The 56367-nt window shown below is 35.4% G+C and carries 66 protein-coding genes and 1 pseudogene (2 of these 67 running past the window's edge); 20 read left to right on the top strand and 47 right to left on the bottom strand.

All coding sequences use genetic code 11. The features are described 5' to 3' along the window. The 22 genes and pseudogenes from map to rpsJ all read right to left on the bottom strand — a co-directional run. Positions 1–405, bottom strand: the 5' portion of a protein-coding gene (map, locus tag CSUIS19072_RS02440; RefSeq protein ID WP_086292859.1) for a type I methionyl aminopeptidase. The gene continues 357 nt to the left of window position 1, outside the view; the window shows 405 of its 762 coding nt (coding positions 1–405); it begins with the start codon at positions 403–405; the stop codon falls past the left edge of the window. Between the two features lies 1 nt (position 406). After that, complete coding sequence (secY, locus tag CSUIS19072_RS02435; RefSeq protein WP_086292861.1) at positions 407–1669, bottom strand: preprotein translocase subunit SecY; 1263 nt, start codon at positions 1667–1669, stop codon at positions 407–409. Next, positions 1669–2070, bottom strand: coding sequence for a 50S ribosomal protein L15 (rplO, locus tag CSUIS19072_RS02430; RefSeq protein WP_086237488.1), 402 nt, complete (start codon positions 2068–2070; stop codon positions 1669–1671). The genes secY and rplO overlap by 1 nt, the downstream gene beginning before the upstream one ends. Positions 2071–2079: 9 nt before the next feature. Beyond that, the gene (rpsE, locus tag CSUIS19072_RS02425) at positions 2080–2523 is read right to left on the bottom strand and encodes a 30S ribosomal protein S5 (RefSeq protein ID WP_086292863.1); all 444 of its coding nucleotides are present in this window, start codon (positions 2521–2523) and stop codon (positions 2080–2082) included. A gap of 14 nt (positions 2524–2537) precedes the next feature. Then, positions 2538–2894, bottom strand: a complete 357-nt coding sequence (gene rplR, locus CSUIS19072_RS02420; protein ID WP_086292865.1) for a 50S ribosomal protein L18 — start codon at positions 2892–2894, stop codon at positions 2538–2540. Between the two features lie 9 nt (positions 2895–2903). Next, entirely contained in the window at positions 2904–3440 is a 537-nt protein-coding gene (rplF, locus tag CSUIS19072_RS02415; RefSeq protein WP_086237491.1) for a 50S ribosomal protein L6, read from the bottom strand. A gap of 106 nt (positions 3441–3546) precedes the next feature. Then, positions 3547–3942: a 30S ribosomal protein S8 gene (gene rpsH, locus CSUIS19072_RS02410; protein ID WP_086237492.1), complete on the bottom strand. Its 396-nt coding sequence runs from the start codon at positions 3940–3942 to the stop codon at positions 3547–3549. Between the two features lie 10 nt (positions 3943–3952). Beyond that, complete coding sequence (locus CSUIS19072_RS02405) at positions 3953–4138, bottom strand: type Z 30S ribosomal protein S14 (protein ID WP_038452543.1); 186 nt, start codon at positions 4136–4138, stop codon at positions 3953–3955. A gap of 1 nt (position 4139) precedes the next feature. Continuing rightward, the gene (gene rplE, locus CSUIS19072_RS02400) at positions 4140–4682 is read right to left on the bottom strand and encodes a 50S ribosomal protein L5 (RefSeq protein ID WP_086237493.1); all 543 of its coding nucleotides are present in this window, start codon (positions 4680–4682) and stop codon (positions 4140–4142) included. A 2-nt stretch (positions 4683–4684) separates the two neighbouring features. Then, positions 4685–4918 carry a 50S ribosomal protein L24 gene (gene rplX, locus CSUIS19072_RS02395; RefSeq protein WP_086292867.1) on the bottom strand — a complete coding sequence of 78 codons (234 nt, stop codon included), beginning with the start codon at positions 4916–4918 and terminating at the stop codon, positions 4685–4687. Continuing rightward, positions 4918–5286: a 50S ribosomal protein L14 gene (gene rplN / locus CSUIS19072_RS02390; protein ID WP_086237495.1), complete on the bottom strand. Its 369-nt coding sequence runs from the start codon at positions 5284–5286 to the stop codon at positions 4918–4920. Before rplN ends, rplX begins: the two co-directional genes overlap by 1 nt. After that, complete coding sequence (gene rpsQ / locus CSUIS19072_RS02385; protein ID WP_418229014.1) at positions 5286–5531, bottom strand: 30S ribosomal protein S17; 246 nt, start codon at positions 5529–5531, stop codon at positions 5286–5288. The genes rplN and rpsQ overlap by 1 nt, the downstream gene beginning before the upstream one ends. A 22-nt stretch (positions 5532–5553) precedes the next feature. Beyond that, complete coding sequence (rpmC, locus tag CSUIS19072_RS02380) at positions 5554–5739, bottom strand: 50S ribosomal protein L29 (RefSeq protein ID WP_086225392.1); 186 nt, start codon at positions 5737–5739, stop codon at positions 5554–5556. Continuing rightward, a complete protein-coding gene (gene rplP, locus CSUIS19072_RS02375) occupies positions 5726–6151 on the bottom strand; it encodes a 50S ribosomal protein L16 (protein WP_086225391.1) in 426 nt (141 codons plus the stop codon). Before rplP ends, rpmC begins: the two co-directional genes overlap by 14 nt. Next, positions 6151–6849, bottom strand: coding sequence for a 30S ribosomal protein S3 (gene rpsC / locus CSUIS19072_RS02370; protein WP_086237497.1), 699 nt, complete (start codon positions 6847–6849; stop codon positions 6151–6153). Before rpsC ends, rplP begins: the two co-directional genes overlap by 1 nt. A 7-nt stretch (positions 6850–6856) precedes the next feature. Continuing rightward, a pseudogene (rplV, locus tag CSUIS19072_RS02365) lies at positions 6857–7189 on the bottom strand (50S ribosomal protein L22); the annotation flags it as partial. Positions 7190–7198: 9 nt separating this feature from the next. Beyond that, positions 7199–7480: a 30S ribosomal protein S19 gene (gene rpsS / locus CSUIS19072_RS02360; RefSeq protein WP_063997500.1), complete on the bottom strand. Its 282-nt coding sequence runs from the start codon at positions 7478–7480 to the stop codon at positions 7199–7201. A 2-nt stretch (positions 7481–7482) separates the two neighbouring features. Further along, positions 7483–8313: a 50S ribosomal protein L2 gene (gene rplB, locus CSUIS19072_RS02355; RefSeq protein ID WP_086292869.1), complete on the bottom strand. Its 831-nt coding sequence runs from the start codon at positions 8311–8313 to the stop codon at positions 7483–7485. Between the two features lies 1 nt (position 8314). Continuing rightward, entirely contained in the window at positions 8315–8596 is a 282-nt protein-coding gene (locus CSUIS19072_RS02350; protein WP_086237500.1) for a 50S ribosomal protein L23, read from the bottom strand. 2 nt (positions 8597–8598) lie between these two features. Next, positions 8599–9213 (bottom strand): 50S ribosomal protein L4, encoded by a 615-nt coding sequence (rplD, locus tag CSUIS19072_RS02345; protein WP_086237501.1) that lies wholly within the window; start codon positions 9211–9213, stop codon positions 8599–8601. Next, the gene (rplC, locus tag CSUIS19072_RS02340; protein WP_086237502.1) at positions 9210–9788 is read right to left on the bottom strand and encodes a 50S ribosomal protein L3; all 579 of its coding nucleotides are present in this window, start codon (positions 9786–9788) and stop codon (positions 9210–9212) included. The genes rplD and rplC overlap by 4 nt, the downstream gene beginning before the upstream one ends. Positions 9789–9806: 18 nt before the next feature. Next, positions 9807–10118: a 30S ribosomal protein S10 gene (gene rpsJ / locus CSUIS19072_RS02335; protein ID WP_002847957.1), complete on the bottom strand. Its 312-nt coding sequence runs from the start codon at positions 10116–10118 to the stop codon at positions 9807–9809. A gap of 304 nt (positions 10119–10422) precedes the next feature. Between rpsJ and CSUIS19072_RS02330 the strand changes: the two genes are divergently transcribed. Together CSUIS19072_RS02330 and CSUIS19072_RS02325 are read left to right on the top strand one after the other, a co-directional pair. Then, positions 10423–10641 (top strand): hypothetical protein, encoded by a 219-nt coding sequence (locus tag CSUIS19072_RS02330; protein WP_086292871.1) that lies wholly within the window; start codon positions 10423–10425, stop codon positions 10639–10641. A gap of 4 nt (positions 10642–10645) precedes the next feature. After that, positions 10646–11113: a methyltransferase gene (locus CSUIS19072_RS02325; RefSeq protein ID WP_236847905.1), complete on the top strand. Its 468-nt coding sequence runs from the start codon at positions 10646–10648 to the stop codon at positions 11111–11113. Positions 11114–11125: 12 nt separating this feature from the next. Here the strand turns inward: CSUIS19072_RS02325 and CSUIS19072_RS02320 are convergent, their stop codons facing one another. The 3 genes from CSUIS19072_RS02320 to CSUIS19072_RS02310 form a co-directional block, all read right to left on the bottom strand. Then, complete coding sequence (locus tag CSUIS19072_RS02320; RefSeq protein ID WP_180379380.1) at positions 11126–11734, bottom strand: Crp/Fnr family transcriptional regulator; 609 nt, start codon at positions 11732–11734, stop codon at positions 11126–11128. An 85-nt stretch (positions 11735–11819) separates the two neighbouring features. Then, on the bottom strand, positions 11820–14336 hold the full coding sequence (locus tag CSUIS19072_RS02315; RefSeq protein WP_086292873.1) for a molybdopterin guanine dinucleotide-containing S/N-oxide reductase: 2517 nt from the start codon (positions 14334–14336) through the stop codon (positions 11820–11822). Further along, complete coding sequence (locus CSUIS19072_RS02310; RefSeq protein ID WP_086292875.1) at positions 14333–14902, bottom strand: cytochrome C; 570 nt, start codon at positions 14900–14902, stop codon at positions 14333–14335. The genes CSUIS19072_RS02315 and CSUIS19072_RS02310 overlap by 4 nt, the downstream gene beginning before the upstream one ends. A 168-nt stretch (positions 14903–15070) precedes the next feature. Between CSUIS19072_RS02310 and CSUIS19072_RS02305 the strand changes: the two genes are divergently transcribed. Next, the gene (locus CSUIS19072_RS02305; RefSeq protein ID WP_086292877.1) at positions 15071–15802 is read left to right on the top strand and encodes a PepSY-associated TM helix domain-containing protein; all 732 of its coding nucleotides are present in this window, start codon (positions 15071–15073) and stop codon (positions 15800–15802) included. Continuing rightward, a complete protein-coding gene (locus CSUIS19072_RS02300; protein ID WP_086292879.1) occupies positions 15771–16163 on the top strand; it encodes a PepSY domain-containing protein in 393 nt (130 codons plus the stop codon). The genes CSUIS19072_RS02305 and CSUIS19072_RS02300 overlap by 32 nt, the downstream gene beginning before the upstream one ends. Positions 16164–16205: 42 nt before the next feature. On the opposite strand, the gene sodB is transcribed toward CSUIS19072_RS02300, so the two are convergent. From sodB to CSUIS19072_RS02255, 9 genes are all read right to left on the bottom strand, one after another. Further along, positions 16206–16862 (bottom strand): superoxide dismutase [Fe], encoded by a 657-nt coding sequence (gene sodB, locus CSUIS19072_RS02295; RefSeq protein WP_086292881.1) that lies wholly within the window; start codon positions 16860–16862, stop codon positions 16206–16208. 212 nt (positions 16863–17074) lie between these two features. After that, on the bottom strand, positions 17075–17710 hold the full coding sequence (locus CSUIS19072_RS02290) for a protein-L-isoaspartate(D-aspartate) O-methyltransferase (RefSeq protein ID WP_086237509.1): 636 nt from the start codon (positions 17708–17710) through the stop codon (positions 17075–17077). Continuing rightward, positions 17703–18371: a carbon-nitrogen hydrolase family protein gene (locus CSUIS19072_RS02285; protein ID WP_086237510.1), complete on the bottom strand. Its 669-nt coding sequence runs from the start codon at positions 18369–18371 to the stop codon at positions 17703–17705. The genes CSUIS19072_RS02290 and CSUIS19072_RS02285 overlap by 8 nt, the downstream gene beginning before the upstream one ends. Further along, on the bottom strand, positions 18361–19383 hold the full coding sequence (locus tag CSUIS19072_RS02280; protein ID WP_086237511.1) for a ribonucleotide-diphosphate reductase subunit beta: 1023 nt from the start codon (positions 19381–19383) through the stop codon (positions 18361–18363). The genes CSUIS19072_RS02285 and CSUIS19072_RS02280 overlap by 11 nt, the downstream gene beginning before the upstream one ends. A gap of 59 nt (positions 19384–19442) precedes the next feature. Beyond that, entirely contained in the window at positions 19443–20951 is a 1509-nt protein-coding gene (locus CSUIS19072_RS02275) for a nicotinate phosphoribosyltransferase (RefSeq protein WP_236847906.1), read from the bottom strand. 54 nt (positions 20952–21005) lie between these two features. Next, entirely contained in the window at positions 21006–21500 is a 495-nt protein-coding gene (locus tag CSUIS19072_RS02270; RefSeq protein WP_086225277.1) for a phosphatidylglycerophosphatase A family protein, read from the bottom strand. Between the two features lie 8 nt (positions 21501–21508). Continuing rightward, positions 21509–22687: a sulfate adenylyltransferase gene (locus CSUIS19072_RS02265; RefSeq protein WP_086292884.1), complete on the bottom strand. Its 1179-nt coding sequence runs from the start codon at positions 22685–22687 to the stop codon at positions 21509–21511. Next, positions 22665–23537 (bottom strand): response regulator, encoded by an 873-nt coding sequence (locus tag CSUIS19072_RS02260; protein ID WP_086292885.1) that lies wholly within the window; start codon positions 23535–23537, stop codon positions 22665–22667. Before CSUIS19072_RS02260 ends, CSUIS19072_RS02265 begins: the two co-directional genes overlap by 23 nt. Beyond that, the gene (locus CSUIS19072_RS02255) at positions 23534–24649 is read right to left on the bottom strand and encodes a bifunctional 2-C-methyl-D-erythritol 4-phosphate cytidylyltransferase/2-C-methyl-D-erythritol 2,4-cyclodiphosphate synthase (protein WP_086292887.1); all 1116 of its coding nucleotides are present in this window, start codon (positions 24647–24649) and stop codon (positions 23534–23536) included. The genes CSUIS19072_RS02260 and CSUIS19072_RS02255 overlap by 4 nt, the downstream gene beginning before the upstream one ends. Before the next feature lie 367 nt (positions 24650–25016). Between CSUIS19072_RS02255 and thiC the strand changes: the two genes are divergently transcribed. Both thiC and CSUIS19072_RS02245 read left to right on the top strand, forming a co-directional pair. Next, positions 25017–26381, top strand: a complete 1365-nt coding sequence (thiC, locus tag CSUIS19072_RS02250) for a phosphomethylpyrimidine synthase ThiC (protein ID WP_086292889.1) — start codon at positions 25017–25019, stop codon at positions 26379–26381. Continuing rightward, positions 26362–27348 (top strand): YeiH family protein, encoded by a 987-nt coding sequence (locus CSUIS19072_RS02245; protein WP_086237517.1) that lies wholly within the window; start codon positions 26362–26364, stop codon positions 27346–27348. Before thiC ends, CSUIS19072_RS02245 begins: the two co-directional genes overlap by 20 nt. Before the next feature lie 2 nt (positions 27349–27350). On the opposite strand, the gene CSUIS19072_RS02240 is transcribed toward CSUIS19072_RS02245, so the two are convergent. Together CSUIS19072_RS02240 and CSUIS19072_RS02235 are read right to left on the bottom strand one after the other, a co-directional pair. Beyond that, positions 27351–27923, bottom strand: a complete 573-nt coding sequence (locus CSUIS19072_RS02240) for an anthranilate synthase component II (RefSeq protein ID WP_086292891.1) — start codon at positions 27921–27923, stop codon at positions 27351–27353. After that, entirely contained in the window at positions 27920–29665 is a 1746-nt protein-coding gene (locus tag CSUIS19072_RS02235; RefSeq protein ID WP_086292893.1) for a bifunctional chorismate-binding protein/class IV aminotransferase, read from the bottom strand. The genes CSUIS19072_RS02240 and CSUIS19072_RS02235 overlap by 4 nt, the downstream gene beginning before the upstream one ends. 85 nt (positions 29666–29750) lie before the next feature. Between CSUIS19072_RS02235 and CSUIS19072_RS02230 the strand changes: the two genes are divergently transcribed. The 5 genes from CSUIS19072_RS02230 to CSUIS19072_RS02210 all read left to right on the top strand — a co-directional run bounded on the left by CSUIS19072_RS02230 (position 29751) and on the right by CSUIS19072_RS02210 (position 35120). Further along, positions 29751–30821, top strand: coding sequence for an Mrp/NBP35 family ATP-binding protein (locus CSUIS19072_RS02230; RefSeq protein WP_086292895.1), 1071 nt, complete (start codon positions 29751–29753; stop codon positions 30819–30821). Positions 30822–30841: 20 nt separating this feature from the next. Further along, positions 30842–31219, top strand: coding sequence for a group III truncated hemoglobin (locus tag CSUIS19072_RS02225; RefSeq protein WP_086292897.1), 378 nt, complete (start codon positions 30842–30844; stop codon positions 31217–31219). Between the two features lie 476 nt (positions 31220–31695). Further along, a complete protein-coding gene (locus CSUIS19072_RS02220; protein ID WP_086292899.1) occupies positions 31696–33084 on the top strand; it encodes an LLM class flavin-dependent oxidoreductase in 1389 nt (462 codons plus the stop codon). 24 nt (positions 33085–33108) lie between these two features. Continuing rightward, on the top strand, positions 33109–34101 hold the full coding sequence (locus CSUIS19072_RS02215; protein ID WP_086292901.1) for an ATP-grasp domain-containing protein: 993 nt from the start codon (positions 33109–33111) through the stop codon (positions 34099–34101). Further along, positions 34098–35120, top strand: a complete 1023-nt coding sequence (locus tag CSUIS19072_RS02210; RefSeq protein ID WP_086242400.1) for an LLM class flavin-dependent oxidoreductase — start codon at positions 34098–34100, stop codon at positions 35118–35120. The genes CSUIS19072_RS02215 and CSUIS19072_RS02210 overlap by 4 nt, the downstream gene beginning before the upstream one ends. A gap of 30 nt (positions 35121–35150) precedes the next feature. On the opposite strand, the gene CSUIS19072_RS02205 is transcribed toward CSUIS19072_RS02210, so the two are convergent. From CSUIS19072_RS02205 to rsmA, 8 genes are read right to left on the bottom strand one after another with little or no spacing between them, the layout of a single operon-like run. Then, positions 35151–35678: a GNAT family N-acetyltransferase gene (locus CSUIS19072_RS02205; RefSeq protein ID WP_141083158.1), complete on the bottom strand. Its 528-nt coding sequence runs from the start codon at positions 35676–35678 to the stop codon at positions 35151–35153. A 2-nt stretch (positions 35679–35680) separates the two neighbouring features. Further along, entirely contained in the window at positions 35681–36124 is a 444-nt protein-coding gene (locus tag CSUIS19072_RS02200; RefSeq protein WP_086237526.1) for a low molecular weight protein-tyrosine-phosphatase, read from the bottom strand. 33 nt (positions 36125–36157) lie between these two features. Continuing rightward, positions 36158–36673, bottom strand: coding sequence for a pyridoxamine 5'-phosphate oxidase family protein (locus CSUIS19072_RS02195; protein WP_086292903.1), 516 nt, complete (start codon positions 36671–36673; stop codon positions 36158–36160). A 2-nt stretch (positions 36674–36675) separates the two neighbouring features. After that, on the bottom strand, positions 36676–37623 hold the full coding sequence (locus CSUIS19072_RS02190) for an HTH domain-containing protein (RefSeq protein ID WP_086292905.1): 948 nt from the start codon (positions 37621–37623) through the stop codon (positions 36676–36678). Beyond that, a complete protein-coding gene (locus tag CSUIS19072_RS02185; protein WP_086292907.1) occupies positions 37623–38387 on the bottom strand; it encodes a pseudouridine synthase in 765 nt (254 codons plus the stop codon). Before CSUIS19072_RS02185 ends, CSUIS19072_RS02190 begins: the two co-directional genes overlap by 1 nt. After that, a complete protein-coding gene (locus tag CSUIS19072_RS02180; protein WP_086293094.1) occupies positions 38387–39343 on the bottom strand; it encodes a KpsF/GutQ family sugar-phosphate isomerase in 957 nt (318 codons plus the stop codon). Before CSUIS19072_RS02180 ends, CSUIS19072_RS02185 begins: the two co-directional genes overlap by 1 nt. A gap of 56 nt (positions 39344–39399) precedes the next feature. Continuing rightward, positions 39400–41349: a ribonuclease J gene (locus tag CSUIS19072_RS02175; protein WP_086292909.1), complete on the bottom strand. Its 1950-nt coding sequence runs from the start codon at positions 41347–41349 to the stop codon at positions 39400–39402. Next, positions 41309–42124 (bottom strand): 16S rRNA (adenine(1518)-N(6)/adenine(1519)-N(6))-dimethyltransferase RsmA, encoded by an 816-nt coding sequence (gene rsmA / locus CSUIS19072_RS02170; protein ID WP_086292911.1) that lies wholly within the window; start codon positions 42122–42124, stop codon positions 41309–41311. The genes CSUIS19072_RS02175 and rsmA overlap by 41 nt, the downstream gene beginning before the upstream one ends. A 63-nt stretch (positions 42125–42187) precedes the next feature. On the opposite strand from rsmA, the gene hisF reads away from it, so the two are divergent. The 3 genes from hisF to rlmN are packed head-to-tail and all read left to right on the top strand — an operon-like array spanning position 42188 to position 44588. Further along, positions 42188–42949: an imidazole glycerol phosphate synthase subunit HisF gene (hisF, locus tag CSUIS19072_RS02165; protein WP_086292913.1), complete on the top strand. Its 762-nt coding sequence runs from the start codon at positions 42188–42190 to the stop codon at positions 42947–42949. 35 nt (positions 42950–42984) lie between these two features. Further along, a complete protein-coding gene (locus CSUIS19072_RS02160) occupies positions 42985–43515 on the top strand; it encodes a phosphorylase family protein (protein ID WP_086293096.1) in 531 nt (176 codons plus the stop codon). Further along, complete coding sequence (rlmN, locus tag CSUIS19072_RS02155; protein WP_086237533.1) at positions 43512–44588, top strand: 23S rRNA (adenine(2503)-C(2))-methyltransferase RlmN; 1077 nt, start codon at positions 43512–43514, stop codon at positions 44586–44588. Before CSUIS19072_RS02160 ends, rlmN begins: the two co-directional genes overlap by 4 nt. A 101-nt stretch (positions 44589–44689) precedes the next feature. Here rlmN and CSUIS19072_RS02150 read toward each other — a convergent pair whose 3' ends face one another. Further along, complete coding sequence (locus tag CSUIS19072_RS02150; RefSeq protein ID WP_086237534.1) at positions 44690–45040, bottom strand: Fur family transcriptional regulator; 351 nt, start codon at positions 45038–45040, stop codon at positions 44690–44692. A gap of 132 nt (positions 45041–45172) precedes the next feature. On the opposite strand from CSUIS19072_RS02150, the gene CSUIS19072_RS02145 reads away from it, so the two are divergent. Beyond that, positions 45173–46573: a metal ABC transporter solute-binding protein, Zn/Mn family gene (locus tag CSUIS19072_RS02145; RefSeq protein WP_086292915.1), complete on the top strand. Its 1401-nt coding sequence runs from the start codon at positions 45173–45175 to the stop codon at positions 46571–46573. A 41-nt stretch (positions 46574–46614) separates the two neighbouring features. On the opposite strand, the gene CSUIS19072_RS02140 is transcribed toward CSUIS19072_RS02145, so the two are convergent. After that, positions 46615–47571 carry a pseudouridine synthase family protein gene (locus CSUIS19072_RS02140; protein WP_086237536.1) on the bottom strand — a complete coding sequence of 319 codons (957 nt, stop codon included), beginning with the start codon at positions 47569–47571 and terminating at the stop codon, positions 46615–46617. Between the two features lie 78 nt (positions 47572–47649). On the opposite strand from CSUIS19072_RS02140, the gene purB reads away from it, so the two are divergent. Both purB and CSUIS19072_RS02130 read left to right on the top strand, forming a co-directional pair. Then, complete coding sequence (gene purB, locus CSUIS19072_RS02135) at positions 47650–48981, top strand: adenylosuccinate lyase (RefSeq protein ID WP_086292917.1); 1332 nt, start codon at positions 47650–47652, stop codon at positions 48979–48981. 20 nt (positions 48982–49001) lie between these two features. After that, positions 49002–51380 carry a ribonucleoside-diphosphate reductase subunit alpha gene (locus CSUIS19072_RS02130; protein WP_086292919.1) on the top strand — a complete coding sequence of 793 codons (2379 nt, stop codon included), beginning with the start codon at positions 49002–49004 and terminating at the stop codon, positions 51378–51380. A 1-nt stretch (position 51381) separates the two neighbouring features. Here the strand turns inward: CSUIS19072_RS02130 and ruvC are convergent, their stop codons facing one another. Beyond that, positions 51382–51858, bottom strand: a complete 477-nt coding sequence (gene ruvC / locus CSUIS19072_RS02125) for a crossover junction endodeoxyribonuclease RuvC (RefSeq protein ID WP_180381004.1) — start codon at positions 51856–51858, stop codon at positions 51382–51384. A gap of 122 nt (positions 51859–51980) precedes the next feature. Here ruvC and dnaA point away from each other — a divergent pair, with 122 nt between their 5' ends. The 3 genes from dnaA to gyrB all read left to right on the top strand — a co-directional run. Continuing rightward, positions 51981–53291, top strand: a complete 1311-nt coding sequence (gene dnaA / locus CSUIS19072_RS02120) for a chromosomal replication initiator protein DnaA (RefSeq protein WP_086237540.1) — start codon at positions 51981–51983, stop codon at positions 53289–53291. Positions 53292–53423: 132 nt separating this feature from the next. After that, the gene (gene dnaN / locus CSUIS19072_RS02115; protein ID WP_086237541.1) at positions 53424–54494 is read left to right on the top strand and encodes a DNA polymerase III subunit beta; all 1071 of its coding nucleotides are present in this window, start codon (positions 53424–53426) and stop codon (positions 54492–54494) included. An 8-nt stretch (positions 54495–54502) separates the two neighbouring features. Beyond that, positions 54503–56367: the 5' portion of a DNA topoisomerase (ATP-hydrolyzing) subunit B gene (gene gyrB, locus CSUIS19072_RS02110; protein WP_086242414.1), read on the top strand. It continues 460 nt past the right edge of the window; only the first 1865 of its 2325 coding nucleotides appear in the window; its start codon is at positions 54503–54505; the stop codon falls past the right edge of the window.

Below are 56367 nucleotides of genomic sequence, written 5' to 3'. Positions count from 1 at the left end.
AATGGCATAATACAAAGCATCTTTGCTGCACGCAATCAAAGATTCATCGCTTTTTGAGATATTGCCTACTGGGTAAGTTCTAGCACTATCGCCAAAAAAGCCATTTAAATTTGATCCAATATCAACTGATACTATATCGCCATCTTGTAAGATATAGCCATTTGGAATTCCGTGGATTACAACCTCATTTACACTGATACAAGCAGTATTTGGAAAGCCATAAAGCCCTTTAAAAGCTGGTTTAGCTCCAGCAGAAACTATCATATCTTCGCAAATTTTATCAATTTCAAGAAGTGAAATTCCAGGCTTAATAATCGTATGAAGATGATCTAGAGTAGCTGCGACTATTCTATTAGCCGCACGCATACTCTCTATCTCTTTTGGGGTTTTAATTCCTATAGCCATCTTATAGTCCAACTGCACTTAGAGTTTGATATTTACTCATATAGACTTGAGCTTCTATCTTTCTCATCGTATCAAGTGCTACTTGCACCACAATCAATACAGATGTACCACCAAAGTAGAATGGCACTCCCATAAATTTAACTAAAACCCAAGGCAAAGTAGATATAAGACCAAGGTATATAGAACCAGTCAAGGTAAGCCTACTAGCTACTTCGTTTAAGAAATTAGCCGTGCTCTCACCAGGTCTGACACCAGGGATAAATCCGCCTTGTCTTTTTAAATTTTCGCTTATATCTTTTGCATTAAATGTAATGGAGGCATAAAAATATGCAAAAAATAGAATAAACAAAAATGTTAAGATGTTAAAAAAGTAGCTATTTGGATTTAAAAAATCATTTATCGCTACTATAAACTCATTTGTGCTTGCTTGTAAAATTGTCCCAGGAAACATCAAAATAGCACTAGCAAAAATCGGCGGAATAACACCGCTTAAATTTACTTTTATAGGGATGTAATTCATTATTCTCTTATTTTGATTTTGCATAACTGTTTTGCGAGAATATGAGATTGGCACCCTTCTTTCGCCCATTTCTACATATATTACCACGCCTACAGTGATTAGAATAACCAAAGCAATTGCGATAACTACTAAGAAATTTAACTCTCCAGTATTTACCAAATCAATTGTACCGCCAATAGCGCTTGGTATACCACTTACGATACCAGCAAAGATTATAAGGCTAATACCATTTCCAATACCTCTTTGAGTGATTTGCTCACCTATCCACATAAGTAGCATTGTCCCAGTTAGCATAGATACGCAGCTAATAGCGATAAATAAATTCATATCTATCATTATTGCACTTGTGCCATCTTTGCCAGTTAAGCTTTGTAAGCCAATACTTACCCCAATTGCTTGTATAATGGTAATAACGATAGTCACATAGCGGATAATTTGCATATATTTTTGCATACCATCACGCTCTTTTTTCATCTTGCCTAAATTTGGAAATGTAGCTGCTAAAAGCTCCATAATAATCGAAGCTGTGATATATGGCATAATACCTAATGAGATAATGCTTAAACGCTCAGCAGCGCCACCACTAAACATATTAAACATACCAAGTGCATTTGAACTATTTGAAGTAAAGAATTCCCTAATAACATCAATATTTACACCAGGGACTGGCACATAAGCCAGCACCCTATAAGCAAACAAAAATCCAAGCGTAATTAATATCTTGTTGATTAATGCTCTATTCATTAGTTATTTCCAGTTACCTTTATATTCTCATCTTTTATCTTGCTAAGTAGATCTTTAGCCCCAGCACCTATAAGTTTAACTTTTTTGATGCTATTTGAGAATTTATGTACTGTTTTAAGAGTATCTAGCGTAATCTCGCTTAACTCTTTAATAGCAGGATTTTTATCAACGCTAATTGCGTATGGTTTTTCAAATTTAGAAGTAAAGCCTACTTTTGGTAGTCTTCTTTGAAGTGGTTGCTGACCACCTTCAAACCCTCTTTTTTCATTATAGCCTTTTCTAGCTGTTTGACCTTTACCACCTTTTGTAGCGGTTTTGCCCCAGCCACTACCTTGACCACGACCAATTCTTTTAGTATTGCGAGTTGAGCCTGCAGCTTTTTGTAAATTTTCTAGTCCCATACTCTCTCCTTAACCTTTTAGCATGCTTAATGCTTTAATTGTAGCACGAACGACATTTGCAGAGTTATTTGAGCCAAGAGACTTAGTAAGTATATTTTTAATACCTGCTAACTCTACAACCGGACGAGCACCACCGCCAGCGATAACTCCAGTACCTTCGCTAGCTGGTTTTAATAAAATTCTACTTGCGTTATATTTAACTTCAATATCATGTGGGATAGTGCTACCTTTTAACTTAACTTCTACAATGTTTTTAAAAGCATCATCAGTTGCTTTTCTCATCGCATCTGGAACCTCTTTGGCTTTACCAAAACCAAAACCAACATGACCCTTTTTATCCCCTACAACAACAAGAGCTGTAAATCTAAATCTTCTACCGCCTTTGACAACCTTAGTAACACGACCAATATCAACGATTACTTCTTCAAATTCTTCTCTATTATACTTTTCCATCAATAATCCTTGCGTTATAGCTTAATGCCATTTTCTCTTAGAGCTTCAGCAAATGCTGCAACTACACCATGGTATAGATAGCCATTTCTATCAAATACCGCTTCTTTGATTCCAGCTTTTTCTAATTTGCTAGCAATATCTTTGGCAAGAATCACCGCACCAGCTTTATTTGCTTTGATGCCTAGCTTTCTACCATCGCTAGCACAAAGAGTAGTAGCGTTAATATCTTCTATCGCTTGGACATATAAAGTTCTATTGGATTTAAATATAGAAATTCTAGGGCAAGACACGGTACCGCTGATTTTAGCTCTAATTCTTCTTTTTCTCTTAATTCTTAGAGATAATTTTCTTTTTAATACATTTGCTACCATTGCTTACCCTTATTTCTTAGATGTTTTACCGGCTTTGCGGATTATGCGTTCTTCGACATATTTGACACCTTTGCCTTTATATGGCTCTGGCGGTCTAAAGCCTCTTACTTCAGCTGCTACTTGACCTACTAATTGTTTATCGCTACCTTTGATAGTGATAATGTTTTTTTCAACGCTTACTTCTACGCCTTCAGGAAGTTCATAGTTAATAGGATGTGAAAAGCCTAAAGCTAACTCTAATACCTTACCTTTTGCTGCAGCTTTATAACCAACACCATTAATCTCTAGTTGTCTAGTAAATCCAGCTGTTAAGCCAATTACTATATTATTTGCTAAAGCACGATATGTGCCCCAGTAGGCTCTGCTTTGTCTATCATCACCCTTACTAGTAAATGTGATGATGCCATCTTTAACTTCTACATTAACATTGCCTTTAGTGTCTAACTCTTTAGTAGCGTTACCTTTTTTAAACACTAAAACCGAACCATTTAAACTAACATCTAAACCACTTGGAATAGATATTGGCTGTTTTCCAATTCTTGACATATCTTTCCTTTTTACTTGTCTAGGGTATTTCTACGCCGTGCGAATGGATACCCAATACCATAAAAAGATTAGCCTTGAGCAATGCACTCAATAGCTAATTCAACTACTACCAAACTGTACAAAGCACTTCGCCACCAACACCAGCTTTATGTGCTTCGTCATTGCTTAAAACGCCTTTGCTAGTGCTAACTATAATCGTTCCATAGCCATTTTTAAATCTTTTGATCTCATCTTTACCTTGATAAACTCTACGACCTGGCTTTGAAACTCTTTTTAATTCATTTATTACACTTGCACCGCGTTCATCATATTTTAGAACTACATTAATGAATTTTTTATTATTCTCTTCAATTACATTATAGCTCTCAATATAGCCTTTTTGTGCTAGAATTTTTAAAGTCGCCTCAACAACATTTGAGTGTAGAAGTTGAGTAGTCTCTAGTCTTCTCATAGCCGCATTTCTAATGCGTGTTAGTCCATCTGAAATTAAATCATTTATCATATTATTTCCCTTACCAACTTGCTTTTTTAAGACCTGGTATTAGTCCTTCGTTAGCCATTTTTCTTAGGCACACACGGCAAATTCCAAAATCTTTATAAACAGAGTGTGGGCGACCACAAATTTGACATCTAGTGTATCCACGCACGCTAAATTTAGGTTTGCGCGCTGCTTTTGCTATCATTGATTTTTTTGCCATATTACTTTCCTTTTGCAAATGGAATACCAAAGAGTTCAAGTAGCTTGAACGCTTGTTTGTCATCGTTAGCTGTTGTAACTATAGTTATATTCATACCATGTGTTCTTAGAATTTGATCATATACAACTTCTGGAAACATTAGTTGCTCATTTAAACCAAAGTTATAATTACCACGACCATCAAATCCATCTCTAGGCAAACCACGGAAGTCTTTTACCCTAGGAAGCGCAATGCTAATTAACTTATCTAAGAAAGCATACATTTGCTCTTTTCTTAATGTTACTTTTATACCTACTGGGAAGCCTTCACGAACTTTAAAGCCAGCAACTGACTTTTTAGCATTTGTAACAACTGCTTTTTGTCCTGCTATCAAAGATATTGTATCAGCCATATTTTGAAGCAATTTTTGATCTTTAGCACCCTCTCCAGCTCCAACGCTAATTACGATCTTTTCAATTGCTGGAATAAGCATAGGGTTTTTAATATCAAATTCTTTTACTAGAGCTGGTTTAATACTCTCATTATATTTTGCTTTTAATCTCATATTTAACCCTCAACTTTTGCAACATTTGAAATGTCAATAGGCATCTCTTTGCTTATAAAGCCACCATTTGGATTTTTCTCACTTGGTTTTACCGCTTTTTTAGCAACTTTTACACCTTCTACTATTACTTGAGCTTTTTTAGGAAGCACCGCTAAAACCTTAGCAACTTTGCCTTTATCATCACCTGCGATTACTTTTACCTCATCGCCTTTTTTGATTTTATATTTTACTGCCATTATAGAACCTCCGGTGCAAGAGATACGATTTTCATAAAATTCGCATATCTTACTTCTCTACCCACTGGGCCAAATATACGAGTACCTACTGGCTCTCTTTTATTATCAAGGATAACAGCAGCATTCTCATCAAAGCGGATTAGAGAGCCATTGCCTCTTTGAACCTCTTTTTTAGTCCTTACTACTACTGCTTTTACAACTTGACCTTTTTTAATTTTGCCATTTGGTAGAGCTTTCTTAACTGAGCAAACGATAACATCGCCAAGGCTTGCATATCGTCTTTTACTACCACCTAAAACTTTTATACACATAAGCTCTTTTGCGCCACTATTATCTGCTACTGCTAGTCTTGTAAAACTTTGTATCATTATTCAACTCCTGTTTTCAAAACTGATTGTAAGCGGAATTTCTTTCTAGCACTTAGCGGTCTGCACTCAACAGCTGATATAGTATCTCCCACTTTTAGCTCATTTTTCTCATCATGAACTAGATACTTTTTAAAGCGTTTTACAAATTTATGGTATCTTGGGTGCATAACTCTTCTTTCAACCAATACAGTTGCAGTTTTATTCCCAGCTATGGCTACTACGACACCTTGAATTTCTCTTTTCATTTCTACTGCCATCATTCACCCCTTACTTCGCAGCACTAATTGCAGTATTGATCCTAGCTATATCTTTTTTAGCTTCACGGATCTCATTAGGGTTAGTTAGCTGCATAGTTTTTAGCTTTTGTCTAAGTGTAAATAAAAGCACCTTTTTCTCTTTTAATAAAGCGTTAAGTTCGCTTAAATTTTTCCCACTTATATCAGTATATTTCATTTTCGCTCTCTCTTGTTACAAACTTAGTTTTAAATGGTAGTTTGTGCATAGCTAATGTCAGAGCCTCTCTAGCAAGCTCTTCAGATACTCCAGCCATCTCAAATATTATTCTACCTGGTTTGATATTCATAACCCACTCTTCAACTCCACCTTTACCTTTACCCATACGAGTTTCTAAAGGTTTTTTAGTAATAGGTTTATCTGGGAATACTCTAATCCAAGTTTTAGCTTGTCTTTTTACATGACGAGTATATGCTTGACGAGCTGACTCTATTTGGCGAGAGTTGATTCTACCAGCTTCTACAGCTTTTAATCCAAATTCGCCAAGCGCTAAAGCTGTACCGCGAGTTGCATAGCCACGATTGCGGCCTTTCATCATTTTACGATATTTCGTTCTTTTTGGTAATAACATTATTTACCCCTTCTAGCGCGTTTTGCTTTTTTAGGAGCTGTCTCTTCGCTCTTTTCAGCTTGGATACCTTTTTGTAACACTTCGCCTTTAAATATCCATACTTTTACACCTATATTACCATAAGTTGTATGAGCTTCAGCAAAGCCATAGTCTATTCTAGCCCTTAAAGTATGTAAAGGCACACGACCCTCAAGATACCACTCAGTTCTAGCCATTTCAGCACCACCTAAGCGACCTGATACGCTTACTTTAATACCTTTGCCACCAGCTTTTTGAGCACCTTGAATGACTTTTTTCATAGCACGGCGGAATGCCACACGACGCTCAAGTTGCATAGCTACATTTTCTGCTGCTAATTGAGCTGAGCTACCAGCTTTACGCTCTTCTTTGATATTGATAGCTACATCTTTATTGACTAATTTAGCAACTTCTAATCTTAAATTTTCTACTTCGCCACCTTTTTTGCCGATGATGATACCAGGGCGAGCAGCAACTACTGTTACTCTTAGTTTTTTAGCTGTTCTTTCAACTAAAATTTGGCTAACACCAGCATAATATAGCTTAGCTTTTAGGAATTTTCTTATTTTATAGTCTTCGCCTATGTTTTCTGGAAGTGTTGCTTTTGATGGAAACCATCTAGACTCCCAGTTTCTATTTATACCTAGTCTAAGACCTATTGGATTAACTTTTTGTCCCATTTTATGCTTCCTTCTCTGTTTTTGCTGCTTTAGCTACTTCTACTAAGATATGGCTAGTAGGTTTGCGAATTCTACTTGCACTTCCTCTTGCTCTTGGGCGGAATCTTTTTAATACAGGACCTGCATCTACTCTACAACTTTTCACAACTACCTCTTCAGGCTCAAATCCGCCATTAGCTACAGCTGAACTTATAGCATTTGCGATATACTTTGCTCCACGATTTGGCATAAAGCTAAGGCTTGCTAATGCTAATTCGGCATTCATTCCTTGAACTTCATTAGCTATTAATCTAGCTTTTGTTGGAGATAGTCTTATGAATTTAATAATAGCTTTACTCATAACTTCCCCTTATTTACCTATTTTTTTCTGAACAGAGCCTTTATGACCCTTAAATGTTCTTGTTGGTGCAAATTCGCCTAGTTTATAACCTATATGATTTTCTGTTACATATACAGGAATAAAGCTTTTGCCATTATGCACATTAAATGTCAAACCTATCATTTCAGGTGTGATTGTGCTTCTTCTTGACCAAGTTTTAATTGGTTTGTTATCATTAGCGGCTTTTGCAGCGATGACTTTTTTCATTACATGGTCATCTACAAAAGGACCTTTTTTTAGCGATCTAGCCATCGTTATTTACCCTTTCTTCTAGAAATTATAAGTCTATCACTAGCTTTTTTACGGCGAGTTTTAGCACCTTTAGTTGGTTTGCCCCATGGAGTAACTGGGTGGCGACCTGAATTTTTCTTACCTTCACCACCGCCGTGCGGGTGATCTACTGGGTTCATCGCACTACCTCTAGTTTGTGGGCGGATACCTCTATGGCGATTGCGACCTGCTTTACCGATAGTTACATTTGCCCAATCTTCATTACCAACTACGCCAACTGTAGCCATACATTCAGCTAATACTTGTCTCATCTCACCGCTTGGAAGTCTTAGGATTACATATTTTTCTTCTTTACCCATAAGTTGAGCATACCCACCCGCACTTCTTGCCATTTGGGCACCTTTGCCTGGTTTTAGCTCGATATTATGGACGATTGTACCAACTGGAATGCTTTTTAACTTCATAGCGTTGCCTGGTTTTATATCAAGACCGGCTTCGGCTGCACTGATAACATCGCCTACATTTAAGCCACTAGGGCGGATAATATATCTTTTTTCTCCATCAAGATAAGATATAAGAGCGATACGGCAATTTCTATTTGGATCATACTCTATAGCTTCAACTTTGCCTGGAATTCCAAATTTACGACGCTTAAAATCAATAATACGATATAGTTTTTTCGCACCAGCCTCTTTATGGCGGCTTGTAATTCTACCATTATTATTTCTACCAGCTGCGGCAGGAATTTTCACAAGTAGGCTTCTTACGCTAGCTTTAGCTGTGATATCTTCACTGCTAAGACTAGTCATAAATCTTCTACTTGGAGTATAAGGTTTAAAACTTTTTATTGCCATCTTATGCCTCCTGACTTGCTAGGCTTACGCCATCTGGTAGTTTGACATAGAATTTTTTGTAATCATTTCTTACGCCAACTCTACCTCTAAAACGCTTAACTTTGCCATCTATTCTAAGTGAATTTACTCTAAGTGGTGTTACACCAAAATACTCTTTTAATACCTCTTTTAGACCATTTTTAGTCATTTTTGGTGAAGTTTGGATTACTACTACACCTTGTTCTTGAAGGCCAAGAGTTTTTTCTGTATATACTATAGTTTTAATATCTGTTATATCTGCCATTTTTAGCCCTCTTTTACTATTGATTGTAGTGCTGATTTTTCAGCTATAACTGCACTATAGACTGATACTAAATAAGCATTTACTTCGCTAGCATCTACCACATAGCAATTTGCTAGATTTCTAAATGCTAAAAGTGTCTTAGCATCAAGCTCATTTTTAATGATTAACGCATCTCTAATACCAAGTTTTTTGATAATAGCTGCCGCATCTTTTGTCTTACCACTCTCAATAGCGATACTATCTACTGCATAGAATTTGCCATTTGAAACTTTCTCATTTAGAGCAAATTCAAGCGCTAATCTTTTTTGTTTTTTATTAACTTTTTGATTATAATTTCTATTATTTTTAGGACCAAATGCCACAGCACCGCCAACCCAAACATTCGTTCTTGTTGAACCAGCCCTTGCACCACCACGGCCTTTTTGACGCCAAGGTTTTTTACCACCACCGCTTACATCTGAGCGACCTTTTGTGTGGGCGGAGTTTGCTCTCATACTAGCAAGGTAGCTTTTAACATATAGATATAAATTGTGTGAATTTACCTCAGCATAGCTTGCTGGAAGCTCTAATTCACTTGTTTTTTCAAATTTATCGTTTAAAACTGCTATTTTACTCATTTAACTATCCTTACTCTGCCCATAGCACCATTAAATCCTGGAACTGAGCCTTTTAATACTAAAATTCCATTAGCACTATCAAAGCTTACAACTTCGTTTTTAACGGTAGTTTTTTCATTACCATAGTGTCCTGCCATCTTTCTACCTGGTTGGACACGACCTGGCCATTCGCAGTTACCTATAGAGCCTGGTCTGCGGTGAAATCTTGAACCATGACTTGCTGGACCACCTGAGAAACCATGTCTTTTAATAACACCTTGAAAGCCTCTACCTTTTGTATTAAAGCTAACTTTTAAAACTTTAGCCTCATTTAGTGGAGTTGTATCTAAATCACCAGCTTCGCTATTTGCCACGCTTAAAGTTGCAAATTGGTTAAATTCGCTACTTAAACCATATTTTTTTTGCTGACCTTTTATAGCTTTGTTGTTTGCTTTTGTATAAGCATAAGCTACGATAGCTCTGCTATTTTCACCTACTTCGCACACTTTAGCTGGTAAAAGTCTAAGCAATGTAACAGGAGTACTTGGGTTTGAGATAGTTCTGCTCATACCTATTTTTTCTACGATATATTCCATCATCTCTTCCTTTTATACTTACTTGCCCATAGCACGAACTTCGACATTTACCTCAGGGGCAAGGTCAAGCTTTGTTAGACTATCAACTGTATCAGGTGTAGCTGCTACAATATCTAGCATACGAGCGTGAATTCTCATCTCAAATTGCTCACGAGAATCTTTATTTACATGTGGAGATTTTAACACTGTATAGCGTTTAATCTTTGTAGGCATTGGTACTGGCCCACGAACATCGGCACCAGTGCGTTTGACAGCTTCTACTATGGCTGCAACTGTGCGGTCTAGAACTCTGTGGTCATAAGCTTTTAGCTTAAGCCTAATTCTTTCCATATTTTTTCCTTTAAAATAACTTGTCGCCAACTTGCGACCTTTTGATATAGTGCTCTTGCAGAGGCTTATAACCAAACTTCAAGCATACAAGCAAAGCTTACGCTTCTCATCAAAAGACGCGAATTATATCCAAAATAAGTTTTAAAATCAAATTTTACCGATATTTTTCTAAATTTTATAATATTTTTTTCCTTTTTATTAGGAATAAAATAATAGTGTTAATAATTTTAATATCAAGCAATTAACTATTTTTTGATACAATACTTCTTGTAGGCTTAGCCTAAATTTAATATAAAGGATTTTTATGGATAACTCTTTAGAGGCATACACTCAAAAGTATGATAAGGAAGGCTACGGACTTCAATATCCAGATGGTCATGTGATTAGATTTTATGAGAGAATTCTTAAATTTGAACTCCATAAAACTAGCGGGAATTTACTAGATTTTGGCTGTGGAAATGGCATTCACTCACAATATTTCAAGGATATTACTGGGGGGGGGTATAGAGCCTTATGGCGTTGATATTGTGCCTAGTTTAAGAAAAATTTGGGACAATGATAAAACACTAAATCCGCAAAACTTCCATATAATAGAGCCAAATTCAAGTATAAAAGATATATTTAATGTCAAAATGGATTTTATATTTGCTAATCAAAGCTTATATTATCTTACGAATTCTAGCTTCAAAAATACAATTAATGAATTTTATGATATGTGTAATGATGGTGCGATAATCTTTGCTACGATGATGAGCGATAAGGGGTACAGTCAGTATAAACGGGGTGAAGTGATGCCAAATGGGCTTTGTGAAGTCAAAGATTGCCCAACAGGCAGGATCAAAGGCTCTTCATACATTAGATACACTCATAGCATTGAGGAGTTAAAAGAGGATTTCAAACCATTTAAGCCGCTGTTTTGGGGTGATTATGAGTTGATGAATTTATATAATTACGAAGGTAGCGTAGAGCACTATATCTACATAGGTCAAAAGTAATTACATCTAAAATTAGCTTATTATATAGCTACTCTTGCCATATTTTATGAGTTTGCCACTTTTAATAAGCTTGTTAAATATGGTTGAGACGCTTTGGCGTTGGGCGCCTAGAAGATTTGATAAGGTAGCAATAGAAAATGGAATTTGAACTACCTTTTTATCCCGCACCATCATATGCTGCTCATCAGCTAAGCTGTGTAAAAAACTTACAATTCTGCTTTCTAAGCTTCCAAATACTATATCAGCGACAATCTGGCGTGTCATTATCGTGGTGCGAATGAGTGAATTTACCATCGCCATACTAAATTTCTCATTCTCAAAAAGCTCTTTTATATCACAAAGATTTAACTCCATTGTTAAAGAGTCGCTCATAAACTCTAAAACACTATCTTTATCAACTAATACAATTGAGCCTTTATTTATAAAATTTATGATAAATTCATTTGTTCCACTGATATAGCTAAGCTTTGCTTGACCGCTTTTTAGGATTATAAATTTGATATTTTGTGCGTAAATTAGCTCAGATTTGCTATATTTTTCTTGACGAAATAGCGACAAATCCTCATTGCTTAATAGCTCAAAATCATTATAACTATCTTGATTAAATCTACTAATATTCATCGCACGCCACCATAAATTTTTTAAATTTAACATAAATTTGATTAATTTTAAATTTAACCCCTTCGCCAACGAAGGGATTAGAATATTAGATATTTTTTACACCTTTTGGAGCGTTAAATGCTTCAAGTTTAGGAGCATTGCCTTGATATTTTTCTATATTGACAAGTCCTGTGTGAGAGATATTGCCATTTGATAATTTGCTTGTTGGAATATCTAGAGTTAGGACATTAGCACAACCATTTTTACATAGTCCATCGCCAAATCCATCATACCACGCACCCTCTCTAAGCCTTACAACGCCTGGGATAATATCATTGCTAACTTCTGCACCAGCTAGCACTTCGCCACGCCTATTAAACACTCTTACCAAATCGCCTTGTTTGATACCCAATTTGGCTGCATCTTTAGCGTTAATCAGCACTGGCTCACGACCTGCTATAGCATAATTATCTCTTAAAGATGTATTATTTTGCTGTGAGTGAAGTCTATCTGTAGGATGAGCTGTGATGAGATGGAATTTAGCTGGTTTATTCTTCATACCTAGCCATTCAGCTGGTTCAAACCACTTTGGATGAGCTGCACAATCATCATAATTCATATTCTCAATTGCTTGGCTATAAATTTCGATTAATCCAGATGGCGTCCCAAGCGCGTTTAAGATCGGATCTTCTCTAAAGTCAGCCATTCTTACCCAACTCTCGCTCTCTAGAGTTGGCACAAATGTAGTTGGCTCATTCTTGTTCCACCACTCATTAAATTTAGGCATAGTGATACCAAGAGCTGTGTTAGCATTTACCGCATTTGCTACTACATTATAAAACTCCTCTAGCCAATCCATCTCCGTTTTGCCACCTTCAGTAAATGCCTCCACTAAGCCATCAGCATAAGCCTTACATAGATCGCTAAATATCTCATAATCATTCTTAGCAAAGTGCTGTCTTTCTACTACTTGCTTCATCGAACAGATATTTTGGTTTGAGTAGTCTCCTGTCATTGTAAGGTCATTTCTCTCATACTGCGTAGTTACTGGAAATACTATATCAGCCATCTTAGCTGTAGGAGTCCAGTAAATTTCATTTACGACTATTGTTCTTGGGCGTCTCCAAGCCTTTAAATTTGTATTTGTATCTTGATGTTGGGTTATAGGATTACCACCAGCCCAGTAGATAAAGTCTATATCAGGATATGTGATTTTAGTCCCATTATGCTCTAAAATTTTGCCAGGATTTAGCAAGGCATCGGCTATTCTAGCTACAGGGAAGGCATAATCAGTCCCAGCATTTAACCAGCTTTGAGCTGCTTCATCGCCACTTGCTTGACTAGCCAAGCCTTGATATTTCCCATCTTTGATAACTCCTACGCTAGCGGCATTTATACCGCCTAAAACTCCACCTACGCAAGTAGGAGCCCCGCCATTACTATAGTGATAGCTAAGACCAAATCCCCCACCAGGCAAGCCAATTTGTCCTAGCATAGAAGCTAGAGTAACTAGCATCCAGTGTGGCTGCTCTCCGTGGTGCGCTCTTTGCATTCCCCAGCCACTCATTAGCATTGTTCTATTAGCATAAATGGTATCAGCTAAATTTTTAATCACACTCTCTTTTACACCACAAATTTTAGATGCCCATTTGATTGTTTTTGGGATTTTATCGCTTTTTCCTAGTAAATATGGCAAGAATTTATCAAATCCAGTAGTATAATTAGCTATAAAATCTTTATCATATTTACCGCTTGTATATAGATAGTAAGCCATACCAAGCATCATAGCAACATCTGTATTTGGTCTAGGTGCTATCCATCTAGCTTTATCGCCAAAGAATTTGCCAGTTTCGCTCCACAATGGATCAATTATGATAATCTCTTTGCTGCTATCTTTTAATTGCTCGAAATATTTTAGCCCTTGGTCATCTGTAGCACTCCAAGCAATTCTTAGAGTAGATATAGGATTCATACCCCATAAAACTACTACTTTTGAATGCTCTAAGACTACAGGCCAACTGGTTTGTTGCTCATAAACTTCTATACTACCAACCACATAAGGCATAATAACCTGACTAGCACCAGTAGAGTAATCCCCTAAACTACCAGTAAATCCGCCACTTAAATTCATAAATCTATGTAATAAAATTCTAGGATTGTGAAGTTTGCCACTACTATACCATCCATAACTTCCAGCAAATACGCTTTGCATACCCTTTTGCTCTCTAGTCTTTTTAAGCTCTCTTGCGACTAATTTAATGGCATCTTCATATTTTACTTCTACCCACTCATCAACCCCTCTTAATTCAGGTTTTGGGCTATCTGGATTTTCTAAATAGCTCTTTCTTACCATTGGGGCGGTAATTCTAGTTTTATAGACTAAATCTGCCATTGTATTTTGAAGTGGATTTGAAATTTTAGATAACTCTTGATATGGCTTTGAGCTTATGATCTTACCATCTTTTATAGTTGCTTTTAGCATACCCCAGTGAGCCGCTGTAAATACCTCTCCATCTTTGATAAGCTTAGTATCAATATTATTAGCAAATATATTACTTGGTAGCATTGGAGCAAGGCTTAATGCCGCACCTAATTTTAAAAATTCTCTTCTATTTGTTTTCATTTTATATCTCCTTTTGAAGCTTTTTGTAGATACTGTATTATTAGCCACTCATCTTTTTTATCAATTGGCGTTCTAGATAGCATTGACCTAAATAGAGAAGGCCATTGATTTGGATTGTATTGGCTCTCTTTATGGAGCTGATGACAAATCGAGCAACTCTCTTGATATGTCTGTTTAGCCCTATCTATCATAGGTTTTAACTCATTTTCTAGTTCATCATCTGTAGTGTAAGCAACCACCCTTACTTCATCGAATTTGCCATCTTTTGCTTTTTGGATTATCTCATATTTAGGAGTTTTAGTCTTAGCAAATGATAAGGCTATAATGCGATCCCCATTGCTGTAATATATAACATTTGGTGAAGATGGATTTACATAGCCTTTTAGGGCAAATTTAACTCTATCGCCAGATTTTTGTAGAATCTCTATAGCATTTGTAGGCAAGAGCTTACCAGCTACATCTTTGGAATTATCATCTAAATAGACTGATTTTACCGTAGTTGAATATAAGATTTTAGCATTTAAACATCCAGCTAAAATCAGACTAACCAATATGATTTTACTCATTCTCATCCTTTCATAAAAATAAATTTATTTGGATTATATAATAAATGTAAATTCTGATTTGTCACAAATATGACATATCTGCTATATTTGATAAAGATTATAAATTTCACAACTACTTAACAAATCGATATTAGAATTAAAGATTACAATTAAATTTAAGGAACAAATATGCTATTAAAAAAGAAAAAGTGGATATTTAATATTCACTTAATAGTCGCTATGATAGTGATAATTCCGCTATTTATAATATGTATTAGCGGAGCTATGCTTTCATATGATAAGCCAATAGCAAATGCCATAAATGCCATCATCACGCCAAATTCTAATAAGATTTTAAATCCAGATTTTGCTGATTTAATAAGCAAATTTAAAGCCCAAAATCCATCGCTTGATATATCAAGCATCTCCTATGAAACTAATAGTCGCTACTATACAATATCCACTAATCAAAATGGCAAAAATATTAGCTATTTAGTTAATGACGATGGCGTAATTTTAAGTAGCGATAATGGAGCTCAATTTATGCGAACAATCCGCTCGTTACATAGATGGCTACTCTTTAGCGAATTTGATAGCACCACTATTGGTAGGCAAATTGTCGCAATATCGGCTATTGGGTTTATAATTCTTACTTTAAGCGGAATATATCTCTATTTACCAGCGTTAAAAAATAATTTCATTAAAGCACTTACTATTAGCTTTAAATCTAAAAAGCTAATGTTAGCCTATAAGTCTCATACCGCACTTGGAGTGATATTTGGCATTATATTTCTAACAATGAGTTTTACAGGGCTATTTTGGCCATATGATAGCGTCAAAAAGGCATTTGCGTGGGCTTATGGCGTAGAAATCCAGCAAAGACCAAAAGGTGGCAATAAAACTTGCCATAATAGAAAATAGATTTAATAGTGATGAGCTTAAAACCGCATTAATAGCCATAATGCCAAATTTCACCAACTTTGATAGCATATCCATTTCGCAAAGCAAACCTAAACACTATACATTTAACATTAAAAAAGCAAATGAGCAAAGGGTAGTAACAATTGACATAGATAATCCAAATTTACTAACACAAACAGACGCATCGCAAAATAAAAATCTAGCTAGAAAAGTTTTAGATTTACACTCTGGTAGAGCTTTTGGCTATTTGGGTGAGTTTGTATTTTGCGTAGCTTCTTTTATAGGAGGAGTGATAGCAATCCTTGGCTTCATCATAACATACGCTAGAATAAAGCCAAAAAGTGCTAAAAATAAAATCTAAGTATAATCAAACTCTAAATTTCTTAGAGTTTGAGCTGGGAATTTAATGGCTGCAGCCACATCCAGCGCCACAGCAACCAGCCACTGGGTGAAGTTCATCAATGTAGAATTTAACAGATTTTAGCCCCTCTTTTTTCGCCCATTCATAAGCTGTGCTTACAAAATCCCAGTTGATATTTTCATAGAATTTTTCTAAATACGCCGGACGAGCATTACGACTATCTATATAGTAAGCGTGCTCCCACACATCAACTACTAAAAGTGGCACTAAGCCATCAGTTACTGGAGTAGCTGCGTTTGAAGTGTTTTTGATCTCTAGTTTATTTGTATTTGGGTTATAAACAAGCCAAGTCCAACCAGCGCCAAAAAGAGTTGTAGCTGAGTTTATAAATTCAGCTTTAAAATCTTTAAAATCGCTTTTTAATGCTGCTTCAAGCTCGCTGCTTTTATCACTTTTTTTAGCTATACAATCCCAGTAAAAATCGTGATTATATACTTGAGCGGCGTTATTAAATAATCCGCCTTGAGAGCTTACAAGCACATCATACAAACTAGCATTAGCTAGTTCGCTATCTTTTGTTAGGTTGTTGTAGTTATTTACATATGTTTGGTGGTGTTTGCCGTGGTGATAATCACAGGCTTCTTTACTCACTACTGCGTTGGAATTTGGGTCAAATGGTAGATTTCTTAACTCTAACATATCATATCCTTTAATGAAATTTATAGATGCCAATTATAGCCTAAAATATTAAATAAGAGTATAAAACTCTTAAACAAATTTACAAATATTGTTAAATTTAATATTTTCAGCATTAAATGTATATTTTTTCTCTAGCGTGTGATAAGGCGGATTGTAGTTTATCACCTTATCCTTTCCTATCCAAATTTAAAGATGGCATACTGCTCCTTTGGCTATCTTTGCTCTGTCCCATCAAGTAGCGGGACAAATACGCATTCATCTATGATTTTACTGCTAATTTGATTATTTGATTTTTTATATTGAGTTATGTATTGCTTGCCATCTTTCTCAACTGGAGCTACTAAAATTCCATCATCTTTAAGCTGAGAAAATAGCCTATCTGGCACACTTTTACAAAAGCAACTAAGGATAATCCTATCATATGGGGCGTAGCTTCTCCAGCCTAGATTGCCATCATCAAATCGTATAAATACATTATTTATCCCTAAATTTTTCATTAGAGATTTTGCTGAATTGGCTAACGCTTCGATTCTTTCCACGCTAAAAACTCGCCTTGCGACCTTAGCCAAAATCGCCGCTTGATACCCACTGCCACAGCCAACTTCAAGTATATTATCGCAATTTTCAGCCTCTAACGCCATTGTCATCTTAGCCACAGTTAGCGGAGAGCTTATCCATTGATTAGATCCTATCGGATGCGCATCAAGCTTAAAAGCATTTATAGATACTGGCACAAATGGTGTCCTTGGCGTATTAATAAACGCTTTATAGACCATAGGACTAAGCTGAACTAAACTAGCTATCTCATCGCTCATTGTTTGACATTTTGTACTTTCTAAATTATCCATCATCTATCCCAAGTGATTTTTTAAATTTATCTATTAAATTTATATCAAATTTCATATTTTCGCTCCTTTTGCCATCTGGAGCAAATATGGATTTAAATCTCAAATCCATATCGCTACACGCAATTACATAGGCTCTATTTTGTAAGGCTAAGGCTTGGCAAAGCACCTTATAATGAGCCTTTCTAGCATTACCCCACATAGCTGGAACTAAGATTATATTCGCCCCCTTTAATCTATCCCAAAGCTTAATAAAACGAAGCTCAAAGCAGATTAAAACTCCGATTTTAACCCCATTTATATTATGAATTTTAATCCCATCTAAGCTACCGCTAAGAGTGATTTTATCCTCGTTATTTGGCTTAAATAGTCTATATTTATTTTGCTTAAATTCCACGCCTTTGGAGCTAAGCAAAATAAACTCATTATAATCATTAAAAATTCTACTAAATCCAAGATAAGCACCACTCTTTAAAGAGCTGATTAAATTTCTTTCTAAATCCTGCTCAAATTCATCTCCAAGCCTCTCATATCCACCAACACAAAGCTCAGAACAAAGCGCTAAATCCCCATCTTTTAAAGAGGTAGCAAAATCGCACAACTCACTAGCCCTATTAATAGCACCAATAGAGCTAAGATTGTGAGCTATGAGATTAGAAATCATCAAAGCTTAGGCTACCTTTGCTATAATTTGTAACTTTACTTTCAAAAAAGTTGCTCTTTTGATCGTTAAATTTAGCAAAATCATCAACCCATTTTATCGGATGAGAGACATTATATAATTTTTTTAACCCAATTGAAGTTAGCCTATCATCGATTAAATATTTGATATATTGGTCTATAATATCATCTGTAAAGCCCATTATTTGATTTTGCGTGATATATTTTCCCCACTCAATCTCTAGCTCACCAGCCTTTTGAAACATCTCATAAATTTTAGCTTCAATCTCACTTGTAAAGAGATCTGGACGCTCCTTGCGGACTGAATTTATCATATTTTGAAATAAAAGCAAGTGAGTTATCTCATCACGCTGGATAAAGCGTATCATCTGAGCACTTCCAAGCATTTTCCCAGCCCTTGCTAATGCGTAAATCGCTGTAAATCCACTATAAAAATATACGCCTTCTAAAATTTGATTTGCCACCATTGCTAAAAGCAATTTCTCATCAGTTACATCTCCAGCAAGCTCCTCATACACGCTTGAGATATAGTCATTTTTGCGTCTTAAGACCTCATCGTGCTTCTCCATCTCATAGATTAAATCTGTATTATCACAGATCGCTTCTACCATTACTGCGTAGCTTTTAGAGTGATTTGCCTCTTCATAAGCTTGACGAGCCAAAACCGCATTTATCTCAGGCGCTGTGATATATGGATTGATATTATCAGCTAGGTTATTTGTCTGAAAACTATCCATAGATATAAGCTGACTCCACACTAGATCATACATACGCTTTTCAGCTGCTGTGAGATTACAAGCATAGTCACGCACATCATCAGTGGTATCAACCTCTTTTGGAAACCAAGTATTTGCCTCCATAAGATCCCAAAGCTTAAGCGCCCAAGTGTATTTGGCCTTTGTGAAATTTAAAATTCCATGCGGATTGCCATTAAAAACTTTTCGCTCATTTAGCGTCTCATTTGAAGCTGGATTATATATCTTTTTTCTATACATTTCATATCCTTTAATTTAAAAGTGTAAATTTATCTAAAATAGGTTCAAGAATTAATAGATTAATCATACTCTTTAGCCCTAGATCTAATATCATCAAAGCTAAATTTACGCAAAATCTTACCATCTTTAAATACCTTAGTTAGCCAATTTTGCCTACCATTTAGCTCATCAAACCTTATAGTTTTATAAAGCTCATTCTCTTTAATTAAGGCTAAGCGGCCGGATTTTGAGCGTTTTTTAGGATCTGTAGCTGGATTTTTATACACATCTCTCCAGCTTATACCATCGCTACTTACGGCATTTACTTTCATCGCAAATCTTAAAGTATCTCTATTTAAGTGCTGAAGTAACGCCCCACCCATACCAAAAACTATATTATCACTACTAATTTTTCTAAATTTAAGCTCATTTAATATATCTTCTATGCTTTGTGGATTTATCCCATCTCCATAAATTAGCCTTATATGATCTGGCAAGACCTTATAGCCTTTGGAATTTATACTATATCCAGCTAGGCTCATCATCTTCTCAATACACTCACTAGCCATTGTTACTGGATTACCGCTATCTGGGCGAAGCACCACTTTACCGCCTTGCTTTTTGACCTTATCAAAGAGCCTTCCCCATAGATCAATGGCATTTAGCGTATCATAGCTATCTATCACACAAGCAAAAGTCCCATCGCCATAGCTTTGAACCATATTTTCATAAGCTTGAAATTCCCCATCTCTCCCCCACGAAGTCATCGTGCTATGCTCACTAGCTGGTATGCTAAAAGCTGCCATATCCGCACCATAATATTTTTTGGCAAAGAGTGCGCCGGTGATGGTATCTGAGCCTTTGAAATTCACCATATGAGCACTACCGCCAATCCCAGCACTCTCAAAGCTACTAACCCCCCTAGCACCAAAATCATGTAAGGCAAAGTCAATATTCTCAGGCGTTCCACTCTCTTTTAGAAAATGTAAGATATTTTGCTTACAAAAATAGCTATTAGTCGCTACAGCCACCGGATACCAAATCGAGCGTAAAATCGCCGTTTCAAAATACCCCACAAGCCACGCTAAATTCGGATCTGTGTTTTTAATCTGTAAAAGCACATTTTCGGTTTGGATAATGCTACCTTCAGCGACTGCTTCTATCTCTAAAGGCAAGGCTCCGCCGTGATGCTCTACTATATATTTCCAGCCATCTTTATTAAATTTCATTCCGTGTGCTTTGATAAACTCTTCAGCCTCATCTATATCATCATAGCTTATCTTTTGGCTTAGATACTCCATCAAAAATATCTGCAATCCATAAAAAAGCAAGCGATTCCACCGCCCACCACGAGACTCTATATATGAGCTGATAAATTTAATATCTTTTGGATATTGCAAATAGTGCGAAATCTTGTAACTATCGGTATTTAATATTGGATTCATATCTACTCTTTTGATAAATTTATCTAGTATTTTATCAAATTTAATTTTAATTTTAGGTATAACCAGCATAAATTTAAACAAAGGTATTAAATGAAAATAGTCATACCAAGCTTCTAAATGAGCTAAATCAAATTTGCTACTCAAAAGAGCCTTAGCAATAAAGCTTAAAATATGCTAAAAGCTTTTAGCTAAGGCTAGTTAAATAATCAAGCCAAATTTAACCAAAATCGCCACAACTGCAGCGGTGATAAGCCCAGCAAATCCCCCCGCTACCATATCATCGCTCATTACACCAAGACCGCCTTTGAGATTGCGATCTAGCCTACCAATGATACTAGGCTTAGTAATATCTAAAATTCGAAAAAAGACAAAGGCCAAAACCACGCTAATCCAGCCAAATTTATCCACCCCAAACTGCTCCCAGCTAGATAAAGCTATAGATATAGCCACCCATACACCAGCAACCTCATCAATGACTATAGAGCTATCATCGTGTGTGCCACTTTTAGCCTCATAAGAGTCAATCACGCTAATACTAGCCAAAAATAGCAATATACTAGCCATAAATAGCGTCTCAAGCCCGATATAATAATATATCGCCACGCCTGCTATACTCCCAGCCAAGCTACCCCAAGTCCCAGGCGCTGGCCTTAGTAATCCAGAGTAAAAAAATGTTACAAATAGCTTTTGCATTTTTATCCTTATGTAAGTGAAGTAGTCTGATATAAACCCATTAAATCTAGATAAAAATCATTTTGAGTGCGATCTTCTAATAACCCAACATTAGGGAATAGATCATTACAAATTTTTTGGAAATTTTCAAATCTATTTGGAAATAAGGTGCTTAATATCATAGCTGAAATCTCCTTTCGCATTAAAATAGCAGGAGGCAAAATCCCACTAAATAAAAGCTCTTTTAAAGTATCGGATTTATACTTAATATGGTGGTGCTGACCATGCGGACAAGTCTTAGTGCTTACAATCGTGCGACACTGGTTACAATAGACTAATTCAGGCATAACTATAAGCTCTATATCTAAATTTTTTGTTACGCTATCTAAGATTGTATTTGGTTGATTATGATCGTAAAACATTCCGATACCGCCATGATTTTGCCCTACTACTAGCTTTGTCGCACCAAAATTATAAGCAGCTAAGCACTCTAAAACCGGATTTATATGATTGCTAAATAGATATGTATTTTCAAATGGCACCACTATAACACGCTCACTAGGCAAGAAGTTGCTTATAAAATACTCTAGCGTCTTTAGCCTTAATTTAAAATCCAAATTTCGCCTATTTTCAAGCGTGCAAATTAAGAAAATTATAGTAATATCCGCCTTATCAATAGTCATTCTAACTAATCTTTCATGAAGTCTATTAAATGGATCTGCTGTGAGCATTAGAGCCGTTACCTTTTGATAATTCTTCTCTTTTATGGTATCTAGAACTCTTTGTTTAATATTAGCTAGTGAGTTATCATAAATTTCAAATTCCCCACTTATAGCATATTTGCCTGTTTTATTATCATCGCTAAACTCAATCTCCCTAGCAGCAAAGATGCTATTATGCGAATTTTCTAGCTTATAAACTGATGAGACTATCATATGCCCCACTATATGACCATTTAGAGCAAATTCTAGCTTTTGACCTTGCTTAACTGATCTAATTATAGCTTGATTGCGTCTGCCAAATGGTGCAAATGTATAAGCATACGGCATAGGCTCACCTCTAAAATAGCCCGTTTGATGGACGATTTTAGCCTCATTTTCATCCATAAGCCTTTTGAATTTGCTTAGAATTTGGTTTTTGATTAGGCTTAGTGTGCCATATGTATCTTGATTTATATTTATAATGTTATTTTTGTCTATAGATACCATGCTTTTTTCTTCTTTCCCATATTGATTTGCGTGATATTCCAAGCTTTTTTGAAATTTCAGTATCTGGCAATATATCTTGGTATAATAAAATCATCTGCTTAACATACTCATCAATTGATAAAATATCACTCATAGTAGCAGCTCTAGAGTGGCTTAATACCATAAAATTATATCCCGCATGCTCCTTTTTGCCATGGATAATAACTGGCGAGTTTTTAAAGTAATCAAGTAAGCTCTCTTGCTGTTTTATATCAAGTTCATCTATATTTCTAATATATAAAAAGCTCTTTGGCAACAAGGTCTTAACATCAAATCCAACCCTAGCATCTACAATCTTACAATTAAACCCACTCTCCTTAGCATATGAAAAGGCAAATCCATCGCTAATTTGAATTTTGCTAGAGCTAATAATTAGTGGAAGTTTTATCTTTTTATAATCCAAATTCGCTGGTTTATTGCTTAACATTGCGGACTCTAGCATGATATCATAGGTTTGATTTAACATCTCATAACGCTTAAATGATTCAAAAAATTTAATCTTTCTAACTAACTCTTCTATCATAAATGGCTTTTGGATATAATCACTCACCCCAGCCTTAATAGGATTAGATACAGTATCAGAGCTAATATAGCTAATTAATAAAATTATAATTGAGCTTTTGTGATTTTCTATAACTTTATAAAATTCATTTGAGTTAAAGCTTGCTGATAGCAGTACCACATCATATCTATCATCTCTTAATGCCTCAAAGGTATGAGTAGCAATCTCACAGCTATAGCCAAATTCAGATAGCTTACTAGCGATACTTTGAGCTAAATAAATCTCATTTTCTACTATTAAAACTCTCATAGCCTAGTCCAATCAAAATATTTTAAATTCGCATTTGCTATGACTGCTACACCCTCTCCACGCCCTGTAAATCCTAATTTCTCGCTTGTAGTGGCTTTGATATTTACTCTAAATCTGCTTAGTTTCATCACATCTGCTAAAATTTTTGCCATCTCATCTTTATATGGCGATATTTTAGGCTGTTCGCAAATAATAGTCAAATCCACATTTACAATATCAAATCCAACAGAACGCACAAACTCCACGCTACGCTCAAGCAAAATTTTAGAGTCAATGCCTTTAAATTTCATATCATTATCTGGAAAGAGCTGACCAATATCAGGCGCACTAGCCGCCCCTAAAATCGCATCACAAAGTGCGTGGATAGCCACATCGCCATCGCTATGAGCCTTAAAAGCCTTATTAAATGGCACCTTAATCCCACCTAAACTCAAATAATCCCCATCACAAAAAGCATGCACATCAAAGCCATTTCCGCAAAAAATATCAGATGAAGGCGGCTTAAGATTGATAAGCTTCAAATCATCTTTATAAGTAAGCTTTCTAGCTCTCTCATCACCAGCAATATACCATACCTTGCCGCAGGTAGCAGCGATAGCTGAGCTATCATCTGTGTAAATTTTATCGCTATTTAAAGCCTGTTTTAATAGCTTGGTTTTAGAAAGTTGCGGGGTTTGAATTCGCTTTAGCTCATCTCTATTTATATAACTATCCCCATAAACTGCTGTATCGCTTACTTTAAGCACTGGGACGATACAATCAGCCAAATTTGCATCATCTATTAAGCGTTTTATCAATGATTGTGGGATATCAATTCTAGCTATATCACTTACCATTACATAATCGCTATTTATGTGATTAAGAGCGTTTTTAAGGCTATCTTGACGAGTAGCACCACCTTGGATAAATTTGATATTTGAATCAAACTTAGACATATACTCGCACTCATTACTAACAACAATAATCTCTTTAAAATTATAATTTGAGCTTATATTTTTAGTTGCTTTTAGCCATAGTGGAGTATCGCCAGTGCGTAGCCACTGCTTTTTAGTAGCTAAACCAAATCTTGTAGAGCTTCCAGCACCTAGCATTACTAAAGATATATCAATCAAAGTAGATCCTAAATTTAAAATTATGTTACCAAATTATACATTTTTTTTAATTTCATTTGACTGAAATAAGAAGAAAATTTAATCCAAATTTAGCCATTTAATAGCCAAAATTTAGATATTATCATCTATAAATAGGTTAAATTTGCTTATATATCTTACTTAAAAGATATGTTTAAGATATATTAAATTTAACGCTTTGAAATGTGTAATCTCTTCCCAGTCTATACTCTTAAGGATAAATTTGTAACACTTAGATTAAAATAGCAAACTAAAATAAAGAAAATTTAAATAAATATATTTAAGAGTTGTTTTGTATTTAATTATATATTGTAAAATTTCACTTTCAAAAGCTTAAAAAGGATAAAAAATGAGAAAAGAGTGGTGTCAAGAACGCCAAAATGACCCTACTCCAACACAGATGTATTATGCTAAAAACGGCATAATCACCAAAGAGATGGAGTATGTAGCAAAAATAGAGAGGCTCGAAGCTAGTAAGGTTAGAGATCTAGTCGCAAGTGGAAAACTCATAATCCCAGCTAATATCAATCATCATCATCTAATCCCAATGGCAATAGGTAGAGCCGTAACTTGTAAAATCAACGCCAATATCGGCTCAAGTGCGATAATTAGCAATATAAACGAAGAGATAGAAAAGCTAAATGTATGCTTAAAATATGGAGCCGATACCGTTATGGATCTAAGCACTGGCGGGGATTTGGATGCTATCAGAAAAGCTATAATAGCAAATTCAACCGTTCCAATTGGCACTGTGCCAATATACCAAATCATTCACGATATTAAAGATTTAGACAATCTCACACCGCAAATTATGCTTGATTGTATCGAAAAACAAGCCAAACAAGGCGTAAGCTACTTCACTATTCACGCTGGATTTTTGCTTGAGTTTATGCCATTAGTGGCTAAACGAAAAATGGGGATTGTCAGTCGTGGTGGAAGCTTGATGGCTAGCTGGATGATGAAACATCATAAAGAAAATCCATTCCACACCGCCTTTGATGATATATGCGATATATGTGCTAAATACGATGTCTCTTTATCCTTAGGTGATAGTTTGCGTCCTGGTTGTTTAGCTGATGCAAGTGACGCAGCACAAATGGCAGAGCTTAAAGAGCTTGGAAACCTAACTAGAAGAGCATGGGCTAAAAATGTCCAAGTAATGGTAGAAGGCCCTGGTCATGTGCCATTTAATCAGATTGAATTTAATATGAAAGAGGAGCAAAGGCTTTGCGACGACGCTCCATTTTATATCCTTGGGCCGCTTCCAACTGATATAGGTGCTGGATATGATCATATCACAAGTGCTATTGGTGGGACTATGGCTGCGTATCACGGCGCTAGTATGCTATGCTATGTAACACCAAAAGAGCATTTAGGTCTGCCAAATGCCAAAGATGTAAGAGATGGTATCATAGCTCACAAAATCGCTGCCCACTCAGCCGATATAGCCCTGAATAGACCAGGGGCAATAGATAGAGATCACGCTATGAGCGACGCTAGATATAAATTTGAGTGGAATAAACAGTTTGAGTTAGCACTTGATCCAGATAAAGCAAGAGAACTTCACGATGAGAGTTTGCCTCAAGATGTCTTTAAAGAAGCTGAGTTTTGCTCTATGTGTGGGCCGAAATTTTGCGCTTATAAAATAAGTCAAGAGATAGCCAAAAGTAGCTGTGAGAGCTATCCAAAAGAAGATGATACAAAAAATATATAAAACAAGGAAAATTTACGCCGCTACTATCTTAATCATTTTAGCGGCGATCTCAATTTTTTTAGCCACTTTTTTAGCTGATTTTGGTATCAGTGCTTTGATAATTGCTGTGATTTTAGGAGCGCTTTTAGCCAATACCAGCAAAAAAAGTGTAAATTTAGTAGCTAGAAGCGGTATTTTAGGCATATCTACAAAGCAAATTCTAAGACTTGGAATTATCTTATATGGCTTTAAAATCAGCCTTGATGATGTGCTTAGTATCGGTTATGCTGGTGTTTTGAGTGCTTTTATCATTGTTTTTAGTAGCTTTGTTTTTGGATATTTTATATGCCGTATTTTTGGCATTGATAAGAAACTTTCTGTATTGATAAGCTCTGGATCTAGCATTTGTGGAGCGGCTGCTTTAATGGCTACTCAAAGCATAGTAAAAGCATCGCCAAATGCTGTTGCTATCGCACTTTGCTCGGTTGTGGTATTTGGTAGTTTGGGTATGTTTATCTATCCATTTATACTTAGTGGGATTGATAATATAAAGGCTGGTTTTATAATCGGTGCTAGCTTACATGAAGTAGCACATGTAGCAGGGGCTAGTGCGTATGATGTAGTAGCTGCCAATAACGCAATAATCATCAAAATGCTAAGAGTGCTTATGTTAGCCCCATTTTTGATAATCTTAAGCCTTGCAAGCGGCTTTTTCTTAGGAGAAAAATCTAGTGTAAAATCGAATTTTCCATATTTTGCTCTATGGTTTTTTGTAGCTCTGTTTTGTTCTGGATTTATAAATCCGCAAATTAAGGAATTTATATCTTTGGTTGATAATTTCTTACTTAGCGTTGCTATGAGCGCACTAGGACTTACAATCACCAAAAAAGCACTGAAAAATGCGAATTTAAAGGTATTTATAGCCTCTAGCTTGATATTTTTATGGCTTATTATTTTGGCTTTTGTTTTAGCAAATTTGCTATTTTAACCCTAAATATCTAAAAAATTTTTTAGTATCCTTTTGCCCTGCTCTTGTAATATAGACTCAGGGTGAAACTGCACTCCATAACAACTATATTTTTTATGTTTTATAGCCATAATAACCCTTTTATTCTCCGCTTTTATATACGCTAAGGTATCAAATTCAGATATGTTTTCTACGCATAAGGAGTTATACAAAGCGATTTTTAGTGGCTTTTTCACCCCTTTAAAAAGTGGGGATTTTTTAAATTCACACTCCACTTTTACACCGTGAAAAGGGCGAGGCATACGGATAATATCAGCACCAAAAGCTTTGGCTATACACTGCTGACCTAGACAAATGCCTAAAATTTTCTTTTTATCCCCAAGAGCTTTTATAATATCCATACAAACTCCAGAATCATCAGGCGTGCCAAATCCAGGCGAGATGATAATTCTATCAAATTTTTTTGCGTATTTTATGGCTTTTCTAGCTTTGGCAAAATCATTTTTTACTACCTTAACCTTAACACCAAGCTCTTTTAAATAATAGACTATATTATAAGTAAATGAGTCATAATTATCTATCAAAAGCACCTTCATAGCTCCACCTTTATAGCCCCACGAAGTGAGTTTATAGCATAAATTTCCTTAGCTTTATATAGATCTTCTAAGCCCAAAATACTCTCTTGGATAATGCCTAAATCTAGCAATTTACCCCGTAAAGTCCCAGCCAACATACCACTTTGTAATCTTGGCGTTAAGAGTTTATTATTTAAATTTAGCACGATATTTGAGCGATTTCCTTCGCAAAGTTCATCTTTTTCATTTAGATAAAAAATATCAAAAAGCCCATCGCTTATAATTCGCTCATCTCTTAAGGTGGTTTTGTGATACAATAGATCATTTTGAGAGTTTAAACGCCTTTGGCTAATGGCAATTTTATTAGAATTGATGGGTTGGATTTGAGCTTGAGTAAGGCTTAATACTCCATTTTGGCTTAATTTTAATCTCACAAGACTACCGCCACTAGGGCTTAACCCAGCAAAAATCTCTTTAAAATCAGCAATACTCTCAAACCCATTTTTACCACTTACCACGCCGATAATATCGCTTAATTCAATCTTGCTATCATCTTTTTTAAACTCCATATCAAGCTCTTTTGGTATTTTAAAGCCTAGTAATTTAGCACTATTTAAAATTCTCCCCAAATGCCTTTGAAGTAAAAAAATCCCATCATCACGCAAAAGCATAGTCTCAAACAAGTCAAATTCCATCTTAGGGCGTAAAAAGCTACTTTTTAGCTCCAATTCAGCAAATTCATCATCACATTTTGAGTCCCACACCACGCCACTACCAACGCCATACCTATAATACTCCTGCTTAGCTACTCTCTCAAGCGTCCTAATTGGAACGCTAAATTCCGCCCTTTTATGGCTAATCACTCCCATCGCACCGCAATAAACCCCACGCTCCCTATCTTCTAAACGCTTTATAATACGCATTGTAGCTAGTTTTGGCGCACCAGTAATTGACCCACAAGGAAAAACCGCATCAAAAATTTTACTTAAATTCTTTCGTTTAAGCTTAGCTTTGAGCGGAGAAATAGCTTGGAATAAGCTCTTTAATTTGATGATTTTCATCGGTTTTTTCACTCGTAAAGAGCCAATTTTGATAATTTTACTCATATCATTTCGCAATAGATCAACTATCATCAAATTTTCACTTCTATTTTTTGGATCATTTCTAAGCTTATTTTTTAAAGCCTTGTCTTCGGCTCTATTTCTGCCTCGCTTTATCGTGCCTTTCATAGGTGCGAAGGTGATTTTCTTGCCTTTTAATTTAAAAAATAGCTCTGGCGAAAATGATATTATCTCACAAAATTCACTCTTAAAATATCCTAAATATTTACTCTTTTGCCTACTTAAAAGACTAGAGATAATCTCCTTGCTACTTGATTTGCTAAATAGCTTTAATTGGCTTGTGAAATTTATCTGATAACTATTGCCACTAGCTAACTCATCTTTTATCTGTTTAAAACAAGAGCTATAATTATCATAGTCTAAACCTTCTAGAATTTGCGGATAAAAAAATGGCTTAAATACTGAAAATTCCTGCGTATCATCAAGCTTAAATTCCCTTTTATTTACATACCCTTTAAAGTGCGCTACTGGGTAGCTTGAGCTATTATCATAAAGCTCATAAACCACATATCCTACAAAATATAGATTTTTTGCCTTTTGCATAGATTTTAAAGCAAGGTCAAACTCATCTTTATTAAAGCAGATAAATTCGCTTTTTAAATCATAATATAGATACTTACCAAAAATACTAAAATCACTCATACATTTCTCTTTAATAATTTAAAAAATTTTAGCCAAAAATTTATAATTTTTAGATAATATAGCTCAAATTTAAAAAGGACTAAAAATGGATGAAAAAATTTTAGAAAAGCTACAAAGCGTAATCTACCCAGGCTTTAAAAAAAGCATTGTAGAATTTGGCTTTGTCAAAGCAACAAGCCCAAAAATCATAGTCGAAATCACCTCAGCCAAGCCTGAAGTCGCCACCACAATCAAAAGCGAGATTGAAAAGCTAAATTTAGGCAAAGAAATAGAGATAATCGCCCCAAAACCACAAACCCAAAAATCAAACTCACAAAGCGGTAGAAATATCGCTCCGCAAATTAAGAATTTTGTGATGGTAAGTAGCGGTAAAGGCGGCGTAGGCAAATCCACAACTACCTTAAATTTAGCCATTAGTCTAGCTAAACAAGGCAAGAAAGTGGGGCTTTTAGATGCTGATATTTATGGTCCAAATATCCCAAGAATGCTAGGAGTTCAAGGCAAACAACCAGAGGTCATCGGACAAAAATTAAAGCCACTTCAAACTCACGGAATCGAGATGATGAGCATGGGGCTTTTGATAGAAGAGGGTCAAGGATTAATGTGGCGTGGCGCTATGATTATGAAGGCTATAACTCAACTTTTAAATGAAGTTGAGTGGGGAGAGCTAGATATCTTGCTTCTTGATATGCCTCCAGGCACCGGCGATGCGCAAATCACCTTAGCCCAAAGCGTGCCAGTAACAGCTGGAATTTGCGTTACAACTCCGCAAACAGTCGCTCTAGATGACTCCGCTAGAAGTCTTGATATGTTCGAAAAGCTCCATATTCCAGTGGCTGGCGTGATAGAGAATATGAGTGGATTTATCTGCCCTGATAATGGCAAAGAGTATGATATATTTGGCAAGGGTGGAGCTGATGCTTTAGCTAGTGAGTATGATACTGCGATACTAGCTCAAATCCCTATAGAACCATCTGTTAGAATAGGTGGTGATAGCGGAAGGCCAGTTAGCTTTTATGAGCCAAATTCAATTAGTGCTAAAAGATATGAAGAGGCAGCTACAAAGCTATGGGAAATCATAGAAGATATAAACGCAAATGGTGGTGCTGATAACTCAGCCATTCAGCCTGATATGAGTAGATCAGCTTGTCATTAATCAAATTTGAAAGGATAAAAATGAAATATAAAGAGATCACAAGTAAGAGCATTGCTGAGCTTATGGAGAGCTTTTATGAAGCTATAAGAGAGGATAAAAGCGGTCTTGGCGATATTTTTAATAACAAAATTGGCACGAGTGAAGAGGAGTGGGACGCTCATAAGGCTAAGATTGGCGAATTTTGGAAGGGTATGCTAATTGGGGAGAGCAATTTTAGAGGCAATCCTATGCAAGCCCATATGAATCTTGATCCATTTCCGCCTGAATATTTTGATAATTGGCTAGGTCTATTTAAAGAGAGTTTAGATAGCATTTATGAGCCACAAATTGCCGATATGATACTAATGAGAGCGCAAATGATAGCAAATAGATTTAAATCCATCTTATACGCTTCATAATAAAGCCCACTTTCAAAAGTGGGTAATCCTGATAAATCCGCTAAATAATAAATTAAATTTATATATAATGCTTTTTAACTTAAATTTTAATAGGAAAATTTGGCGAAATTTATATTTCTTTAAGTAAAAAAATATATAATTTTGCAATTTAATTTTAGAAAGGACTAGACTTTATGCAAAATTTCGTCGCAAGTTTATTTGAACTGTGTCAAATGTGCGTGATGCGTAGCTCATAAGTCTAGTGGTGGCTCACGCTTCCTTAGGCTTAGGCAGATAAGGAAGCGAAGGTTAAGCCACAATTTCTTAACTTTTAACAGAATTTTAAATCTTCCTTATCTTTTCGTTTTGTTTTTGTCTTTGACATTTAGCCCATAGGCACTTAGCCTAGCATACGAAAAGGGAAATTATGACTTTTATAAATTTATTTCAAACCACGCTAAAAATTAGCACTCATTCAACTCTTCAAGGAGTTAAAAATGGGTAAAAAACAAATTCATTTTAACGCTTTTGAGATGAACTGCATTACGCATTTAAGTCCTGGGCTTTGGAGGTATCCTGGAGATGAGGCGTTAAGATATAAAGATATAGAGTATTGGCAAAATATAGCCAAAATCGCAGAAAAAGGATTATTTGATGCTATTTTTATAGCTGATGTTTTGGGGGTGTATGATGTGTATAATTCAAATAACCAAGCCGCATTAAGAGGAGCGGTGCAAACGCCTGTAAATGATCCTATACAACTTGCAGCTATCGGTGCGGCCGTAACGCAAAATTTAGGCTTTGGTATCACAGCTGGAGTGCCATTTGAGCAGCCATTTCCATTTGCTAGAAGGCTTAGCACACTAGATCACCTAACAAAAGGGCGAGTAGGCTGGAATATCGTAACAGGCTATCTACCAAGCGCTAATGCCAATATCGGTCAAAAAGAGCTACCACACGATGAGAGATATACTCAAGCTGATGAGTATATGGAGGTTGTATATAAGCTTTTAGAAGGCTCATGGGAAGATGATGCTGTAATTTTAGATAAGAATACAGGAGCTTTTGCCGACCCTAATAAAATTCACCCCATCAATCACAAAGGAAAATACTATGAAGTTCCAGGCATTCACATCTGCGAGCCTAGCATTCAAAGGACGCCTGTATTATTCCAAGCTGGAAATTCGCCTCGTGGCTTAGAATTTGCAGCTAAACATGCTGAGGCTATATTTATCGCACCAATAGCTAAAGCTTATACTAAAGACGCTGTAAAACAAGTAAGACAAGCCCTAATCAAAGCCGGTAGAAATCCATATAGTGCGAAAATTTATGTCCTAGCGACCATCATCACAGACAAAACGCAAAAATTAGCCCAAGCAAAATATAATGATCTTTTAAGCTATGTAAGTGAAGAGGGCTCTTTGGTGCTTAACTCTGGTTGGCTAGGTGAGAATTTAGGCAAATACGCTCTTGATGATCTGCTTAGCAATATCAAATCAAATGCGATGTTAGGCAAGGTTGAGGAATATGCAAATAGCAAAACAGATAATGGTAAGCAGTGGAGCCTAAGAGAGCTTATCAAAGTTGCTGGGATTGGAGCCTTGGGTCAAAAGATAGTTGGCGGAGCAAAGGAGGTTTGCGATGAGCTTGAAAAATTGGTTGAGCATTCAGACGCTGATGGGTTTAATCTAGCTTACGCCACTACGCCTGGGACTTTTGAAGATGTCGTGGAGTTTATCGTGCCTGAATTACAAAAAAGAGGCTCATATCAGCTAGAGTATCAAAGTGGTAGCTTAAGAAATAAGCTTTTTGGTAAAGGCGATAGGCTAAGTCAAGCTCACATAGGCTCAAAATACCGCTTTAATGGCGAATTTTGGGGCAAATAATAGCTAAATTTGAAGGAGAAAAAAATGCTTTATAATGATTTAAATGATGGAATTTTCATAATACACGAAAATCCCGAATGGATACCACCTTTTAAGGAGGCTTTTGAAAAAGCTGGAGTTAAATTTGGCGAAATTCTTTTGACAGATGGGGGCATTGATTTAACTAAAGCTCCACCAAAAGGGGTCTTTTGGAGTAGATTAAGCGCTTCATCACATACAAGAAATAATCTATACTCAAAAGAGTATGGTAGGGCGGTTTTAGCGTGGCTGGAGGCTTATGGTCGCCGAATTATTAATGGCTCTAGCGTACTTGAGTTTGAAGTAAGCAAGATTAAGCAATATCTAGCTTTAGAGAAATTTGGCTTTCGTGTGCCAAAGACTATAGCTGTGTTTGGTAAAAATGATTTAATAAATAGGGCTAAGGATTTACAAACCCCTTTTATCACAAAGCACAATCAAGGTGGCAAGGGGCTTGGAGTGCGTCTTTTTGAGAGTTTAGAAGAGTTTGATAGATATGTAAATTCAGATGAATTTGAGCAAGGTGCTGATGATATAACCTTACTTCAAGAGTATATCCGCTCCAAAGAGCCATTTATTACTAGAGTTGAGTTTATCGGTGGCAAATTTCACTATGCGGTCAGAGTAGATACTAGTGGCGGGGCTTTTGAGCTTTGTCCGGCTGAGGCGTGTGAGATAGAAAACAGAGCAAAATTACCTCAAATTGCTAGTGGGGCTTGCGATGTTGGCTTTGCGAATAAATTTAGCCTAAGAGAGGATATAACGCATAATTTTCCACTCGTTCAAAAGCTAGAAGAGTTCTTAAAGCTTCATAAAATCGAAGTGGCTGGGGTTGAGTTTATCGAAAATAGCAAGAATGAATTTGTAATTTATGACATAAATACAAACACGAATTACAATAAAGCTGTAGAGCAAAGCAAACGAGCAAAAAATGAGCTTGGTGCTGCTGATAGGATAGTTGAGTTTTTAGAAAGCGAATTTAAAAAGGAGATAAGATGAAATTTGGATATTGGACGCCAGTTTTTGGCTCTTGGCTAAGAAATGTCGATGATGATACAACGGCTTGCTCGTGGGAATATATCAAAAATCTAACCCTAAATGCTGAGAATTTAGGCTACTCCCTTACGCTGGTGCCAGAATTATATCTAAATGATATAAAAGGGCAAAAAGCCCCCGCTTTAGATGCTTGGGCTATTGCAAATGGCTTAGCGGCGATCACTTCAAAGATTGAAATTCTAGCCGCACTCCGCCCACAATATCATCAAGTAGCTCTTACAGCTAAGAAAATTGCCACTTTAGCCCAAATCTCAAACAATCGCTTTAGCATTAATATGGTATCAGCGTGGTGGGCTGAAGAGGCTAGACAATATGGCATAGACTTTGATAATCACGATGATAGATACGCTTTGACAGAGGAATATACTAATGTTTTGCGTGGATTTTGGAGCAATACGCCATTTAATTTTAAGGGGAAATATTTTGAATTCCAAGACTCATACAATGAGCCAAAGCCTAGCTCTTTGCCTTTAGTTTATGCTGGTGGTGAGAGCGAACAAGGCAGAGCCTCAATCACTCGCTTTGCAGATAAATACCTAATGCACGGCGGAACTCTTGAAGAGATTAGGGCTAAGATAAAGGATATGAATGAAAGAAGAGACAGAGCCAATTTAGAGCCATTTAAGGGCTTTGGAATGGCGGTTTATGTGATCTTAAGAGATAGTGAGGCAGAGGCTAAAAAGGAGCTTGAGAGAATTATCAATATAAAAAATTGGAGCGATTATGAGAATTCATATAATAATTTTACTGGTAATTCAAATTTAGATGTCGAGATCTCTAAAATGGAATATAGCGTCTCAAATCGTGGATTAAGAGCAAATTTGATAGGCACGGCTGAGCAAATCGCTGAAAAATTAAGAGCTTATGAAGAGGCTGGATTAAATCTAGTGATAATACAATGCGCTAATATGAAAGAGGAGCTTGAGAGAATAGCTAAAGAGCTTATGCCGCTACTTCGCTAAAGCCTTAATCCTTTGCTTGTTAGCAAAGGATTACTCATAATTAAACTCGAAATAATTCTTGCTTTTAAATAGCTCAAACATCTCAATAAAGCGCCTAAAATCAAATTCGCAATTGCTATAAATGCTATATTTCATCCCTAAATATGATATGGTGTGAGCGCTATCACAAAATCCAGATTTTTGATAAAATTTACTTCGGCGAATTCTTTGATCTATATCATCAGCTTTTGGGTCTAAATACTCTATTTCTAGGACTATTTGATTGAAATTTGAGTTTAGAATATCTAGAATTTTACTACCATAGCTACAGCCTTGAAACTGCGGCCAAATCGCCAAAAAAGCCAAATAGCAAAGCTCTTTATATAGATAAAGTGCTGCGTAACCTATGAATTTACCACCATCATAAAAGGCAAAAATTTTCAAATTCTCATCACTAGCCATGACTGGATCTTCTAAATTTATTGGGGCCAATAGCTCATTTTGTGGGAAAACCTCTAAATTTAGCTTTAAAATCTCCTTAAAATCATCACTATTTCTATTAATAATTTTATACTCCAAACTCACTTGCAAATCTCCTTAAAAAGCTCATTTATCGCACTCTCAAGCATATTATATACATTTTGAAAATCCTTAGCACCGCCATAATATGGATCTGGAATTTCAGCCCCATCAAGACCAAATTCCCCCATCAAAGCCAATTTACTGCCAAGATTAAGGCGTGAGATATTAGCATAATTTTGCCTATCCATAGCTATAATCAAATCAAATTTACAATCACTCCTATCAATTTGCCTACCTCTTAGCATAGATATATCTACTCCATTTTGTCTCCCAACCATTATAGAACGACTATCTGGCGGCTCTCCTATATGATAATTACTAGTTCCAGCTGAATCAATCAAAATATCCAAACCACGCTCTTTAGCTACCTTTCGCGCGATGCCTTCAGCTAACGGAGATCTGCATATATTACCAAGACAGACAAATAAAATTGATTTAACCATTAAGACCTCTTATATTTTGCTTTAAAATATCATTTATTTGATAATCTTTGCTTTAGCACTTAAATGCTCTATTTTTAATTCATAAATATTGATTTTACTTAGCAAGCCAATTGCCGCAGTATCAAAATAGTCCATATAATTTAGCGTATATTTTTTACATAATAGCTCCAAAGCTTTTATCTTTTGACTCTCATTAGTAACTTCATAAGCCTTAGTTTTGGCTATGGCACTTTGATATTCAGTAGTAAAAACCCTACTCCCAAGCTCACTAGTACTATCTTTGATACTCTCACAAAACTCATAACTAGGCGTGGGAACTCTATTTTGACTAACAGCGACTAGCTCTACGATTTTACCATCTTTATACAATCTAGCTTTTGAGCCAGTTTTTGCTCCGTGGATATAAATAATCATACCATCTCTAGCTATAGAAATAGGGATACTAAATATCTCATTATTTTCATCTACACAGCTAAGAGTCGCATACAGACACTCATAGATAATCTTCAAGGCAATCTCTTGATCTAATTCACGATCACTTCGACGCATAATTATCCTTTGATTTTCTTCTCTTTTAGATAGATCTCTAATCTCTCAGCATTTAAAATCTCATCAAATTCGCTTTTACTTCTATACTCTTTTTCTATATTAAACTCTTCTACGCTCTCAAGGAATTTTTTAAAATCAGCGTTTTTAACACTTAACTCATTCATCACAGAATAATCTAAACCTTCTTTGAATTTAGCCCTAGCTAAAATCACACTCTCATCGACATTTTGTGAGTTTAGACTGATAACTCCTATACCAAATGAAAAACTAAGACGCTTGATTAAATCCATAAGCTCTTCATCGCTCTCATCGATATCAAGCGCAACGAGATAGCCCTCATTTGCCCAGCTTGAATTACTCACAGCTTGAAAATAATACTCTCTAAAATTACCAACACTTAAATGCTTTTTTATCTCAAAAGCGTAAATTTTAATTGGGAGAAAATTAAATTTACCTATAAATTTATTTAACTCTTTTTGGTAATTTCTATACTCAAAACTCACGCCAACCATATCTGGATATAGCCATTTATCAACGCCTTTTTGGGATTTTTTGCTACTTTCGTGATAAATCGTTTTTGTATAGGCTTTAAAATTATCATTGACAAAAGCAAACCTAGTCAAAAGCTGATGTAAATCCCTTTCATTATAAAATGTTTTTGACTCTTTTATCTCACTATTTTTCTCCATTTGAGCTTCTAAATTTATAACTTGATTTTTTAGCTTTATGAGCATAGGTTTAGTAGCCACTACTTCAAAAATGCTATCTGAATTTTCTTTTATATCCATATAAATTCCAGCCCCAAAACTAGCCCACGGCGTTTTGCCATTTAAATTTAGCTCTTTAGTAAGCCCCATTTCATTGGCTATATGATACATTTTATTTGGGTTTAACGCCTCTTTTTTGCGCTCTAATATCTCCTTTGCTACCTCTATAATAGTTTTTGCCATCAATACCTAACCCCATTTTGCTTCAAAAAGTCTCTTAAATCATCATATTCAGAATTCGTAAAATACCGCCATTTGCCCTCGCCTAATTGATCTAGGCTAACCCTACCAAAGCTAACTCTCTTTAAATCCATAACCTCTAAATCAAAATAGCCAAAAAACCGCCTTAACTCTCTATTTTGCCCTTCGCTTATGATAACCTTTAACCTTGTATATCCACCGCTAAAACTGATGATTTTATACGCTAAAAAGGGTTTAAACTCCATTGAAATTTGCTTTGTTTTAGCGTGAGCTCCCTTTGTGGCATCTTTAGCGAAAAAGCCTTCACACATAGCATTTATGACTTGCTCTGTAATTTCGCCTTTGATTTTTAAATAGTATTCACGCTCTATATCACTATCCATAAGAGCCTTGGCAATCGCAGGAGCGTCAGTAAGGAGCAAAAGCCCCTCACTAGCAAAATCTAGCCGTCCGATGCTAATAAATTTAGAAAATCCCCTTGGCAAACTATCATAGATAGTCCTTCTGCCCCTATCATCTCTTTTAGTGACTAGCTCACCCTTTTGCTTGTTATACACTATGACACTAAATTCTTTTTTGAGTTTAACTAGCCTTGAGCCTATTTTTACTTTATCGCTATCTTTGACATCTGTTGATAAGTCGCTTACAACTGCGCCATTTATACTAACCTTATTAGCCTTGATAAGCTCATCAGCCTCACGCCTTGAGTAGTTTGTGTTGTGTGAAATAAATTTATTGATACGCATTACAACCCCAAACTAGTTAGATCATGGATATGCAATGCTCCGATTGGCTTTTTATCTTTTGTGATGATTAGAATTTGGATTTTATACTCTTCGATGAGTTTTAAAGCGTCGTAGGCTAGAGTGTTTTCATCTTCTAATACTTTTGGATTTTTAGTAGCAAATTTAATAGCCTTATCATTAATATCAAATTCATCGCTACTTAAAGCACGCCTTAAATCTCCATCGCTTAAAATCGCCACTAACTCCCCTTGCGAATTCGTTAACAACACGCTTCCAAGCTTGCCATGAGTCATAGAGTCTATAGCAAATTTAAGGCTAACCTCATCACTAACGATAGGTAAATTCTCTTTTCTCATTGTATCGCTAACTTTTAGATAAAGTCTCTTGCCAAGGCTCCCACCAGGATGAAACATAGCAAAATCCTCTTTTTTAAAACCCCTTAATCTCATCAAGCAAACCGCCAACGCATCGCCCAAAGCTAGAGTCAGCGTAGTAGAAACAGTCGGTGCCGCACCCAAAGGACAAGCCTCACGAAGAATATTAATATTTAAATTTACGCTACTTAAATTCGCTAAACTTGAATCGCTTTTTGATATGCCAATTATAGTGATATTACGCCTTTTAATATGCGGAAGTATAGCAAGAAGTTCGCTACTTTCGCCACTATAACTAATAGCCAAAACCACATCGCTTGTGCTTATCATACCAAGGTCGCCATGCATAGCCTCAGTCGGATGGATAAAAAAGCTAGGCGTTCCAGTACTTGCTAGGGTTGCGGCGATTTTAGCGCCTATATGGCCGCTTTTACCCACGCCAGTTACGATGAGTTTGCCAGTGCAGTTATATATCAAATTTACCGCCTTCTCAAACTCACCACCGATCAAATTCGCTTGACGCTCTAGCTCTTTGGCTTCTAAATTTAAAACTTCCCTTGCTATATCTATAATTTCCATAATCAAACTCCAAATTCTATTGCTAAAATCATAATTTCACTCCAAAATAGGGGCTAATCTCACATTAAATACACAACAGGCACAATTGTCGGATATTTCTTAAGCTTTCTAAATATATGTTTTCTGATAACTTGGCGAATTTGATTTTCTAAAGCTCTTTGGTCATTTAGCATATCATTTTTAACATTAGTTAAAAATTGCAACAATATCTCTTCAAGCTCCTTGCTTAGGCTTCTTGTGTGTCTTTCGCTTACTAAACCATAGCTAATAACCCTATTATGAATCAAGGTTTTAGCACTCTTATCAATTTGAGAAATTATAGTTACAACCCCAGCTTCAGCTAACTTTTGGCGATCGATTACGACATCATCGGCGATCTGTTTATTTATCTGATTATCGATGAAGACTTTGCCGGTTTTGACCGTTTTTACCCGTTTTATGTGTCGTTGGCAAACCTCAACTTGATCTCCATCGCTCATTAAATAGATATTTCTCTCATCGATCCCGCAGCTCATAGCAGTCTCTTTGTGCTTGAGTATGTGGTTATACTCGCCATGGACTGGAAGGAAAAATTTAGGCTTTATAAGCCTTAGCATGAGCTTTTGCTCCTCTTGGGCTGCGTGGCCGCTTACATGAATTTCGCTAAAGTCTTGATGAGCTACATTTGCTCCGCTTTTTAATAAGAAATTCAAAATCGTTGATACGCTACTTTCATTGCCAGGGATAGCTTTGGAGCTGATGATTACTTGATCACTTGGCTTGATTTTGATATATTTATGCTCATCAGTCGCCATCCTATATAGAGCACTCATTGTCTCGCCTTGACTGCCTGTTGTGACTATTAAAACCTCATTATCTGGATATTTGACAACTTCATTTGCATCGATAAAAATCTTGCGATCTAAATTCACATATCCAAGCTCGATAGCCGTCCATAGATTTCTCTCCATACTTCTACCTATGACACAAACCTTCCTTCCATGCTTGATACCACGCTCAATGGCTTGATAAACCCTATGAATATTTGAGCTAAATGTGCTCATTATCACCCTACCCTTAGCTGTGGCAAAGATAGAATCAAAGGTCTTACCCACGCTACTTTCACTCTTTGTAATTCCATCTTTATAGCTATTTGTAGAATCACTTAATAAGCATAAAACACCACGCTCTCCATAATATGCCAAACGATTTAAATCTGTTGGGTATCCATCAATTGGTGTGTGATCGATCTTAAAATCTCCTGTGTGGATTATTGTCCCAGCCTTTGTAGTGATGGCTAACGCACTTGCGTCGATTATAGAGTGCGTAATATGAATGAGCTCAAACTCAAATTCTCCAAGCTCATAGACCTTGCGTTTTTCAATCGGGCGAAAATAGCTTCTAAAAGATTTTAGCCCGTGCTCTTCAAATTTATTACTTATCATTCCCAAAGGAAGTGGTGTAGCGTAAATTGGGAATTGAAATTCCTTGAAAAAATATGGCACCGCTCCAATGTGATCTTCGTGTGCGTGAGTAATGATAATGCCTCTAATCTTATTTTTAATCTTTCTAACATAATCAAAATCTGGCACCAAAATATCCACACCATGCATACTCTCAGTCGGAAAGCTCATACCAATATCGATGATTATCGCATCGTTATTTGTCTCAAATATCGTCATATTTCCACCGATTTCACCAAGCCCTCCAAGTGGAGTTATGGTAATTTTATGCTCGGCCGAATTTAGATATTTCAAAGGCTCAAGACGCAACTCATGGCTAGCCTTATTTGCCTCGATAGCGGCTTTCATATCCTTTTGCCACTCTTCATTGCCGCTGATTTTGACTGTAGGATTGCTATTTTTACGGCGTTTTTTAGCTTTTTTGGCTTGATCTTTTGCCTCTGTGGTTGGCAGATCTGAATTTACGATAGCTTGATTAGCTTCTTTTTTTAAGTTATCTTTATGATTGCGGTATCTTCTTTTTTTACTAGGCTTCTCGCCTAGAGTTTGGGTATTCTCTTCGTTCATTTTTGGCCTCTTTAAATAGTTTTAAATACAAGGCGACACAAAGCTCATGCGGACGAATACTAAGTGGCAAATTCTCCCTAGCTAAAAAGTCTTGTATAAAACTTTTTGAGCTAAAGGTGGATAAATTCTTTAATAGAGTTTTACGCGGAGCTAAGAAAGCAGATTTTAAAAACCTTTCAAATTCTAAAGCTTCAAATCCGCCTATCAAATCCCTATCTTTGATAATTCTTATAACCGCAGAGACTACCTTAGGCTGCGGATTAAACGCAGTTGCAGGCACATCAAAAAGCAACTCCACATCGCCTTTTATTTGAGCTAGGATTGATAATGCGCTAAACTCGCTATCACCTGCCTTAGCACTAAATTTCAAGGCTACCTCTTTTTGAATCATAACAACAAGCCCCTTGCATCTGCTATCACTAAGCGCCTTTAAAATTATATTTGTCGCTACATAATATGGCAAATTCGCAACCAAAAAATAGTCTTGCCTAGCTATCTCATCCCATGATTTAAGAGCGTCGGCATTGATTATTTTTAGCTTTTGCTCTGAAATCTCACTAGCAAATTTATCTAGCAAAATCTCATAAAGCTCGCTGTCAATCTCAAAACACTCGATTTTCCCACTAAATTCTACAAGCTTTTGTGTTAAATCACCTAAGCCAGGCCCAATCTCTACAATCCTATCTAAATTATTGGGAATCGCTTTGATGATTTTAGCTTTTATACCATCATCAATTAAAAAATTTTGACCAAATTTCTTTTTTGCTTGTATCATAGTTGGCCATTTTAGCTAAATTTGACTGAATTTATAGTAAAATAAAAATAAAAAGTCGCAAAAATGAGAAATTTCGCAAAAAGAATTATACCTTGCTTAGATGTCAATAATGGAAGAGTTGTAAAAGGGGTTAATTTCGTAGGATTAAAAGACGCTGGAGATCCAATCGAAGTAGCCAAAAGATACAATGATGAAGGTGCTGATGAGTTATGCTTTTTGGATATTACTGCTAGTAGTGATGGTAGAGATACTATCGTTCATGTGGTAAAAGAGGTCGCAAAACAGCTATTTATCCCGCTTACTGTGGGTGGTGGAATTCGTAAAATAGATGATATATCCAAACTTTTAAATGTAGGTTGCGATAAAGTTAGCCTAAACTCATCAGCTGTAGATAATCCAAATTTAATATATGAAGCTGCGAAAAAATTTGGCTCTCAATGCGTTGTAGTCGCAATCGATGTCAAAAAAAATAGTAATGGTAGCTACAATGTATTTGTCCATGGTGGTAGAAAGGATACCGAGCTAGATGCGATAGAGTGGGCGAAAAAAGTTTATGATCTAGGCGCTGGAGAGATACTTCTAACATCGATGGACGCCGATGGGACAAAGGCTGGATATGACCTAGCTATAACATCAGCTATATCAAATTTAGTCCAAATACCAGTTATCGCAAGTGGTGGAGCTGGAACTATGGAGCATATCTTAAAAGCTTTTCAAGCTGGTGCTGACGCAGCTTTAGCAGCTAGTATATTTCACTATAAAGAGATTGAAATTTTAAAATTAAAAGAGTTTTTAAAAGCAAATCAAATTGGGGTTAGAATTTAAATATGGCTATAAATTCTAGCTTAAATAGCGATATTTTGATAGTTTGTGCTGGAGCGATGGAGAGCTTTGAATTTGCTAAATCAATTGGGATTGGCATGGTAGAACCAGCGATAAATTTAACCAAAATTTTGCTAAATTCAAATAGACTTCCTAAGAAAATTATATTTATAGGAAGTTGCGGATTATATGGAGATGAAAAACTGCTTGAAATTTATAAAAGCACTCAAGCTTGTAACTATGAAATAGCTGGTATAATGGGTCTTGGATACACTCCAATTGATATGAAAATAGCAAAAGTTTCACAAGAAACAAACATTATAAACTCATCAAATTTCATAACAAACTCAAAAGATATTTCTATTAAATTTAAGAATTTAGGATTTATGGCTGAGAATATGGAGGCTTATGCTATTTGGTGTGTGGCGATGAAATTTAATATTGATTTTGAGCTAATCTTATGTGCGACAAACTACTGTGATGAAAATGCCCACAATGACTTTATCAAAAACTATCCAAAAGCTAAAGTTAATATCACAAAATATCTAAAATCAGAAGGAATTATATGAAAAATTTGCTTGATTATACTCAAGATGAATTAGCAGAGTTTATCCAGCCTAAATTTAGAACAAAGCAAATTTATGAGTGGATCTATAAGAAAAACGCAAAAACATTTGATGAGATGAGTAATCTACCAAAGGATATTAAAGAGCGTTTAAAGGGCGAATTTTATCTTGAACCGCTTGAGATGATTAAAAATGAAATTAGCCTAGATGGGAGTATCAAATATCTATTTAGACTTCGTGATGGCAAGACTATAGAAAGTGTGCTACTACCGATGAAAGAGGAGCTAATAGATCAAAATGGCAAGACTCAAAGACACGCTAGATACACAATCTGCGTTAGCTCACAAGTAGGGTGTAAGATGGGGTGTAGCTTTTGTCTAACGGCAAAAGGTGGCTTTATCCGTAATCTAACTCCAGGAGAGATAGTAGGGCAAATTCTATGGATAAAAAGGGAGAATAACATACCTTACGAACGCAGAGTAAATATCGTATATATGGGTATGGGCGAACCACTTGATAATCTAAATAATGTAGCAAAAGCCATAAATATTCTAAAAGATAATGATGGCTTATCCATAGGAGCTAGGCGTCAGACCATTAGCACAAGTGGGCTAGCTAGTCAGATTAAAAAGCTTGGAGAGATGGATTTGGGTGTGCTTTTGGCTATATCTTTACACGCTGTTACAGATGAATTAAGAGAGAAGTTAATGCCAGTTAATAAAGCCTACAATATCGCCAGCGTTATGGACGCTGTGCGTGAATTTCCAATTGATATGAGAAAAAGAGTAATGTTTGAATATCTCATAATGGATAAGGTCAATGACACTCTAAGCGACGCTAAGGCTCTTGTCAAGCTACTTCATGGGATTAAGGCAAAGGTGAATTTAATACTATTTAATCCGCACGAAGGTAGCCCATATCAAAGACCAAGTATTGAAAATGTAGAGAAATTTAGAGATTATCTACAATCTCGTGGCGTTACATGCACCATTCGCCAAAGCAAGGGACTTGATATAAGTGCTGCGTGCGGACAACTAAAAGAAAGAAGCAAAGGAGAGAGTAGTGCCACTGCTTGATATAGCACAATTAGTCTTTATAACTATAGTTGTAGCCATCGGACTAATTGGAATGATATATGTGATAAAATCTGATAAATAGACTATATTGCCTTGATTTCTTAGCTGCATTTTTCGCAAATGCCTTTGATAACGGCACTTTTAACGCTCTTACCGGGCAAATTTGGTATCTCTATCTCCTCCATTTTATGGCATGTCTCACATACGAAATATGCCTTGGCATGGTCTGATAGCTCATAAAAACTCTTATGCTCTATCTCATTTTTGATAACCAAATTTTTGCTTAAAAGAATATCTAAATTTCTATAAATTGTCGTTTTATTTGCTTTGATTTTAGATAGAAATTCATCATAGCTTATAGGTCTATTTGACTGTTGTAACATCTCTACTAGCTCCACTCTAAGCGGAGTTACGGCTATATCATGATTTTGTAAAAAAGTAGAAGCTAACATTAATTCCCCTTTCTTATCCAAAATAATATCATAAAAAGAATTAAAATAAGCAAAGCTAAATTTTAATTTTAAGATGCAACTAAGTTGCATATGATATAATTTCCGCATTTTAAATTCAAAAAAGGAATATAAATGAAAAAACTAATCTCCACTTTATGTATAGGTGCGACATTTTTGTATTCAAAGCCTGTTGTTACTACTAGCATATTGCCTACAAAATATTTCGTTGAGCAAATAGCAGGCGATAGCGTAAATATCAATCATATGGTAAATCCAGGCTCTGATCCGCACATATACGAGCCACGCCCAGAGCAGATGAAAAATTTAGAAAAAAGCGATATTTTCTTTGCTGTTGGTATGGAATATGAAAATAGTTGGCTACCAAAATTTGCAAAAAACTATCCAAATTTGGATATTGTAAAAACTCAAAAAGATGTCCCAATGCTATCTAGCGTAGATCACGATCATCACGATCATCAGCATGATAATCACAAAGAGCATAAAAAGAGCTATGATGGAATTTTTGATGATAAAGATATAAAAGATAGGGATATTAGTGATTGGAATGGAGAGTATAATAGCATATATCCATATTTATTAGATGGTAGCTTTGATATTGTATTAGAGGCCAAAGCAAGCGCTCCAAATAGTAATAAAAATTTCAAAGAGTATAAAGAGTATTATAAAAAAGGCTATAAAAGCGATATAAACCGCATAGTTATAAACAATGAAAATATCAGTTTTCATACTAAAAATGGGGTAAATGAAGGAAAATATATCTATAAAGGCTATGATATACTAACATACAAAAGCGGTAAAAGGGGCGTTAGATACCAATTTGAAAATGTAGATCCAAATAGTAAAGCTCCTAAATTTATTCAATTTAGCGATCACGAAATCACTCCTACTAAAGTGTCTCACTTCCATATCTATATGGGAGATGATAGCTTTAAAAAATTGAGTTTAGAGCTAGAAAATTGGCCTACTTTTTATAAAACTAGTATGACAAAAGCAGATATAGTAGAAGATATGCTAGAGCATATAGATAGCAATTTTGATTCTCACATATGGCTTGATCCTATACTTGTTAAAATCCAAGCAAAAAATATAGCCGATGCTCTAATATCCCACTATCCAAAAAATAGAGCTTTATATGAGGAAAATTTAGCTAAATTTTATAATGAGCTTGATATGCTAGATAGCTATATAAAAGAGCAGCTAAATGGTATAAAAAATAGAAATTTCATAGTTTATCACCCATCTTGGGCGTATTTTGCTAAGAGATACAATCTTAATCAAATAGCCATAGAGACTGAAGGCAAAGAGCCTAAACCAACTCAACTAGCAAATTTGATTAAAGAGGCCAAAGAAGAAAATGCTAAAGTTATATTTGTAGCGCCACAATTTTCAAAAAAAGCGGCCAAACTCATTGCCGATGAAGTAGGAGCAAATGTCGTAGAGATAGATCCATTGGCTAAAGATTGGATAAAAAATATGAAAAATACAGCAGATGCTTTTAAAAGAAGTTTATAAGATTAATTTTGTTATAAACTATATTAAATTTATCTAAACTACTATAATTCAAATTTCATCTTGGAGCTAATATCATACTTAGCTCCTTGAAATCTAAATTTCACCCTATTTGAGTGGAGCATAAGCCTACTTGCTCCAGTTAAATTTATACGCTCATTTAGGCTCATTTTACCATCTAAAATTCTCTCTATATCACATCGCTCAAGCCCATAAATAGGATCGCCTAAAATTCTATGTTTCACATAAAACATATGAAGTCTAATCTGGTGCTGACGCCCAGTTAATGGGGCGCACTCGACTAAGGTTGTATCTGTCTTACTATCAAATTTAACTACACGAAATAGCGTCACAGCACGCTTACCCTCATCGCAAATTCGCATTCTAATCTTAATATCATCATAATCATCTGTAATATCCATTGCCCTATCTATAACAAACCAATCTTGGCTATCCATCAAGTCAAATTTACCCATAAAATCCATATAATCTTCTGGAGTAAATCTATTAAATTCGCTAGTTGATATTATGCCACTGACAATAGCTAAATAGCTTTTAAAAATCTCTCTATTTTCAAACATTCTCTTAAGCTCTCTTACTACTTCTACGCTCTTACCAACTACAATAACTCCGCTTGTCTCCCTATCTAATCTATGAGCCACGCTAGCATTTTTGCCCCATAAAGTCCAAATCTCATCACACAAACTATACTTACAATTTCTGCCATTTGGATGGGTTAAAACCCCGCTTGGTTTATCAAATACACCAAATTCATCACACTCAAAAATAGGCTTTAATCCTTTTGGCTCACACGCATAATCTATTAAAAATATATCCCCATTTGCTACACTATTTTTTTTCAAAACCAAATCATTGTTATCTATGATTCTACCGCTATCGCATAGCTTTTGAGCCTCTTTCATACTATAGCCTTGGCTTAATAGAATTTGATACGCTTTTTTACCATAAAATTCACCGATTTTCATCTTTACATAAGCCATTTATTAACCTAAATTTTATAAGATTTTTTATATAATATCGAATTTAATATAAAAATCAGCAAATAAAAGGTTCTAAATATGGTACAAAGATATGCTAGAAAAATTATGAGTGATAAGTGGAGTATGCAAGCCAAATATGATGCTTGGCTAAAAGTAGAACTCGCTGCTGTAAAAGCGTGGAATAAGCTAGGCTTCATACCAGATGATGAGTGCCAAAAAATCTGCAAAAATGCTAAATTTGATATAGCTCGTATAGATGAGATAGAAAAGACCACAAAACACGATGTAATTGCCTTTTTAACTAGCGTGAGCCAAAGCCTTGGTGATGAGAGCCGATTTGTTCACTTTGGTATGACAAGTAGCGATTGTATCGATACAGCCGTAGCACTTCAGATAAAAGATAGTATGGAGCTAATCTTAAATGATGTAAAAACCTTAATGGAAACTATCAAAAATAGAGCCTACGAGCATAAAAATACCCTAATGGTCGGCAGAAGTCATGGAATTCATGGCGAACCAATAACATTTGGCTTAGTCCTTGCTATATGGTATGATGAGATCAAAAGATCTTATGAGCTTTTAGAGCACTCAAAAAGCGTTATTAGCACCGGTATGATAAGCGGTGCGATGGGAAATTTCGCCCACGCTCCACTTGAGCTAGAAGAGTTAGTATGTCAAAATTTAGGTCTAAATCCAGCCCCAGCAAGTAATCAAGTAATCCAAAGAGATCGCTACGCTCAAGTGATATCGGCTCTAGCCATACTAGCTAGTAGTTGTGAGAAGATAGCAGTAGCCATAAGGCACTACCAAAGAACCGAAGTTTATGAGGCTGAGGAGTATTTTAGCCCAGGACAAAAGGGCTCAAGTGCTATGCCACATAAAAGAAATCCAGTCTTAAGCGAGAATGTAACCGGGCTTTGTAGGATGATCCGCAGCTACGCTATCCCAGCTATGGAAAATGTGGCCCTTTGGCATGAGCGAGATATAAGCCACTCAAGTGTAGAGAGATTTATCTTGCCTGATGCCTTTATCACGAGTGATTTTATGCTAAATAGATTAAATGGAATTTTAGCAAATTTGGTTATATATCCAGAAAATATGATGAAAAATTTAAATCTCACAGGCGGATTGGTCTTTTCTCAAAGAGTCCTTTTAGAGCTACCAAAACAAGGCGTAAGCAGAGAAGACGCATACAAAATCGTCCAAAGAAATGCTATGAAAGTTTGGGCTGATTTACAAGAGGGTAAAAAAGCTCTTAATGAAAATGGCGAGAGTCTATTTTTACAAAATTTATTAAACGATAATGAGCTAAAAGAGAAATTAGATGAAAATGCGATAAAAGCGTGTTTTGACTATGATTACTATACAAAAAATGTAGATAGAATATTTCAAAGAGTATTTAAAATTTAAAAAAAGGTATTAACGATAATATGAAAGTTATAAAAAGAAATGGTAGAACCGAAGAGCTAGATATATCTAAGATCAAAAAATACACAAGCGAAGCTGTAGATGGATTAGATAATGTAAGCTTAAGTGAGCTTGAAGTTGATGCGAAAATTCAGTTTCGTGATAATATCACAACTGAAGAGATCCAGCAAACTCTTATAAAAACTGCAGTTGATAAGATCGACATTGACCGCCCAAACTGGACATTTGTCGCAGCTAGGCTATTTTTGTATGATTTATATCACAAAGCTACTGGATTTAGCGGATATAACACTCTTCAAGACTATCTAGATAGAGCTGAAAAAGAAGGAAGAATCCTACTAGGTTTAAAGGAAAAATATGATCTTGAAGATCTAAACGCATATATAAAACCAGAGCGAGATATGCAATTTACATATCTTGGGATAAAAACCCTTTATGATAGGTATCTTATAAAAGATAAAAATGGTAAACCAATCGAGCTACCTCAGCAGATGTTTATGGCTATTGCTATGTTTTTAGCTCAAAATGAGCTTGACTCTCAAAGCTGGGCGAAAAAATTCTATGATATAATCAGCAAATTTGAAGTAATGCTAGCAACTCCAACTCTAAGCAACGCTAGAACCACAAGACATCAGCTCTCAAGTTGCTATGTCGGAAGCACTCCTGATAATATAGAGGGGATTTTTGATAGTTATAAAGAGATGGCGTTGCTTTCTAAATTTGGTGGTGGTATCGGCTGGGACTGGTGTAAGGTGCGTGCGATGGGTGGAAGCATAGATGGGCATAAAAACGCTGCTGGTGGGATAATACCATTTTTAAAAGTTACAAATGATATCGCAGTCGCAGTCGATCAGCTAGGGACTAGAAAGGGCGCGATAGCGGTTTATATCGAGCCTTGGCATATGGATGTAAGCGACTTTTTAGACCTTCGTAAAAACTCTGGCGAAGAGCGTCGCAGAGCTCATGAGTTATTTCCAGCTTTGTGGATAAATGATCTTTTTATGCAAAGGGTAGAAAATAACGAGAGATGGACGCTATTTGACCCAGCAGATACTCCTGATCTTTGCGATTTATATGGAGATGAATTTCAAAAAAAATATCTAGAGTATGAAAATAATCAAGATATAGCTAAAAGTGTAGTCCAAGCCAAAGAGCTATGGAAGAAGATTCTCACAAGCTATTTTGAGAGTGGAATGCCATTTTTATGCTTTAAAGATAGTGCAAATAGAGTTAATCCAAACTCCCATAAAGGCATAATTAGAAGCTCAAATTTATGCACTGAAATTTTTCAAAATACCGAGCCAAACTACTACCAAACCAAGGTCACATACACAGATGGAAGCTACGATCTATTTGATGAAAATATAGATATAACAGTTGATGGTGGATATACTAAAAAGGCTAAAAAGATTACTGCGTTAGATAGATTAAATAATAAAGATATATTTATAGTAGAAAAAGGATTAAAAGATGGTAAAACAGCCGTTTGTAATCTAGCTAGTATAAATTTAAGCAAAATCAACACGCCAGAAGATATAGCAAGAGTAACTCCAATAGCCATTAGAATACTTGATAATGTAATAGATCTAAATTTCTATCCACACGCTAAGGTTAAACATACAAATTTAGCCAGTCGCTCAATCGGGCTTGGGGTTATGGGCGAGGCTGAAATGCTAGCTACAAAGCAGATAAAATGGGGTAGCTACGAACACCTTGAAAAAATAGATGAAATAATGGAAAATATCAGCTACAACGCCATTTACGCTTCATCAAATTTAGCAGTAGAAAAGGGTATTTATCCAGATTTTATAGGCTCAAACTGGAGCAAAGGAATATTCCCAATAGACCTAGCAAATCCAAACGCAAAAGCCCTTGTCAATCGTGGCGGAAGTCTATTTGATGAGGGAAATTGCGACTGGGAAAAATTAAGAGAGAAGGTCAAAAAAGATGGAATAAGAAATGGCTATTTAATGGCTATAGCACCAACTTCAAGCATAAGTATATTAGTAGGAACGACCCAAACCATCGAGCCTGTGTATAAACGAAAATGGTTTGAGCAAAACTTAAGCGGTATGACCCCTTGCGTTGTGCCAAATTTAAGCCCTGAAACTTGGCAATACTACACTCCAGCATATGAGCTAGACCAAAGGCTACTTGTTAAAGCTGGTGCGATCCGCCAAAAGTGGATAGATCAAGGTCAAAGCCTAAATATATTTATGAGCCTAGATAAAGCTAGTGGAAAATATCTAAGTGAAATTTACACTCTAGCGTGGAAATTAGGGGTAAAATCCACATACTATCTAAGAAGTGAAAGCCCAGACTCAAGCCATCTTGATAATAAGCCAATTGACCGAAGTATAGAGTGTGAAGGTTGTCAGTAGATTAAGATTTTACATTAAAACTATGAGTTAAAGCTATTGCTATAGCATCAGTTATATCAAGTGGCTTTATCTCTTTATTGATCCCTAGCATCTTCTTTACCATAAAGGCTACTTGCTCTTTTGCTGCTTTGGCTTTGCCAGTTACTGCTTTTTTAATTTGAAGTGGAGTATATTCGCTAAATTCACCATGAATTTGAAGTATTTTAAGACTAAGGGCACCTCGAAACTGAGCGAGTTTTAAGACGGTTTTTGGATTATGAGCATAAAATATATCCTCAATCGCCACCGCATCAATCTTATGCGTTTTAAATATAAGATCTAGCCCTTCGCAAAGCTGGGTTATTTGGTATTGTAAGCTATCTTGCTCTATTTTTATAAGTCCAGCTTCAATTAATATCTTTTTATTGCCAATTTTCTCAATTATCGCATAGCCGCAATTGCGAGTTCCAGGGTCTATTCCTAAGATTTTCACATATATCCTTTTGAGTTATTCACATTATTCACATATAATCTAAATTCAAAATCACAATAATACCATAATAAGTCATTTTTAATTAAATTTTTAGTAAAATATTAGCCAATAAATTTAAAGGGAAAAGATTGCTAGGTGTAGAAGCGATTGAAATTTTAAGCCAAGAAATATCAAAAAGTGAGATGGATAACTACATTTCACAGATTAAATTTAATGAAAAAAGCTCAAATTCTCAAAGGGTAGTCTTCATCGCTCCAAATGAACTTATAGCTAGATTTATCCAGACAAAATATTCTAATAAATTAGCTAGTATCTATGAAATTCACACAGGTTTAAAACCTCAAGTTATCATCACAACGCAAAAAGCAGACTTAAATATCAAGTTAAAAGATGTAAATGTAAAAGAGATAAAGAGCCAAAGCTCACTATTAAATCCTAGCTATACATTTGATAATTTTGTCGTTGGAGACTCTAATCAATTTGCTTTTATCAGCTCAAAGCAAGTAGCCGCAAACCCTGGAAAAGCCTATAATCCACTATTTATCTATGGTCCAACTGGTCTTGGTAAAACTCATCTTTTACAATCTATAGGAAATGAATGCTTAGAAAATGGCAAAACCGTTATTTGCATTACAAGTGAGCAATTTACAAGTGATTTTATAAGAAATGTAGAAAATAGAACTATGAATAAATTTAAAGAAAAATATCGTAATTGCGATGTTTTACTTATCGATGATGTTCAATTTTTCCATAAATCAGAAAAAACTCAAGAGGAGTTTTTCCATACTTTTAATGAAATTCACTCTAAAAATGGTCAAATAGTTATGACCTCAGACAAACCTCCAAAAATGCTAAAAGGCTTTGAAGAGAGATTAAAAAGTCGTTTTGAGTGGGGACTTATGGCTGATATTACTCCACCAGAGCTAGATACCAAAATTAGAATTATCAAGACTAAATGCGAATTTGACAAAATAGAATTAAGCGATGATATAATAGAATATATCGCTTCAAATATGGGCGATAATATAAGAGAGATAGAAAGCGCTATAATCAATATCAATGCTTTTGCTAATATTATGCGTCAAAATATCACACTTGAATTTGCCAAAAATGTCATAAAAGATCAGATAAAAGAGAAAAAAGAAGCCATAAGCTTAGAAAATATAATACAATATGTATCTTATGAGATGAATATAAAACCAAGTGATATAAAGAGCAAAAATCGCACAAAAAACATTGTAGAAGCTCGTAGAATTTGTATATACTTAGCTAAAACCTTAACCCCAAATTCAATGCCACAACTAGCTTCACATTTTGGGTTAAAAGACCATAGTGCTGTAAGCCATAATATCAAAAAAATTAATAATTTAATAGAAAATGATAGCTATTTTAAAGCTAGATTAGAAGAGTTAAAAAATAAAATATTATCAAAGGAATAGTGAATATGTGTGAAAATTATATTGCGAGTTATTCAATAAAATTTAACCAAATTTACGGCGTTTTGTGTAGTTATTCACAAAATCAACAAACTAACTAAAAACAAAAAATAAATTTAAAAATAAAGGCAAAAAATGAAAGTTTTAATCAAAAAAAATATCTTAGAAACAATAATAATAAACACAAGTTCATATCTTGATAAAAAAGATCTAAGCTCAATCACATCTCATATATTCATAAGTGCTAAAGACTCTCTTTTAACAATCAAAGCTACAGATAATGAGATTGGACTAAGCTATAAAGCTTCAAATGTAAATATAATTGATGAAGGTATAGCTACTGCAAATGGTAAAAAACTTCTTGATATTATAAAAAGCTTAAAAGATGGCGAAGTTATGCTAGAGACAGTTCAAAACCATCTATATATAAAACAAAATAATTCAAAATATCGCCTACCTATGCAAAAAGCTGATGATTTCCCAGATTTCCCAACAATTGAAAATAAAAAAAGATTTAATATAAACGCAGCAAATCTAAGCAAAAGTTTAAAGAAAATCACAAATTCAATAGAAAATACTAATTCCAAAATAGAATTAACAGGTGCATTAATAGATATTAAAAATGAAAATATAAATTTAGTCGGGACAGATACAAAAAGACTTAGCATATACACACTAGATATAAAATCAGAAAATGAACCATTTAGTATAATAATTCCTAAAAAAGCTATAGTTGAAATTCAAAAAATATTCTATGAAAATATCGAAATTTACTATGATGAAAATATCTTTATCGCAATTAGCCAAAATTTCGAATTTTTCACAAAATTGATAAATGGACGCTATCCAGACTACGCAAGAGTAATACCAAAAGAGTCTAAAATAAATATAACACTAAATCGTGAAAAAATGATAGAAGGCATTAAAACCATATCAATGCTATCTGAAATTATAAAAATTACAATAACTCCAGAAAATATATCATTTGAAAGTATCAATAATGATAATAGCGAAGCAAAAACCATAATAGAACAAAAATTTAATATAGAAGAAAATATAATATTAGGAGTAAAAAATAGATTTATACTTGATTTCTTATCAAGCATTGAAGATAGCGAATTTACTCTATCTTATAATGATTTAGGACTTCCATTTGTGCTTAGTTGCGAAGAGTTAAAAACAATAATAATGCCTATAAATATTTAAGGATTAAGATGGAAAATTTAGAAAAAAAAGATTATGGCGCTGGAAATATCAAGGTTTTAAAAGGTCTTGAAGCCGTTAGAAAACGCCCTGGAATGTATATAGGCGATACTAATATAAATGGTCTTCATCATATGATCTATGAAGTAGTAGATAACTCCATAGATGAAGCAATGGCTGGATATTGCGATACTATCGATATTGAGCTTACAAATGAAGGCTCAGCTATAATCACAGATAATGGTAGGGGAATTCCAGTAGATATTCATCCAACTGAGAAAATTTCAGCTGCGACTGTGGTTTTAACCGTTCTGCACGCTGGGGGTAAATTTGATAAAGATACATATAAAGTATCAGGCGGACTTCATGGAGTTGGTGTATCAGTTGTCAATGCTCTATCTAAAAAATTAGTTTTAAATATAAAAAGAGATGGCAAACTTCATCGCCAAGAATTCGCCGAAGGCATACCTCAAAGCGATTTAGAAGTTATCAAAACTACAAATAGAACTGGAACTAGCGTAGAGTTTTGGCCTGATGATACTATCTTTGAAATAACTAAATTTGATAGAGAAATTTTAGCCAAAAGATTTAGAGAATTAGCATATTTAAATCCAAAAATTACTATAAATTTCAAAGATCAAAGAGATGGATTTAAAGAGAGTTATCACTTTGATGGCGGACTTGAGAGCTTTGTAACTGATATGAATAAGAGCAATCCAGTAAGCAAAGCTGTGAGCTTTAGCGGTGGGGAAGATGATGTTATAGTTGATTTTGCTCTTTTATATAATGATACATATAGCGAAAATTTATTAAGCTTTGTAAATAATATTAAAACCCCTGATGGCGGAACTCACGAAGCTGGATTTAGAGCTGGGCTTACTAGAGCTATTACAAACTACATAGCAGCAAATGCCGCTACTCGTGAAAAAGATACTAAAATCACTGGAGATGATATAAGAGAAGGTCTTATAGCTGTTGTAAGCGTCAAGGTTCCAGAGCCACAATTTGAAGGGCAAACTAAAGGCAAACTTGGCTCAAGCTATGTAAAACCAATAGTCCAAAAGATGACTTTTGAAGTGCTTTGTAAATATTTTGAAGAAAATCCAAACGAAGCAAAAGCCATTATGAATAAAGCTCTAATGGCAGCTCGTGGCAGGGAAGCAGCTAAAAAAGCAAGAGATTTAACACGCAAAAAAGATAGTTTAAATAGCGTTGGAACATTGCCTGGTAAATTAGCTGATTGTCAAAGCAAAGATCCAAGTGAGAGCGAAATTTACCTTGTTGAGGGCGATTCTGCTGGAGGCTCAGCAAAGCAAGGTCGTGATAGAGTATTTCAAGCTATTTTGCCACTTCGTGGTAAAATTTTAAATGTAGAAAAGAGTAGGCTTGATAAAATTTTAAAATCCGAAGAGATAAAAAATATGATAACCGCATTTGGTTGTGGTATCGGTGATGAGTTTGATGCTAGTAAGCTAAGATACCATAAAATCATCATTATGACTGATGCTGATGTCGATGGAAGCCATATCCAAACCCTACTTCTTACATTTTTCTTTAGATTTCTTACACCAATTATCGAAAATGGAAATGTCTATTTAGCTCAGCCACCACTTTATAGATATAAAAAAGGCAAAAAAGAAATTTATTTAAAAGATGAAAAAGCCTTAAATGAATTCCTTATAGAAACTGGCATTGAGAGCGAAGATTTCCAAGGAGTTGGTAGTAATGATTTGATAGATTATCTAAAATTAATTAGTACATATAGAACGGTTTTAAATGAGCTTAAAAAGCGTTTTAATGTCCTAAGTGCGATTAGATATATGATAGAAAATCCAGATATTATAAGCAAAGATTTCAAAGAGTTATTTGAGATTAT

It is taken from the genome of Campylobacter sp. RM19072, assembly GCF_024723485.1.
Taxonomy (GTDB): domain Bacteria; phylum Campylobacterota; class Campylobacteria; order Campylobacterales; family Campylobacteraceae; genus Campylobacter; species Campylobacter porcelli.
Note: the sequence above shows the minus strand (reverse complement) of the source record. Positions and strands in the feature narration are given on the sequence as shown.

Excerpts from the sequence above, each read along its gene's own strand:
- secY (WP_086292861.1), bottom strand. The coding sequence starts at position 1,669 with ATGAATAGAGCATTAATCAACAAGATATTAATTACGCTTGGATTTTTG.
- rplO (WP_086237488.1), bottom strand. The coding sequence starts at position 2,070 with ATGGGACTAGAAAATTTACAAAAAGCTGCAGGCTCAACTCGCAATACT.
- rpsE (WP_086292863.1), bottom strand. The coding sequence starts at position 2,523 with ATGGAAAAGTATAATAGAGAAGAATTTGAAGAAGTAATCGTTGATATT.
- rplR (WP_086292865.1), bottom strand. The coding sequence starts at position 2,894 with ATGGTAGCAAATGTATTAAAAAGAAAATTATCTCTAAGAATTAAGAGA.
- rplF (WP_086237491.1), bottom strand. The coding sequence starts at position 3,440 with ATGTCAAGAATTGGAAAACAGCCAATATCTATTCCAAGTGGTTTAGAT.
- rpsH (WP_086237492.1), bottom strand. The coding sequence starts at position 3,942 with ATGATAAATGATTTAATTTCAGATGGACTAACACGCATTAGAAATGCG.
- CSUIS19072_RS02405 (WP_038452543.1), bottom strand. The coding sequence starts at position 4,138 with ATGGCAAAAAAATCAATGATAGCAAAAGCAGCGCGCAAACCTAAATTT.
- rplE (WP_086237493.1), bottom strand. The coding sequence starts at position 4,682 with ATGAGATTAAAAGCAAAATATAATGAGAGTATTAAACCAGCTCTAGTA.
- rplX (WP_086292867.1), bottom strand. The coding sequence starts at position 4,918 with ATGGCAGTAAAATATAAAATCAAAAAAGGCGATGAGGTAAAAGTAATC.
- rplN (WP_086237495.1), bottom strand. The coding sequence starts at position 5,286 with ATGATACAAAGTTTTACAAGACTAGCAGTAGCAGATAATAGTGGCGCA.
- rpsQ (WP_418229014.1), bottom strand. The coding sequence starts at position 5,531 with ATGAAAAGAGAAATTCAAGGTGTCGTAGTAGCCATAGCTGGGAATAAA.
- rpmC (WP_086225392.1), bottom strand. The coding sequence starts at position 5,739 with ATGAAATATACTGATATAAGTGGGAAAAATTTAAGCGAACTTAACGCT.
- rplP (WP_086225391.1), bottom strand. The coding sequence starts at position 6,151 with ATGTTATTACCAAAAAGAACGAAATATCGTAAAATGATGAAAGGCCGC.
- rpsC (WP_086237497.1), bottom strand. The coding sequence starts at position 6,849 with ATGGGACAAAAAGTTAATCCAATAGGTCTTAGACTAGGTATAAATAGA.
- rpsS (WP_063997500.1), bottom strand. The coding sequence starts at position 7,480 with ATGGCTAGATCGCTAAAAAAAGGTCCTTTTGTAGATGACCATGTAATG.
- rplB (WP_086292869.1), bottom strand. The coding sequence starts at position 8,313 with ATGGCAATAAAAAGTTTTAAACCTTATACTCCAAGTAGAAGATTTATG.
- CSUIS19072_RS02350 (WP_086237500.1), bottom strand. The coding sequence starts at position 8,596 with ATGGCAGATATAACAGATATTAAAACTATAGTATATACAGAAAAAACT.
- rplD (WP_086237501.1), bottom strand. The coding sequence starts at position 9,213 with ATGAGTAAAATAGCAGTTTTAAACGATAAATTTGAAAAAACAAGTGAA.
- rplC (WP_086237502.1), bottom strand. The coding sequence starts at position 9,788 with ATGGAATATATCGTAGAAAAAATAGGTATGAGCAGAACTATCTCAAAC.
- rpsJ (WP_002847957.1), bottom strand. The coding sequence starts at position 10,118 with ATGGAAAGAATTAGGCTTAAGCTAAAAGCTTATGACCACAGAGTTCTA.
- CSUIS19072_RS02330 (WP_086292871.1), top strand. The coding sequence starts at position 10,423 with ATGGATAACTCTTTAGAGGCATACACTCAAAAGTATGATAAGGAAGGC.
- CSUIS19072_RS02320 (WP_180379380.1), bottom strand. The coding sequence starts at position 11,734 with ATGAATATTAGTAGATTTAATCAAGATAGTTATAATGATTTTGAGCTA.
- CSUIS19072_RS02315 (WP_086292873.1), bottom strand. The coding sequence starts at position 14,336 with ATGAAAACAAATAGAAGAGAATTTTTAAAATTAGGTGCGGCATTAAGC.
- CSUIS19072_RS02310 (WP_086292875.1), bottom strand. The coding sequence starts at position 14,902 with ATGAGTAAAATCATATTGGTTAGTCTGATTTTAGCTGGATGTTTAAAT.
- CSUIS19072_RS02305 (WP_086292877.1), top strand. The coding sequence starts at position 15,071 with ATGCTATTAAAAAAGAAAAAGTGGATATTTAATATTCACTTAATAGTC.
- sodB (WP_086292881.1), bottom strand. The coding sequence starts at position 16,862 with ATGTTAGAGTTAAGAAATCTACCATTTGACCCAAATTCCAACGCAGTA.
- CSUIS19072_RS02290 (WP_086237509.1), bottom strand. The coding sequence starts at position 17,710 with ATGGATAATTTAGAAAGTACAAAATGTCAAACAATGAGCGATGAGATA.
- CSUIS19072_RS02285 (WP_086237510.1), bottom strand. The coding sequence starts at position 18,371 with ATGATTTCTAATCTCATAGCTCACAATCTTAGCTCTATTGGTGCTATT.
- CSUIS19072_RS02280 (WP_086237511.1), bottom strand. The coding sequence starts at position 19,383 with ATGTATAGAAAAAAGATATATAATCCAGCTTCAAATGAGACGCTAAAT.
- CSUIS19072_RS02270 (WP_086225277.1), bottom strand. The coding sequence starts at position 21,500 with ATGCAAAAGCTATTTGTAACATTTTTTTACTCTGGATTACTAAGGCCA.
- CSUIS19072_RS02265 (WP_086292884.1), bottom strand. The coding sequence starts at position 22,687 with ATGGTATCTATAGACAAAAATAACATTATAAATATAAATCAAGATACA.
- CSUIS19072_RS02260 (WP_086292885.1), bottom strand. The coding sequence starts at position 23,537 with ATGAGAGTTTTAATAGTAGAAAATGAGATTTATTTAGCTCAAAGTATC.
- thiC (WP_086292889.1), top strand. The coding sequence starts at position 25,017 with ATGAGAAAAGAGTGGTGTCAAGAACGCCAAAATGACCCTACTCCAACA.
- CSUIS19072_RS02245 (WP_086237517.1), top strand. The coding sequence starts at position 26,362 with ATGATACAAAAAATATATAAAACAAGGAAAATTTACGCCGCTACTATC.
- CSUIS19072_RS02240 (WP_086292891.1), bottom strand. The coding sequence starts at position 27,923 with ATGAAGGTGCTTTTGATAGATAATTATGACTCATTTACTTATAATATA.
- CSUIS19072_RS02235 (WP_086292893.1), bottom strand. The coding sequence starts at position 29,665 with ATGAGTGATTTTAGTATTTTTGGTAAGTATCTATATTATGATTTAAAA.
- CSUIS19072_RS02230 (WP_086292895.1), top strand. The coding sequence starts at position 29,751 with ATGGATGAAAAAATTTTAGAAAAGCTACAAAGCGTAATCTACCCAGGC.
- CSUIS19072_RS02225 (WP_086292897.1), top strand. The coding sequence starts at position 30,842 with ATGAAATATAAAGAGATCACAAGTAAGAGCATTGCTGAGCTTATGGAG.
- CSUIS19072_RS02220 (WP_086292899.1), top strand. The coding sequence starts at position 31,696 with ATGGGTAAAAAACAAATTCATTTTAACGCTTTTGAGATGAACTGCATT.
- CSUIS19072_RS02215 (WP_086292901.1), top strand. The coding sequence starts at position 33,109 with ATGCTTTATAATGATTTAAATGATGGAATTTTCATAATACACGAAAAT.
- CSUIS19072_RS02210 (WP_086242400.1), top strand. The coding sequence starts at position 34,098 with ATGAAATTTGGATATTGGACGCCAGTTTTTGGCTCTTGGCTAAGAAAT.
- CSUIS19072_RS02200 (WP_086237526.1), bottom strand. The coding sequence starts at position 36,124 with ATGGTTAAATCAATTTTATTTGTCTGTCTTGGTAATATATGCAGATCT.
- CSUIS19072_RS02195 (WP_086292903.1), bottom strand. The coding sequence starts at position 36,673 with ATGCGTCGAAGTGATCGTGAATTAGATCAAGAGATTGCCTTGAAGATT.
- CSUIS19072_RS02190 (WP_086292905.1), bottom strand. The coding sequence starts at position 37,623 with ATGGCAAAAACTATTATAGAGGTAGCAAAGGAGATATTAGAGCGCAAA.
- CSUIS19072_RS02185 (WP_086292907.1), bottom strand. The coding sequence starts at position 38,387 with ATGCGTATCAATAAATTTATTTCACACAACACAAACTACTCAAGGCGT.
- CSUIS19072_RS02175 (WP_086292909.1), bottom strand. The coding sequence starts at position 41,349 with ATGAACGAAGAGAATACCCAAACTCTAGGCGAGAAGCCTAGTAAAAAA.
- rsmA (WP_086292911.1), bottom strand. The coding sequence starts at position 42,124 with ATGATACAAGCAAAAAAGAAATTTGGTCAAAATTTTTTAATTGATGAT.
- hisF (WP_086292913.1), top strand. The coding sequence starts at position 42,188 with ATGAGAAATTTCGCAAAAAGAATTATACCTTGCTTAGATGTCAATAAT.
- rlmN (WP_086237533.1), top strand. The coding sequence starts at position 43,512 with ATGAAAAATTTGCTTGATTATACTCAAGATGAATTAGCAGAGTTTATC.
- CSUIS19072_RS02150 (WP_086237534.1), bottom strand. The coding sequence starts at position 45,040 with ATGTTAGCTTCTACTTTTTTACAAAATCATGATATAGCCGTAACTCCG.
- CSUIS19072_RS02145 (WP_086292915.1), top strand. The coding sequence starts at position 45,173 with ATGAAAAAACTAATCTCCACTTTATGTATAGGTGCGACATTTTTGTAT.
- CSUIS19072_RS02140 (WP_086237536.1), bottom strand. The coding sequence starts at position 47,571 with ATGGCTTATGTAAAGATGAAAATCGGTGAATTTTATGGTAAAAAAGCG.
- purB (WP_086292917.1), top strand. The coding sequence starts at position 47,650 with ATGGTACAAAGATATGCTAGAAAAATTATGAGTGATAAGTGGAGTATG.
- CSUIS19072_RS02130 (WP_086292919.1), top strand. The coding sequence starts at position 49,002 with ATGAAAGTTATAAAAAGAAATGGTAGAACCGAAGAGCTAGATATATCT.
- dnaN (WP_086237541.1), top strand. The coding sequence starts at position 53,424 with ATGAAAGTTTTAATCAAAAAAAATATCTTAGAAACAATAATAATAAAC.